The sequence below is a fragment of the Bradyrhizobium sp. 930_D9_N1_4 genome, assembly GCF_052076015.1.
GTDB lineage: Bacteria > Pseudomonadota > Alphaproteobacteria > Rhizobiales > Xanthobacteraceae > Bradyrhizobium.
On the sequence record NZ_CP197236.1, the window covers coordinates 5,611,422 to 5,669,092 of the forward strand.

Consider the following 57,671-nt stretch of genomic DNA (forward strand, 5'->3'; position numbering starts at 1 on the left):
GCTGTTCCAGATCCGCGACGACAATCCGGCCGTGATCGCGCGGCTGGAAGAGCTGCTGCGGACCATGGCGGAGGAGGCAAGCGCGAAGGGCCCCTGTACCGTCACCGTGGAGAAGATCCGCACCGGCGCACCCGCGACGATGAACGCCGGCATTCAGGACGCGATCGAAGCCGCGAGTAAGTCCCTCGCCGACGGCCGCTCCATCCGCATGCCCAGCGGCGCCGGCCACGACGCGCAGATGCTGGCAACCGTCATGCCCGCCGGCATGCTGTTCGTGCCCTCGATCGGCGGCATCAGCCATCACTGGACCGAGAATACCGCCGACGCGGATATCGTCACCGGCGCACAGGTGTATGTCGATGCCTGCCGCCGGATCCTCGGCGGCTAAAGCGCGACAGGCGCTTTAGCCGTTTTTGAGCATGATCTTTCGGAAAACCGCTGCACACTTTTCCGCATCATGCTTCAGAACGACGTGCCGCCGCCGAACCTGAACTCCTGGACGACATCGTATTTGCCCTTGGTGATCGGCACGGCGTAGTCAAAGCGCAGCGGGCCGAACGGCGAGGCCCAGATCAGGCCGACGCCCACCGATGACCGCACCGTGTTGCCGTCATCATATTGCAATCCGCAGGTCGGGCAGGCCTTGGTGTTGACCTCGCCCGTGGCCGTCCACGACGTCGGTCCCTGGTAGCCCCAGAGCGAGCCGGCATCGGCGTAGACCGCGCCCTTCAGGCCAACCTCCTTGGGCAGGAACCAGAACGGCATCTGCAATTCCATCGACGCGCCCCAGTATTTCGTGCCGCCGAGCGCATCGCCGCTGGTGCCGTAATTGTAGTAGGTGATGTCGCGCGGACCGATGCCGTTGGAGGCAAAGCCGCGCACGAGGTTCGGGCCCATCTGGAAATGATCCAGCATGCGCAGATCCTGGTTGCCGAGCTTGCTGAGGACACCGCCCTGGAGGTGGATCACGCTGATGATCTCGGACACGAGCGGCGTGTAGTATTTGGTGTCCAGCGCCGTCTTCAGATAGGTGACGTCACCGCCGACGCCGGCGAAATCCTGCCGGAAATCGACCAGCAATCCGTCAGTCGGGTTCTTGGTGTTGTCGAGCGTGTTGTAGTTCAGCGTGTAGCCGAGCGCCGACGTCCAGGTCGCGCCGTTCGCCAGCTCCTTGCGCACCGGCAGGCTCGACTCGCCGTCGCCGTAGCAGCCATAGCCATAGACACCAGAACTCGTGGAATTGGTCGGGTCCACGCCGCCGAGCACGCTCTGGATGTAGGCCGGCGTCGGGTTGAAGGCGAGTGAGCTGTTCGAGGCGTTGTTGTTGCAGTTGTTGTAGGCGCTGGCGAGCGTGATGCTCTGCTGATAGAGCGAATAGCGCAGCTGGAGCGAGAGATCCTCACGCAGCGCAAAGCCAAGCCGCGGCGAGAAGCCCAGCGTCGTCACGCCGTAGCTCGTATAGCTGTTCGATTTCTGTTGCTTCCAATAGGTATCGAACCCGAGCGCCAGACGATAATCGAGCAGATAGGGTTCGACGAAGGACAGGGAGATGCCGCGCGAATACTGCCCGTAGCTGACCGACGCCTTGGCATAGAGTCCCTTGCCGAGCAGGTTGCGCTCGGAGATCGAGACCTCTGCAAGCGCACCGTCGCTGGTCGAATAGCCGCCCGAGATCGAGAAATCGCCGGTCGATTTTTCCTCCATGTCGACGATCAGGATGACGCGATCGCTCGACGAGCCGGGTTCAGCGACGATCTTGACGCTCTTGAAATAGTCGAGGTTCTTCAACCGCCGCTCGGCGCGATCGACCAGCGCGCGGTTATAGGCATCACCCTCCGAAATGTCGAATTCACGCCGGATCACGTAGTCGCGCGTGCGCGTGTTGCCGCGCAGGTTGATGCGCTCGATATAGGTGCGCGGGCCCTCGTCGACGTTGAACACGACGGACACCGTGTGCGCTTCGAAATTGCGATCGCCGCCCGGCCGCACCACGGCGAAGGCATAGCCGCGGCGCGAGGCCTCGATCTGCATCTCCTCGGTCGACTTCTCGACCGATTCCACGTTGTAGAGCGAACCGGCGCTGACACGCGAGAAGTTGCGGAGCGAGGCGGCATCGAAAGTCGCAATGCTGGAGCGGAAATCGACCGAGCCGACGCGGTACTGCTGGCCCTCCTCGATCTTGAAGGTGACGAGAAAGCCCTTCTTCTCCGGATCGTATTCGGTGAGCGCGGCCACGACCTGGACGTCGGCAAAGCCGTTCTTGAGATAGAAGCGGCGAATCAGGTCGCGGTCGGCCTCGACGCGATCGGGATCGTAGATGTCATTGTTGGCGAGGAAGCTGAGCAGGTTGCTCTCATGCGTCTTGATCACGTCGCGCAGGCGCGCAGCCGAGTAGGCACTGTTGCCGATGAACTCGACCGATTTGACGCCGGTCTTGACGCCCTCCTCGATCGTGAAGATGAGATCGGTGCGGTTGTTCGGCTGTTCGATGATTTCAGGGGTGACGCGCACGTCGTAGCGGCCCGAGCGCCGGTAGATCTCGGCGATGCGCAGCGTGTCCGACTGCACCAGCGCCCGCGAGAAGGTCCCGCGCGGCTTGGACTGGATTTCGGCCGAGAGCTGCTCGTCCTTGATCTTCTTGTTGCCCTCGAAGGCGATGCGGCCGATCACGGCGTTTTCCACCACCGACACCACGATCCGGCCGCCGGCATGGCTGATCTTCACGTCCTGAAACAGGCCGGTCCCGATCAGCGCCTTGAGGCCCTCGTCGATCTCCGACTGATCGAGGCGCCCGCCGGCGGGCCGGAAGTAGGAGCGCACCGTCTCGGCCTCGACGCGACGATTGCCTTCGACGACGATCGTGTCCACCGCCTGCGCGGCTGCCGGCTGCGGCAGCAGCGCAAGGGAAAGTGAACTTGCAATCGATACGCCGCTCACCACCGCAACGATCAGCCAGGCCCGCAAAAACGACATTCCACACCTCAAGAGAACCTAGCCTGCTCTGAAACGGGAGAGCTGTGGCCGCGGTGTGGCTTGAAAGTTGCGGCTTGTTTCTGCTCGTTGAATTTCATGCGGGCGGTCGATCGCGCATACCGCAGAGGCCCGCCGGTCGCAGTGATAGCCGCCGCGATGAAGCACCCGGCAGACACGGGCGTTCAGCAACATCGTGCAACGCCCCAATTCTTTACAGGGTCCTAAGCCGGTGTGAGAGGCGACGGCATCAGGAACTCGCATGGGGTATTTGCCGATGAACGCGCTTGTCATGACCAGAGCGGCGCTGGTCGCCCTCCTCGCCTCGACCCTCACCGCGCATGCAGCAACCACCGGCAAGCGCGATCGACAACAAACGACACAAAATACCGTCTACGAGTACGGTGCGCGCGGCCCCAATCGCTCCTACCAGTCGGGTCCACGCACGCGCATTTATGTGAGCAAGCGGTCGTGGCTCGACGGCGGCACCGAGGTGCTGCCCGGCGAACGCAAATTCACCGACTATGCCCTGCCGCCCGGCACGTCGTTCGCGCGCGGAAACAACAACCGGCCGCTGGACCGCCAGCCGTTGAGCCCCGATTCGGATCTCGGCGGGTTTGCGCAGCGAATCCCGGTCTCGTGGTGAGCGGATCCGCTGCAACGTCGACATGGCGATGCGCGGCCTCCGGGGCATGAGAGCGGGGTGTGGCGCACAGTCGCTTCCCCACCGTCGTTGCGGGCAAGGGGCGGCATGATGGTTCTCCAACAGGCTCGATGTTTTGCGCGACGGGCGGCCCCGAGATGCCGGGCAATATCTGTTTACATCCAGCAACATTCCGCCTGCCGAAAGGCCACGATCCCCCGGCTAATCACCCGTGCCTCGCCTTCCCCGGAGGGCCACGAGCGGCCCCCTGTGTCCGGGGCGAGGTCTGTTGGATTCCAGCCGATTTGATGCCGTCACACTCGTTTGTCATAGATCCCGTGCCATCCGCAAAAGAGAATTGCCACCCAACGTCCGCCCCGTTGCGCGGCGCGGTCTCGCGCGCCGTATCGACCTGCATTGTCCTGATGCTCGGGGCCGCCCTGGCCGGCTGCGCGGTCGGCCCGGACTATGTCGGCCCGCCCAGGCTCGACTTGCCCTCGCACTGGAGCAGCAAGACCACGTCGCATCGTGATGCCGGCAAGCTCGATCGCTGGTGGCTGCGCCTGCGCGACCCCCTCCTCAACCGGTTGATCGAAGAGGCCGTCCTGGCCAATCCCGACGTCGCGAAGGCCAAGGCCGTGGTGCGCGAGGCACGCGCCACGCTGCAACAGACCAGCGCAGGCCTGTTTCCGTCCGTGAGCGGCACCGCCTCGGTGACGAACAACAAGACCAGCTCAAGCTCCTCGTCCGTGCTCGTCGACAGCGCGCCCTACACGCTGCACCAGGCAAGCTTCGATTCGAGCTGGGAGCTCGATCTGTTCGGCGGCACGCAGCGAAACATCGAGGCGGCGCTGCGCGGCGAGCAATCTGCGGAGGAGGATTTGCGCGACAGCCTCGTCACGCTGATCGGCGATGTCGCGGCCTATTACGTCGAGGCGCGCGGCTATCAGGCGCGGATCGCGCTGGCGCAACGAACCTCGGTCTCGCAGCGCGACACCGAAAAGCTCACCCGCAGCAAATACGAGGCCGGCAGCGGCAACGCCGTCGATCTCGCCAAGGCGACGGCGCAGGCCGCCAGCACCGAAGCGAACGTGCCGACCTATCAGGCCGCGCTCGCCGCCGATGTCCACCGGCTCGGCATCCTGCTCGGCCGGACGCCAGACGGCGTCGCCTCGCTGCTGGCGCGGTCCGCCCCCGTGCCGGCACCGCGCATGCCGCTCCCCACGGGACTGCCTGCCGATCTTCTCCTGAGCCGTCCCGACGTCGCCAGCGCCGAGCGCAAGCTGGCGCAGGCCACCACCAAGATCGGCGCAGCCGAGGCGGATCGTTACCCGGCGGTGTCGCTCACAGGTTCGGTCGGCACCTCTGCGCTGCGCGCCGGCGATCTCGCAAAATACTCCAGCGTGAGCTGGTCGGTCGGCCCCTCGGTCACGGTGCCAATCTTCGATGCCGGCAAGCGCCACGCAGCGGTCAGGATTGCCGAAGCGCAGCGCGACCAAGCGTTCGCCACGTTCCATTCGACCCTGCTCACCGCGCTCGAAGACGTCGAAAACGCCCTGGTGTCGCTGTCGCGCGAGCGTGTGCGCGCCACCAAGCTCGCGGAAGCGGCGAAGAACTACCGCGAGGCCGCGCGAATGTCGCGGTCGCTGTTCGAGACCGGCAGCGCCAGCTTCATCGACGTGCTCGATGCCGAACGCTCGCTCTATTCCGCTGAGGACTCGCTGATCCAGAGCAAGGTGTCGGCGGCCAAGGACTACATTTCCCTCGCAAAGGCGCTCGGCGGCGGCTGGACCGATCCGGTCGACGTATCGACGCCGATCATCGTGGACGCCAATACGGGACCTCACTGGCGGGAGCCGGTCAAGTGACAGACATCATCACCGCCAGGCGCTTGAAGATCGCCGCTGCCATCGTTGCCGTGGTGGCAACCGGCGTCGTCGCGGCGACGCGTTTTCCAAGCACGTCGAACAAGGCGCAGTCCTACATCACGGCGCCCGTGACCGTCAGCGATCTGCGCGAGGAGGTGCTCGCCAGCGGCACCCTCAAGCCGGCACGATTGACGGCCGTCGGCGCGCAGGTGTCGGGCCGGATCACAGCGCTCAACGTGCGCGTCGGCGACAGCGTCAAGGCCGGCGATGTCATCGCCCAGATCGATCCTGTCACCAGGCAGAACGATCTGCGCAGCTCCGAAGCGTCGCTCAAGAACTATCGCGCGCAGAAGGATGAAAAGGAGGCTGCGCTGGTGCTGGCCGAGGCCAATCTGGCGCGCCAGCAGGCTACATTGGCGCAGCGCGCGACGTCGCGCAGCGATTACGACAGCGCGGATTCGACCGTGCGCCAGACCCGCGCCCAGATCGTCGCCCTGGAGGCCCTGATTGTGGGCGCCGAAGCCAGCGTCGCGACGGCACGCGTCAATCTCGAATACACCCGCATCACGGCCCCGATCGACGGAACGGTGCTCGCGACCGTCGTCCAGGAAGGACAGACGGTCAATGCGGTCCAGTCCGCGCCGACCATCGTCGTGCTCGGCCAGCTCGAGACGATGACGGTGCGGGCCGAAATCTCCGAGGCCGACATCGTCAAGGTGAAGCCGGGGCAGCCGCTCTACTTTACCATCCTCGGCGACCAGGACCATCGCTACGAGGCCCGGCTGGAGCAGATCGAGCCTGCGCCCGAATCGATCAAGAGCGACGCCAGTTTCTCCTCGACCACCACGTCGAGCTCGAGCACGAGCTCATCGAGTTCGACCAGCACGGCGATCTACTACATCGGCGTCTTCAACGTCCCGAACAGGAATCTTGCGCTCCGGACCTACATGACCGCCGAGGTGCACATCGTCACCGGCGAGGCGAAGAGCGTGAAAGTCATCCCCGCGCTCGCGGTGATGCGGAAATCCGACGGCCGCAGCACGGTCCGTACCCTGAGCGCCGCGGGCGACATCGACGAGCGCGAGGTCAAGACAGGCCTCAACGATCGCACCACCGTCGAAATCAAGTCCGGCCTCGCCGAGGGCGAGCGGGTCGTCACCGGAGAGGCGAACGAGCAGGCCGCATCGCGCGGAATGTCGGGCGGCCCGCCGGGAGGCCCGTGAGATGACCGATCCGATTATCGCGCTTGAGAACGTCCGGCGGGAATTCAAGGCCGGCGACACCAGCGTGGTCGCGCTCGACGACTTCTCGCTGGGCATCCAGCCGGGCGAGATGGTGGCGATCATCGGCTCGTCCGGATCGGGAAAATCGACGCTGCTCAACATCCTCGGCTGCCTCGACCGTCCGACGTCCGGCAAATATCGCGTCGCCAGCACCGACGTCTCCAAGCTCGACGCGGACGCGCTGGCGGCGCTGCGCCGCGAGCATTTCGGCTTCATCTTCCAGCGCTATCAACTGCTCGGCGACCTCTCGGCCGGCGAGAACGTGGAAATCCCCGCGATCTATGCCGGAATGAAGGCCCGCGAGCGGCGCACGCGCGCCGAGAAACTTCTCGCGCGGCTCGGCGTAAACGACCGGCGCGGCCATCGCCCGAACCAGCTTTCGGGCGGCCAGCAGCAGCGTGTCTCGATCGCCCGTGCACTGATCAACGGCGCCGAGGTCATCTTGGCGGACGAGCCCACCGGCGCGCTCGACCGGCGCAGCGGCGAGGAGGTGTTGAAGATCCTGAAGGAGCTGCACCGTGAGGGTCGGACGATCATCATCGTCACCCACGATGCCGATGTCGCGGCAAGGGCCGAGCGGATCATCGAATTGCGCGACGGCAGGATCGCCGCAGACCGCCGCGCGGAGACCACTGGCATATCGGAGGCACCGCCTCCCGTCCCCAGGACCTCATGGGACAGTGGCCCGGGCTGGTCCGACGCTTTGCGGCGCCTGCGCGAAGCGTCTCGAATGGCGCTGGTGTCGATGGCCGCGCACCGGCTACGCGCCTTCCTGACGATGCTCGGCATCATCATCGGCATCGCCGCGGTGTCGTCCGTCGTCGCGCTCGGCAACGCCTCCCAGCGCAAGGTTCTGTCCGACATCGCGAGCCTCGGCACCAACACGATCGAGGTGTTCCCCGGCAAGGACTTTGGCGATGCACGCGCTGGCAAGATCAAGACGCTGGTGCTGGACGATGCCCGTGCGCTGGACCGGCAGAGTTTCATTGCCGGTGTCACGCCGACGGTCTCGACCAGCACCACCGTTCGATACCGCGGCAACGAGTCCAACGTGCTCGTGAACGGCGTCGGCGAGAGCTATTTCCAGGTCAAGGGTGCCAAGCTCGCGAAGGGACGCCTGTTCGATACCGACGCGGTCCGCAACATCGAGCGGCAGGCCGTCATCGACGAGAACACCCGCAAGACCTTCTTCGCCGACGACCAGACCTCAGGCGTCGGCCGCGTCATCTGGCTCGGCAAGGTGCCTTGCCGCATCGTCGGCGTCATCGCCCAGCAACAGGGCGGGTTCGGCTCGAACCAGAACCTGTCGGTGTACCTGCCCTACACCACCGTGCAGGCCCAGTTCACCGGCGATCGCGCGCTGCGTAGCGTCCTGCTCCGGATCAGCGACGAGATTTCGACCAATCTGGCACAGGACGCGGTCACCACGCTGCTGACGCAACGGCACAACACCAGGGATTTCGTCATCCTGAACACCGACGATATCCGCCGCACCATCACCAGCACGACGCAGACTCTCGCCCTCCTCGTGGCCGCGATTGCAGTGATCTCGCTGATCGTCGGCGGCATCGGCGTCATGAACATCATGCTGGTGTCCGTCTCGGAGCGGATCAGCGAGATCGGCGTGCGCATGGCGGTCGGTGCCAGGCGCAGCGACATCCTCCAGCAGTTCCTGGTGGAGGCGACCCTGATCTCGTCCATCGGCGGCATCGCCGGCATTCTGATCGCGATCCTGCTCGGCGTTGCCATCAACCTCGCAGCGCCCGGTTTCCAGGTCAGCTATTCGCCGTTCTCGATCGGCGTGGCGTTCCTGACCTCGACCGGAATCGGGATTGCGTTCGGTTTTTTCCCCGCACGCCGCGCCGCGTTCCTCGACCCCGTGGTGGCGCTGAGCCGTGACTAACTCTAGGATTGCACCATGCCCGTAGTTCTTCGGACGAGACAATCGTCCGCAAATCGACCAACGATCGGCACCCCCGATGCGATCTCAATCATGACCAATGGCACCCCCAACATCCTGATCGTCGAGGACGACCGTCAGACCCGCGAGCTCATCGCGCGCTATCTGGGTGAGCATTCGTTCTCGGTCGCCGCCGTCACGAACGGCAAGGAGATGGACCGGTATCTGTCGCAGAACCGGGTCGATCTGATCGTACTCGACCTGATGCTGCCGGGCGATGACGGCCTGAGCCTCTGCCGCCGCGTGCGCATGGAGTCCATGATTCCGATCATCATCCTCACCGCGAAGGGCGAGGAGCTCGACCGCATCCTCGGCCTCGAGATGGGTGCCGACGATTATGTGCCGAAGCCGTTCAATCCGCGCGAGCTCCTTGCGCGGATCAACGCGGTCCTGCGCCGGCAATCGAGCGGGCTCGCGGCCAGCTCGACCGCCACGCGCCTGAAGTTCCTGGCCTGGACGATCGATCTTCGCTTGCGGGAGTTGCGCGATCCCGAAGGCGCGCAGGTGCCGCTGACCAGCGCCGAGTTCGATCTGCTGCAAGCCTTCTGCGAGCGGGCCGGCCGCATTCTGCCCCGGGACAGCCTTCTCAACATGACCCGTGGCCGGCCTGGCGGCGGCTTTGGCCGCAGCATCGACGTGCTGGTCAGCCGGTTGCGTCGCAAGCTCGACCGGACGGAAGGGACGTCCGTGATCAAGACCGTTCGCACCGGCGGCTACATCTTCACGCCGGTCGTGGAGGAAGCATGAGCCGCGCCCGCGACATCGTCGCGCTGTTCAGCCTCAGGCGGATCAGCGGCCAGATCGCCGCCCTGGTCCTGGTCTCGCTGGTCCTGATCCATGTTCTGATCGCAGGTTACTTCCTGCTCAACCGGCCAAAATTGCTGGCGGACAGGCCACTGGAGCAGTTTGCACTGATCGTGCGGATCATCGCCAACACGCCCCAGGCCGAGCGAACAACCGTCCTGGAAAGCGTCAGTCGAACCTTCCCTGCGCTGAAGCTCCAATTGCTGGAAGGCGTGTCCGCTTCCACCGTGCCGCTCCCGGAGCGGAAGCTGAACGTCCTGTCGCCGCTCGACGGCGAAGTCGACCTCATTCGCGGCAGCAACTCGGAAGACGATCGTGTGTGGTTTCACCTTTCGAAGGACGACGTACTCGAAGCGACGATCGGATCGCCCAAGATGCCGGCCTTCGTCAGCGGCCTCTGGACCTCTACGCTGCTGTTCCTGGTGGCGAGCATGACGCTGCTCGGCGTCTGGGCCGGCCGCGCACTCTCCTCGCCTCTGTCGGCTTTCGCGCGCGCAGCGGAGAATTTCAGCCTCAACCGGACATCCGCCCCGCTGCCCGAAACCGGCCCCGAGGAGATCAAATCCACGGCGCGGGCGCTCAACCGGATGCGCGAGCGCATCACGACGTTGATGAACGACCGGACCCGCATGCTGGCGGCGATCAGCCACGATCTGCGCACGCCGATCACGCGGCTGCGGCTGCGTTCGGAATATATCGAGGACCCGGCACAGCGCACGCAGACCGTACGCGATCTCGACCAGATGCAGTCGATGCTGGAATCGGTGCTGTCGCTGCTGCGCAATGAAAGCCCGGTCAAGCCGACGCTGGTCGACGTTGCGGCGCTACTCCAGATGGTCTGCGAGCAATTTTCCGATTGCGGCCACGCGGTGACCTATTCCGGCCCCGACAGGGCCACCTTCATCCTGCGGCCGGATGAAATCATCCGCGCGGTCACCAACCTTGTCCAGAACGCAACGCGCTTCGGAACCCAAATCGACGTCGCGCTGTTGATGTCGGGGGATCAAATTGTCATCGACATTTCCGACGATGGACCTGGCATTCCCGATGAAAGGAAGGCGGCGATGCTGGAGCCCTTCGTGCGTGGCGAGGAAGCCCGCACCATGGACGAGACGGCGGGATTTGGCCTCGGCCTCTCGATCGCACAGGCGATCGTGACTGCGCATGACGGGACGCTGCTGCTGCTCGACAACAAGCCCAAGGGCCTGCGAGTCCGCTTGCAGCTCCCTGGCGTTGCTTGCGACAATTCGAGCACGTCCCGGACATAAAGACGCGGTAATCCCGGGGCTTGTCGAATAGCCCGCCTCTGCTTCCTCCGGAGTTCCCATGCATTCTGCCGACCGGCCGGCGACGCGCCTTGCGACGCGGCTCGCCTTTCTCGTCGCGGGCTTCGGCATCGCATGCTGGGCGCCGCTGGTGCCGTTCGCCAAAACGCGGCTCGGCGTCGACGACGGCGTGCTCGGACTGCTGCTGCTCAGCCTCGGCATCGGCTCGGTGGTCGCGATGCTGCTGACCGGCGTGATGAGCGCGCGCTATGGGAGCAAGCCGATCATCATTGCCGGCGGGCTTGGTTTGGCACTGGTGCTGCCGCTGCTGGCTATCGCAAACTCGCCGGCAACACTGGCAGTGGCGCTGTTCGCATTCGGCGCCGCGCTCGGCTCCATCGACGTCGCCATGAACATCCACGCGGTGGAGGTCGAGCGCGACGCAGGCCGTCCGCTGATGTCGGGCTTCCACGCGCTGTTCAGCATCGGCGGCTTCGCCGGAGCGGCGTTGATGACCGCGCTGCTCTCGCTGCAATTCGGCGCGCTCGCCTGCACGCTGATCTGCTCGATCCTGATGCTGATCGCGATGCTGATTGCCTGGCCGCGCCTGCTTCGCTCGGTGCAGGTGCAGGACGGACCGCTGTTCGTGCTGCCGCACGGCTCCGTGCTGCTGCTCGCGCTGCTCGCCGCCATCACGTTCCTGGTCGAAGGCGCGATGCTCGACTGGGGCGCGCTGCTCGTGATCGGCGCGGGCCTCGTCTCCGAGGCGCAGGGCGGGATAGGGTATATCGTGTTCTCGATCGCAATGACCGTCGGGCGGCTCGGCGGCGATGCGGTCGTCGCGCGTATCGGAGATCGCACGACACTGGTCTGGGGCAGCTTGATCGCGATCGCAGGCTTCGTCGTGCTCCTCACCGCTCCAGTTGCGGCGGTCGCCATCGGCGGATTTCTCCTGATCGGCCTCGGCGCATCAAACCTCGTGCCGGTGCTGTTCCGGCGGGCGGCACGGCAGACGGTGATGCCCACGGGGCTCGCTGTCGCGGCGATCACGACCGCGGGCTATGCCGGCATCCTGATCGGCCCTGCCGGCGTCGGCTTCGTTGCGCGTCTGGGCGGACTGCCATTGGCATTCTGGCTGCTCGCCGCGCTGATGGGTCTCGTCACGCTGTCGGCGCGCATCGTCACGCGCAAGGGCGCTTGAACCTCACAGCTTGCTCAGCCCGATCGATTTGATCACGGGCGCCAGGCTTGCCGTTGTCGCATCGACGATGCGCTGGAATTTGTCCGGGCTTGAATCGCTGTCCGGCTCCAGACCCTGGGCGCGGTAGCTCGCCAGAAGTGCCGGATCGGACATGGCGAGCCGGGTCGCCTGCGCGATCCGGTCAATAATCGCATCGTCGGTATGCCGGGGCGCAAAGATGCCGAACCATCCTTCATAGCGAAGATCCGGCATGCCGGATTCGACGGCGGTCGGAATCTCGGGTGCGCCGCTCAGTCGCTTTTCGGTGGTGACCGCCAGAAGCCTGACCTTCCCCGCCTCGCCCAGCTCCTTCAATTGAACGGACATCACGCCAATGATGAGCGAGATCTGGCCGCTGACGAGGTCGTTGGCAGCCTGCGACATCCCCCGATAAGGCACGTGGACGATGTCCAGTGCGCCCGCCTGCTGCTTGAAGGATTCGCCGACCAGATGGTTTCCGGTGGCGATGCCGGGCGTCCCATAGGAGAGCTTTCCCGGATTGGCCTTCGCGTAGGCGATCAGCTCGCGCAAATCGGTGGCGGGCACCGACGGATGGACCGCGAAAACCAGTGCGGTGCTGATCAGCCGGTAAATGGCGCGGAAATCGTCAACCGAATAGCCGGGATTTGCCGAGGTCAGGGGGATGATGACCTGCGTGCTGCCGTTTCCGAGCAGCAGCGAGTAGCCATCGGGCTCCTCGCGCGCAACCGCCGCCGTCCCGATCGCGCCACCCGCCCCGCCGATATAATCGACAAAGGTCGGCCCGAGCAGCGATGACATCTTGTCGACCCAGGGACGACCGATCTGGTCCCCCGCTCCGCCGGCTCCGTAGGGATGGACAAGGCGAATGGGGCGCGACGGATAATCGGCGGCTTGAGCGCGGCGCGGAATGGCCGCCAGCGCCGCTGCTCCCGGTAGCGCATGGACGAATTGTCGCCGCGAAATGAAAGGCATGGTTGAATTCCGGAAGTCGGTGGTCACTGTCGAGGCGGGACCGGCTCCCAGACCACCCCATCACAGCAATCCGTCAGCGCGGTCAATGCTCCATCCGGACTAGCCGCCGGCGCGATCGCGGCCTCGTGCCGGCCTAACCCATTACTTTTCAAGCATTATTCGGGCGGATCGGCCGACCCACGCGACCTGTGCAGGGCTGCCAGCCATACCCACTGCTTTCGGCCAGTTTACTGTACGCATCGTTCTGTTAGACCAGAATGCAATACCTTTTGACTCCCGTTGCGGGGGCAATGGCGCGTGCCAGATCGTAGCGAAGACTCGGCCATTTCCTTTGGGCCATTCCGACTGTTTCCGAAGTCCCGGCTCTTGGAAAAGGAGGGCTCGCCGTTGCATGTCGGCGGCCGTGCGCTGGACATTCTCATCTTCCTGGCCGAGCGCCCCGGCGAAGTCGTCGACAAGCGAGAGCTGGTCAAGCGCATCTGGGCCGACGTCAATGTCGACGAGGGCAGTTTGCGCTTCCACGTCGCAGCGCTGCGCAAAGCGCTCGGCGATACCGGCAAGTCGGCCCGCTATGTCGTCAACGTGCCCGGACGCGGCTATTGCTTTGTCGCCTCGTTCGCTCACGGGGCGCCGCAGGCCGCGAAGCCCACCATCGACATCCTGCCTCCGCGCTCCCTGCCCGCGCCGCTCTCGAAGATGGTCGGGCGGGAAGAGATCGTCGAAAAGATCGCGAACGGACTGTCGCTCCATCGCTTCATGACCGTGGTCGGCCCCGGCGGCATCGGCAAGACCGCCGTCGCCGTCACCGTGGGGCATCGCAGGTCGGCGGATTTCGGCGGGCGCGTCTTCTTCGTCGACTTCGGTCCGCTCAGAGACGCCAGCCACATCGCGACCACCATGGCCTCCGCGCTCGGCCTGACCATCAGCGCCGAGGATCCGACGCCGGCGCTGCTGACATTCCTGAAGACCGGCCCGGCTCTGCTGATCTTCGACAGCTGCGAGCATGTGCTGGACGCGCTGGCCCCTCTGGTCGAGCGCATCGTGCGCGAAGCGCCGCAGCTTCGCGTGCTCGCAACCAGCCGCGAATCGTTCCGAAGCGAAGGCGAACGCATCTTCCGGCTGTTCCCGCTGGACTGTCCGCCCGAGCGGGAGGGGCTGGATGTCGCGGAAGTTCTCGCCTATCCCGCGGCCCAGCTCTTCGTCGAGCGCATTGCGCAGAGCTCGGGTCCGTTCCAGCTCAGCGCGGAGGAGGCGCCGCTCGTCGCCAGCATCTGCCGGCGCCTCGACGGCATCGCGCTCGCGATCGAGCTCGCCGCGGGCCGCGTCAACGCCTACGGCATCGCCGGCACCGCATCGCTGCTCGACAGCCGCTTTTCGCTGCAATGGCGCGGGCGCCGCACCGCCGTACCGCGGCACCAGACGCTCGCAGCTGCCCTCGACTGGAGCTACGACCTGCTGCCTCCGGCGGAGAGCGCGACCCTGCGTCGGCTGTCGGTCTTCGCCGGACCGTTCGCGCCGGAAGCGGCCGCGACAGTCGCGGCCGGCGACGGCCTCAGCGCGTCGGAGACGTTGGAGGCGATCGACAACCTGGTCACCAAATCGCTGATCTCGCCGTCCGGCTCGCGGACATTGCGCTATCGCCTGCTCGACACCACACGCACCTATGCGCATGGAAAGCTCGCCGAGCTCGGCGAAACCGGTCAGGTCGCGCGACGTCACGCCGATCATTTCCGCGACTTCTTCGAGCACGCGGACTCCGACACATCGACGCCGCTGCCGGAATGGCTAAGCATTTATGGCGCGGAGCTGGACAATGTGCGCGCCGCACTAAACTGGGCCTTCGGGCCCGACGGCGACCCGACGCTCGGCATCGCGCTGACGGCGGCCGCCGTCACGCTGTGGGTTCGCCTGTCGCTGTTCGCCGAATGCCGCGAGCGTGCCAAGACGGCGCTTGCCGCACTCGGCGATACCGGCGATGACCGCATCCGCATGCAATTGCTCGCGGCACTCGGCTGGTCGCTGATGTATGGCGAAGGTCGCGCGCGCGAGGCGCGCCCGATCCTCGAGACGACGCTCGAACTCGCAGACAGGCTCGACGACAAGGATTTTCGCCTGCGCGCGCTCTGGGGCCTGTGCATCGACCAGTTCAACAACGGGCAATTCGGCAAGGCCCGCACGCTTGCCGATCGTTTTGCCAACGCCGCGGCGAACTCGCCCGACCGGACCGATATCATGCTCGGAGACCGGCTGACGGCCGTGGCGCTGCATTATCTCGGCGACCAGAACGACGCGCGAACTCGCATCGACCGCGTCAATGCCTCGCTGCATGTGCTGGCGGAGAAGCCGAAGATCTTCCCGCTCGACTTGAGAATATCCACGCAATATTTCCGCGCGCGTATCCTCTGGCTTCAGGGCCTCGCCGATCAAGCCCAGGCGCTCGCTGCGAGAAACATCGAGGAAGGCCGCGCCAATGGCCACGCGCTGACGTTCTGCAGCGTGCTCGGACAAGCCGCCTGCCCGATCGCGTTCTGGGCCGGCGATTTCGAGGCCGCGGAACGCCATGGCACCGAGCTGCTCGAACACACCGAGCGTCATGCGATCCGGCTGTGGGGCCTGTGGGCGCGCGCGTTCAACGCGGCGGTCATGGTCAAGCGCGGCGACGTCGCCACCGGCTTGCCGCTCTTGCGCGAAGAGCTCAATCGCGCCGGCGATGCGCGCTTCCTGCCGCGCTTCCTGCCTTTGCTCGGCGAGCTCGCCGCATGTTCGGGCGAGGCCGACCAGGTCGACCGCGGGCACGACGTGATCGAGGACGTCCTGACCCGCTGCAATGACCGGCAGGAGCTATGGTATCTGCCCGAGCTGATCCGCATCAAGGGCGAGTTGATGCTGAAAAGTGTGCGACATTCAGGCGATGCAGAAGCGCGCTTTCGCGAGGCCATGGCCATTGCCGTCCAGCAGGGTGCGCGCTTCTGGGAGCTGCGTTGTGCAACCAGCCTCGCGCGATTGATGATCGGTGCAGGTCAGAGCGTGGACGCTCTGGCGCTTCTCGACAATGTCTCCGGCGCGTTTGCCGAGGGCTCCGATATCGCCGACATGCGCACCGCGCGCGATCTGATCGCGCAATTGCGGAATTGACCGCGCGCTAGCCTCCCACGGCAGTCGCGCGCCGCGGCAGCTTCCAGTCGGGCCGGATGAAGTGGCAGGTGTAACCGTCGGGATAGCGCTCGAGATAATCCTGATGCTCTGGCTCGGCCTCCCAGAACTCGCCGGCCGACGCGATCTCGGTCACCACCTTGCCGGGCCACAGGCCGGAGGCCTCGACATCGGCGATGGTATCTTCGGCGACCCGCTTCTGCGCTTCGTTCGTATAGAAGATCGCCGAGCGATAGCTGGTGCCCCGGTCATTGCCCTGCCGGTTGACCGTGCTGGGATCGTGGATCTGGAAGAAGAACTCCAGCATGGTCCGGAAGCTGGTCTTGTCGGGGTTGAAAATGATCTCGATCGCCTCGGCGTGGCCGTCGTGATTGCGGTAGGTCGCGTTCTTCACTTGGCCGCCGGTGTAGCCGACGCGGGTGGAGATCACGCCGGGCTGCTTGCGGATCAGATCCTGCATGCCCCAGAAACAGCCTCCGGCCAAAACTGCGCGCTCTGTCGTCATCTGGTGCTCCATTCGTTTGGTCTGGATTTATTCAGCGCCGCTCCGCCGCCGCATGCAAGCGCGGATCGTCGTGGTCGTCGTGATATTCGAGGCCGAGCGGGCCGATCGCGGAAACTTGCGTCACGTATTCGCCGGACTTGGCCCAATGAAAATGCCAGGTCTCGCCGGGCAACACGATCACGCTGCCCTGCGGATAGGCCTTGACCTTGTCGCCGTCAAAACTCTCGCCGAGGCCGATATAGAACACGCCCGACATTACGGTGTAGATACGGTCCTCGGGGTGTTTGTGCGGCATCAGCCTGGTGCCGCCGGGGAGCTTCACCCGGACCACGTAAGGTCCGGGCTCGTTGGGATGGCCCACCATCACGGCGAGCCGCGCGCCCGGCGGGAACGCGGGGAACGGCTGCCATACCACGTCCTCGGGCAATATAGCCCGAAAACTGCCTTCGTCCGGTTGGTGTTGCCGAGGCATGGTACCGCTCCCTGCGTTCGATCAAATCAGCTTGGCGTCGAGCGTGATCGCGGCGTTGAGTACCTTCGACACCGGGCAGTTCTTCTCGGCCTCGCCGGCAATCTTGGCGAAACCGGCGTCATCGAGCTTCGGCACCTTGGCGCGCAAGGTGAGCGCCGACTTGCTGATCTTGAAACCCTTGCCTTCCGGCTCGAGCGTGACGGCGGCTTCGGTCGAAAGCTCGTCCGGCGTGAAACCTGCCATCTGAAGGCCGAAGGCCAGCGCCATGGTGAAGCAGCCGGCATGGGCCGCGGCGATCAACTCCTCGGGATTGGTGCCCTTCTCGTTCTCGAAACGGGTCTTGAACGAATAGGGGGTGTCAGCGAGCACACCGGATTCGCTGGAGATATGCCCGGCGCCATCGCGACCGGTGCCCTTCCAGACTGCTGTTGCCTTGCGGATCATCTCAATTCTCCTTTTGATTTCAGCACCGGCGCTCGGTACCGGAGGAAAGCGACATTGGCGCGACCGCCCGTCACCGTTCCAACCGGCCGAACGCCGCAGCGGTTCCGTCAAATACCGATCTGTCCGACATGGAAGCCCAGCCGGTTCTCGACGTCGCCGGCGCGGTGGAAGCCGCGCGCCATCAGCGCCTTGATCCGGGTCTGGGCGGCGGGGCGACCGAGCGCGGCCAGGAACGCGTCCCATTCCGGCTTGATCTCGTCATCCGGCGGCAGGCTCGCGACATCAACGAGGCGCTTGGTCTCGGCGATGGCCTGTTTGTCGAAGGACGCAATGCGCATCGCGAGCGCCTCGACGAAGCCGTCGAGCTCGGCATCCGGCAAGGACCGGTTGACGTAACCATAACGCTCGGCGAGATCGCCATGGATGTCGTCGGCGCCGAGCAGCACTTCGAGCGCGCGGCCACGACCCATCAGGCGCGGCAACCGCGCCATCGGCCCGCCGCCGGGCACGAGCCCCGCGCCGACCTCCCATTGCGACAGGATCGCCTTCTCGCGGCTGGCAAAGCGCATGTCGCTGGCCAGCGCAAGCTCGCTGCCGACGCCTGTCGCACGACCGCGGATCGAGGCGATGGACACGACCGGCGCACGGCTGAGACGCACCAACATGTCAGGCAGCGATTGCAACCCGGTCGGTCCGGGCGGAACGGCGAGCGAATCCTCCAGCGGCGCGAGGAAGTCGTAATGTGTGATGAAGAAGCCTTCGACGGCGCTGTCGAATACCACCACCTTCACGTCCGGATCGGTTTCGATCTGAGTGACGATGTCGTTGAGTTGCGGGAGATGCTTCGGGCCGAAGATGTTGACGGGCGGCATGTCGAAGGTGACGCGCCAGTAGGTTGGCAGACGACGCTCCAGGTGGATGTCTTCGGTCGTGAAGGTGCGTTCGGGGCGGTTCATGATTGCACTCCTGATATGTGCTGGTTTCAGATCGACTGGCGCAGCGGGCGGAACGCGGTGCGCACTTCCGCGGAGAACAGCGCAGGCTGCTCCCAGGCCGCGAAATGGCCGCCCTTGTCGAGGCGGTTGTAGTGCATCAGCTTCGGATAGGCCTTCTCGGCCCAGCTCCGCGGCGCGGCGTAGATCTCGTCGGGGAAGACGCTGACGGCGACCGGAATCCTGATGTGCTTCGGCGCGAAGAACACCAGCTTGTTTTCCCAATAGAGCCGTGCCGATGAGACCGCGGTGTTGGTGAGCCAATAGAGCGTGATGTTGTCGATGACGTCGTCCCGCGACAGGCCTTCCGTCTTGCCGTCGAACACCCTCGCGATCATCGCGGCACTGCGCGCATCGTGATCGAGCATCCAGGATGCGAGGCCCGCCGGTGAATCCACAAGCCCGTAGAGCGTCTGCGGCCGGTTCGACATCTCGATCGCATAGCCAAGACCGTGCTTGTAGAAATCGTCGAGCTGATCATAGGCGATGCGCTCATCGGCAGAGAGGTTCGCCGGCCGCGTGCCGCCGGGCTGAAGCGCCTTTGCGATGTCGTCGGGGACGGTGGCGGGCATGTTGGTGTGAATGCCGAGCAACTCCGGCGGCGCGATCACCGCCATCTGCTCGGTCACGGCATTGCCCCAATCGCCGCCCTGCGCCACGTAGCGGTTGTAACCGAGCCGCTTCATCAGCACGATCCAGGCGCGCGCGATGCGCTGGGGATCCCAGCCGAGCTCGGTCGGCTTGCCGGAGAAGCCGTGACCGGGCAACGAGGGGATCACCAGGTCAAATGCGTCTGCGGCCTTCGCGCCATGCGCGGTCGGATCAGTGAGCGGGCTGACGATCTTCATCTGCTCGATGACCGAACCAGGCCAGCCATGGGTGACGATCATCGGCAGCGCATTCTCGTGCCTCGAGCGGACGTGAATGAAGTGGATGTCGACGCCGTCAATCTCGGTGACGAATTGCGGCAGCGCGTTCAGCCGCGCCTCCATCTTCCGCCAGTCATAGTCGTTCTGCCAGTAGCGCACGAGCTGCTGCACCGTCGTCAATTGCACGCCCTGCGACTGGTCAGCGACGATCTCGCGATCCGGCCACCGCGTCGCAGCCAGGCGGCGGCGCAGGTCGAGCAGATTCGCTTCGGGAACGCTGACATGGAACGGGCGAATCGCGTCGCTCGCCGTGGCCTTCGCCTGATGCAGCGGCAACAGGCTCGCAACGCTGGCGGCAACCGCAGTCATCGCAGCCTGGCCCAGCAATTGGCGGCGGTCGGGGTTGAGAATGTCGGTACGTGCTTGCGTAGTCATGTCGGATCTCCCTTTGGTCGGCGATGTCAGTCGAACTCGAAGTCGATGCGTCGGGTTCGTCATGCAGAGAGATTGGCGCAGGCTCCGTCCATTTGCTCGTTATGGGTTGTTAGGGGTCGTTAGCCGTTGCAAGTCCGCGCGATGCAGGAGATTGATCGACAACGACGATACGCGCGATGCAAAAGCGACACGGCGCGCCACGAATTCAATCGTCGCGCGCCGTGTCGGGAGATGCGTTGGTTTTCGCCAGGATTGCTCAGGTCGGCAACGGCTGACCGGCCTGCTCGCGAACAATGTAATCGGCGTACCAGTCCGCCCAGTTCTCATCGTGCCCGCCGGTGCGCTTCTCGTGCTCGCCATGCGCAACAGCGGCGCGGCGTACGGCCGCGGCGAGATCCGCCGTCGAGGCGAAATTCGTACCCTCACCCGCGATGCGTCCGGGCAATCGCGTGGTGACCTCCTGAAGCAGCCAGATATTGCCGTCGGGATCGACGAACGACGCGAACGAGCTGTAGCTGCTACGCTTGGGATCGACACCGCTGACCCGAACGCTCCCGAACAGATAAGGCTCGTCAGGCCCCGCGTGCTCGTCGCCGGCCCCGTGGAAGGGTTCGCTGACTGCAATGCCGCGCTCGCGCAGATCCTGTCGCGCCGCATCCAGGTCGGAGACGATCAGGTACAGGCCACGCGCCGAACCGCGCGCGGCCGACGTGACGTTCTTGCCGAAGATCACCGAACAGGCAGAGCCCGGCGGCGTGAACTGGATCACGCGCCATTCGTCACCCGAGGCAAAATCGGCGTCCAGTCGCCAGCCGAGACGCGCATAGAACGCCTTGGCGCGGTCGACATCGGACACGGGAATAACGACGATCTCGAGCTTCAGGTCGATGCTGCTTGTCTTCGATGGTTTGGCCGCGGCGTCGCGGTCGATTTCGAGTGTGGCCATGTCGAAACTCCCTGAATTGAAATTGAGACGAGTTTCAAGCCGCGGCCGGCATCACGATCGTTACCCGCGTGCCGCCCTGGCCGGCTTCGCCTTGCAACCGCGCATGGATGCTGCGCGCGAGCCCTTCGAGAATGCGGCTGCCGGTGCCCTGAAGCGGACCGGTTGCGCCGATGCCGTTGTCAGCTACCGTGCAGAGCCAGTCACCGTCGCGGTTGGCGATTTCGATGCGGATCAGTGCGCCACTCTTGTTCGGGAAGGCGTGCTTTGCCGCATTGGTGACCAACTCGGTCAACATCAGCGCGAGCCGATGGCACTGCGACGCCGGCAGCGTGCCGCTTTCGACCGCCGCCTCACAACGGATGCCCGCGGGCTCCAGCACCGCCCCTGAGATCGCTTCGCAGAGGTTCTCGAAGAAGGCCTCGACGGAGACGGCTGACATATCGTCGCTGTCAGACAAAAGTTGATAGAGCCTCCCGAAGGCAACGATGCGCCGCTCGAACCGGTCCACCGCACCCGACATATCCCTGGTGCCCGCCCGCGAAAAATCGCGACGGACTGACGCACCCAGCAGCGTCAGCGTGTTCTTCATGCGATGGTGGGACTCCCGCAATACGAGTTCCCAATCACGCGACTGATCATCGAGACTGACGATATGCTGGGACCGAACGACGTGGTCGGTCGACCCTGAGCCGATAGCGGACATGATAGCCTCCCCGTGGGACAATGAACCTCACTCGCAGGGTATAGTGGCTGCACCGGGCGCGTTATGCTCGTTAGACGTTGCAAGATTTTGTTATGATCGCCTGCGCCACCAACTGTGACAGCGACCCTGTCGTCCCGGCCATCAAGAACGTTGACGGATTGTCGCGGCGGCTTCCGTAAACCGCTCGCGTTTAAGCAAAATTTGTGACGGATCGTGCCTGTGCCATCGGCCGTTGGCCGCGCGATTTCGCCACTTTCGGCCAGTTTACTCACCACCTCGTTCTGTTAGACCAGACGACAGCGATCAGCCTTTTACTGGAATCATTGCCGCGTGGCGGACACTCACGAACAGGATTCGGCGATTTCCTTCGGTCCGTTCCGGCTGTTCGCAAAGTCGCGCCTGCTCGAGCGCGACGGCGCTCCGCTTCACCTTGGCGGCCGCGCACTCGACATCCTGATTTTTCTCGCCGAGCGCGCGGGCGAGGTCATCGACAAGCGGGAGTTGATCAAGCGCGTCTGGGCCGACGTGACGGTCGACGAGGGCAGCCTCCGCTTCCACATCACGACGCTGCGGAAGGCCCTGGGGAATGCCGGCGAAGGCGCCCGGTATGTCGTCAACGTGCCCGGCCGCGGCTATTGCTTCGCGGCCCCGCTGCTTCGCCCTGAATCCCCGGAGAGGCGGACGAGTATGCCCGTCTCGGCCCCCCGCTCGCTTCCCACGCCGCTTGCGAAGATGATCGGACGAGATGAGGCGGTCGAGCGGATTTCCGCCGAGCTGGCCCGGCATCGCTTCGTCACCATCGTCGGCCCCGGCGGGATCGGCAAGACGTCCGTCGCCCTCGCCGTCGCGCATGGCGAGCTCAGAGCCTTCGATGGCCAGGTCCATTTCGTTGATTTCGGCGCGCTGACGGATGCCAGGCTCATTCCCGGCACCATCGCCGCCGCACTCGGGCTGACCGTCAATTCGGAGGACCCGATGCCCGGCCTGCTGACAGTTCTGCGCAGCCGGCGAACGCTGCTGGTGTTCGACAGCTGCGAGCACATCATCGACGAGCTCGCGCCCCTCGCCGAGCGCATCGTCCAGGACGCGCCCGCGCTGCATATTCTGGCCACCAGCCGTGAGTCGTTTCGTACCGAAGGCGAGCGGGTGCACCGGTTGTTTCCGCTGGACTGCCCGCCCCAGCGCGACGGGCTCGGCATCGCCGACATCCTTGCTTATCCTGCAAGCCAGCTCTTCGTGGAACGCATTGCCGAAAGCCTCGGCGAGTTCGAGCTCAGCGAGGAGGATGCGCCACTCGTCGCCGATATCTGCCGGCGGCTGGACGGCATTGCGCTGGCGATCGAGCTCGCGGCCGGCCGCGTCAATGCCTACGGCATTGCCGGAACCGCCTCGCTGCTCGACAGCCGCTTCTCGCTGCTGTGGCGGGGCCGGCGCACCGCCATTCCGCGGCACCAGACCCTGAGCGCCGCGCTCGCCTGGAGCTACGATCTGCTGCCGCCAACCGAGAGCGCGACCCTGCGCGGCTTGTCGGTGTTCGTCGGACCGTTCACGCTGGAAGCGGCACTTGCCGTCGCATCCAGCCAGGGCATCGGCGAGCCCGAGGCGGTCGAGGCGATCTCGAATCTTCTTTCCAAATCGCTGATCGCAACTTCGCCTGCGGAGCGGCGCCTGCGCTACCGGCTGCTCGACACCACGCGCGCCTTCGTCGGCGAGAAACTTGTCGAGAACGGAGAAGCGGATCGCGTCGCGCGGGCCCATGCCGAATATTTCCGCGACGTCCTGCGCGACATCGCGCTCACGTCCACGGGCATGCAGAGCGCGGGCGGATACCTTCCCTATGCCGACCATCTGCCCAACGTCCGGGCTGCGCTGACCTTCAGCTTTTCGGACCATGGCGATCAGGCGATCGGCGTGGATCTCGCAGCCTCGGCCGCGCAGTTCTTCCTCGAACTGACATTGCTGACCGAGTGCTTCCGCTGGACGCAGCAGGCCTTGGCTGCCTCCGATACGACCCCATTGGACAGCCGCCAGGAGATGACGCTTCAGGCCGCCCTCGGCGTCTCCGTGATGTTCACGCAGGGCAATACCGACGCGGTCCACACAGCGTTCACGCGAAGCCTCCAGTTGGCCCGGGAGCTCGAGGATCTGCACTGGCAGCTCTGGCTGCTGCGCGGCCTGCACATCTACCTGACCAGGGTCGGCGATTTTCACGGCGCGCTCGGCACCGGCGAGCAGGGTGAGAGCGTTGCGCGCAAGCTGAACGATCCGGCCGCCGCGCTGAACGTGGAATGGATGCTCGGCGTCGCGCATCATCTGATCGGCAATCAGGACAAGGCCGTGCAGTTCTGCGAGAGCGCGATGGTGCACAATCCCGGCTCGCAGCGGCTCAATATCGGCCATCTCGGCTATGACGACCGCATCGTCGCGCTGGTGGCGCTGGCGCGTGGGCTCTGGCTCACCGGCCGCCCCGATCGCGCCGTCGAGGCGGCGAGATACACCGTGCGCGAGGCCGAGTTGCTCGAACAGCCGCTCACTCTCGGCATCTCCCTGATCTGGACGATCTACGTGTTCCTCTGGGTCGGCGACTGGGCCAGTGCGGAAAGCCTGATCGAACGGCTGATCGATCATTCAGCCCGGCACTTCCTCGGCCCCTATCACGCGGTCGGGATCGGCCAGAAGGGCAAGCTGCTGCTTCGCCGCGGCGACGTCGCAGGCGGGATCGAGCACCTTCGCCGCAGCCAGGCCACATTGTATGCAACGCGACACCGGATCATGACGACGGTGTTTGCGACGGCTTTGGCGGAGGGTCTCGCCGCGCAGAACCAGCTCGACGATGCCTTACGGACGATCAACGAGGCCATCGCCGAGATCCCCGCTCACGGCGAATCCTTCGACATGCCGGAGATGCTCCGGGTCAAGGCCGACATCCTCGCCCGGTCGGGCCATGCCGCGGAAGCCGAAAACTGCTTCCGGACATCGCTCGACCTGTCTCGTCGGCAATCCGCACTCGGCTGGGAGCTGCGGGGAGCGATCAGCCTCGGCCACCTCTGGCACAAGGCCGGAAAAGGCGGCGAAGCACGCGCCCTGCTCGCCCCGCTCATCGCGCGCTATCAAGAAGGTCTCCAGACCCGCGATCTCGTGGCTGCCAGGGAGCTTCTTGGCGCGCTGAATTGACAGTATCTTCAACGGGATACCTCCAGAAATACTGCTCGCAACTCCTAACAACTTCTAACACGCCAATCCGCATGCGCCCCGCCATGGTGGTGGCACTTCATGACGGATATGGCGGGACATGGCGCTTCTCGACGATGTGATTGACGCCAGCGGGGGAATGGCCCGCTGGAATAGCTTGAACCGGTTCACGCTCCACCTTTCCGTCAAAGGCTCGCTGTTCTCCAGTGCCGGACATGCCAGCGAGTTCAAGGATGTGACCGCGGAGGGATCGACCCGAACCCAGTCGGTCCGCTTCACCGGCATCACCGGCGGCGAATATTCCGGCTCCTTTCAGCCGGACGCGATCACGATCGAAAGCCTCGAGGGTGAGGTCCTGCGCACCTGGAACAACCCGAGCCTTGCGTTCCCCGACACCGGCTCTCCTGCGCTCGCGGACGAACTGCACCTCGTCTTCTTCTGCGGCGTCGCGATCTGGAACTACCTGACCAATCCGTTCCTGCTTGCCCATCCCGACGTCGTCACGGAAGAGCTGACACCTTGGCGCGAGAACGCCGAAACCTGGCGGCGGCTACGGGCGCAATTCCCGTCAAACCTGATCACGCTCGCGTCCGAGCAGATCTTCTATTTCGACGAGAACGCGCTGCAACGTCGCACGGACCACGATCTGTTCGGGATGAAAGTCGCACACTATTCCTGGGCCCATGACAATTTCGGCGGCATCGTCGTGCCGACGCTGCGGCGCGCGCAAACGCTGCGGCCTGACGGAACCGTGATCGCGAAACCCGTGCTGATGGACGTCGAGATTTTCGACGCCGTCTTCGAGTAGCTGCGACGATGCGCGAGAGCGGCGACGGATCTCCGCTCTCAACGCCTAACAATACATAACGAGCCAACAGCCGGCCTTGAGCGCAGATTGATCTCGCGGGCAACGAACGAGGTTCGATGCGCGAACGAGACAAAGGCCGGCGCATCTCCATGACATCGGAGTGCGTCATCGCAGCAAACGCACTCTAGGAGATTGTCATGAAGATTCTTATGGTCCTCACCTCGCACGACCAGCTCGGCAACACCGGACGCAAGACCGGCTTTTGGCTCGAAGAGCTTGCCGCGCCCTACTACGTGTTCAAGGATTTCGGCGCGGAGATCACGCTGGCTTCGCCCAAGGGGGGCCGTCCGCCGCTCGACCCCAAGAGCAACGAGGCCGATTCCCGCACCGATCTCACGCTGCGCTTCGAAGCGGACGCGGCCGCGGAAGCCCAGCTCGACAAGACAGTTCGCCTCGACAGCGTCAGGCAGGAAGACTTCGACACGTTGTTCTATCCCGGCGGTCACGGCCCGATGTGGGACCTCGCCGAAGACCCGAACTCGGTCAAGCTGATCGAGTCCTTCTTCGCTGCCGGCAAGCACGTCGCAATCGTCTGCCATTCTCCGGCGGCGCTGCGCCACGTCAAGACGCCGGACGGCAAGCCGCTGGTGCAAGGCAGGGAGGTCACCGGCTTCACCAATGGCGAAGAGGAAGCTGTCGGGCTCACCAAGGTGGTGCCCTTCCTGGTCGAGGACGAAATGCTCAAGCTCGGCGCAATCTTCTCGAAGAAAGCCAACTGGGCGCCCCACGTCGTCAGCGACGGCCTGCTGATCACGGGCCAGAACCCGCATTCATCCGGTCCGGCCGCTGAAGCGCTGCTCGCCGCGCTCAAGGGCAAGTCGCTCGCGAAGGCTTCGTAAATTTTGCATACGGCCAGATTTCGAGAGGCGCTGGTCACAGCGCTTCTCGACGGAGCAATGACATGAACATTCCAGCCACCTTTGCCCTCTCAGCCGCGCTGGCCTGCGCAACCACGCAGGCCCCGGCAGAGGATCTGCGATCGAGCCGACGCTCGATCAGCTATCACACCGTCGAGATCCAGGGCCTCAACATCTTCTATCGCGAGGCAGGCCCTGCCGACGCGCCGACCGTGCTGCTGTTGCACGGCTTTCCCTCGTCATCGCGCATGTGGGAGCCATTGCTGCCGCTGCTCGCCGATAAATATCATCTGATCGCGCCTGATTATCCCGGCTTCGGCAACAGCAGCGCACCGCCGCCGTCGAACTTCACTTACACGTTCGACAACATCGCCGGCGTGATGGGCGAGCTCACGGACAAGCTCGGGCTCACCAACTACGTTCTGTTCATGCAGGATTACGGTGGTCCCGTCGGCTTCCGCATGGCACTGGCGCATCCCGGGCGCGTCCGCGCGATCATGATCCAGAACGCGGTTTCGCATGAGCAGGGATTAAGTCCGCTCTGGGCCGCACGCCGCAAATATTGGGCCGATCCGGCACACGAGCTCGAAGCGCTCAAGGCCAACTTCACCTCACTCGATGCGACGCGCCAGCGGCACCTCGGCTCCAGCCCTCACTCCGAGCGCTACGACCCCGATACCTGGATCGACGAATATTCGTTTCTCACGCGGCCGGGCCAACCGGAAATTCAGACCACGCTATTCCTGGATTACCGGACCAACGTTGCCTCCTATCCGAAATGGCAGGATTGGCTGCGCAAGACGCGGCCGCCGACGCTGGTGGTCTGGGGCAAGTATGATCCGTCCTTCGCTGTGGCAGGCGCTACCGCCTACCGCGACGATGTGCCGGATGCCGAGGTTCACATTCTCGAAGCCGGTCACTTCGCACTCGATGAAGCAACCGATGAAATCGCCATGCACGTCCGCGCCTTCCTAGCCCGGCTTGACGGGCACAAGGGATAGCCCGGCCACCGACACGCCACATGAAATCATAACGACAGGAGCCTGACATGACCGACACCATCAACCGCCGCCACTTCGTCGGCACCGCCGCCATGACACTCGCGGCCGCCCAGTTTTTGCTGAGCACAGCGGCCGTCGCCAAGCCGGCGAAATCCGCCGCAATCATCAAGCCCGGCGCCAACACCGCGTTCGCACCCCTCAAGCAGATCGACGCCGGCTTGCTCAACGTCGGCTATGCCGAGGCCGGCCCGGCCGATGGCCCGCCCGTGATCCTGCTGCACGGTTGGCCCTACGACATCTACGCTTTCGTCGATGTCGCGCCGCTGCTGGCCGCGGCCGGCCATCGCGTGATCATTCCCTACTTGCGCGGCTATGGCAGCACGCGGTTCCTGTCGGATGCCACGATGCGCAACGGGCAGCCGTCGGCGATGGCGGCCGACATCATCGCTCTGATGGACGCCCTCAAGATCGACAAGGCCACGGTCGCCGGCTTCGACTGGGGCGCGCGCACCGCCAACATCGTCGCGGCGCTCTGGCCCGAGCGGGTCAAGGCCATGGTCTCGGTGAGCGGCTATCTGATCGGCAGCCAGCAGGCCGGCAAGATGCCGCTGCCCCCGAAGGCGGAGCTGCAATGGTGGTACCAGTTCTATTTCGCGACCGAGCGCGGCCGTGAGGGCTACGACAAGTACCGACATGATTTCTCGAAGCTGATCTGGCAGCTCGCCTCGCCGCAATGGCGTTTCGACGATGCCACCTTCGACCGCAGCGCCAGGGCTTTCGACAATCCGGACCATGTCGCAATCGTGATCCACAATTATCGCTGGCGGCTTGGCCTTGCCGATGGCGAAGCGAAATACGCCGACGACGAGGCGAAACTGGCGCAGGCGCCCGTCATCACGGTGCCCACCATCACCATGGAAGGCGACGCCAACGGCGCGCCGCATCCGGAGCCGTCCGCCTACGCCAAAAAGTTCTCGGGGCGATACGCGCACCGAACCATCAAGGGCGGTATCGGCCACAATCTGCCGCAGGAGGCGCCGAAGGCCTTTGCCGACGCGGTGTTGGAGATCATGGCCGAAGCCTAGGCGCCGGAGCCGCGAACGGCGCTTAACAAGGCTTAACGGGCGGATTTCAGCGCCTGGGGCTATCTCTATCGGGGCAACACCACCCAAGAGAGAGAACCCCCGGATGATTCCGCTGCTGGCGAATGCGATCGAGGCCCATGGCGGCCTCGATCGATGGAATGCCCACCGGCGCCTCACCGCCACGATCGTCACAGGCGGCGATCTCTGGGCCCTGAAGGGCGTCGATCAGGACCGGGCGCCGCGCACGATGCGGATCGAGCTGCATCGCGAGCAGGTCTCAGTCGCGCCGTTCGGCAAGCCCGGCCAACGCACAGCGTTCAGCCCCGAACGGATCGCGATCGTGGCTGCGGACGGACGTGTCGTGGCGATGCGCAACGATCCGCGCGCCGCATTCGCGCGGCACGACATGCGCACGCATTGGGACCCGCTGCACCACGCTTACTTCGATGGCTACGCGCTGTGGACCTACCTGACCACGCCGTTCCTGCTGGCGATGGACGGGTTCGAGGTTCGCGAGATCGCCCCCTGGCACGAAGGCACCGAGGTCTGGCGCGGATTGCGGGCGACGTTCCCGGCCACGATCGCGAGCCACAGCGCCGAGCAGGATTTCTATTTCGGCCCTGACATGCTGATCCGCCGGCACGACTATCACGTCGAGATCGCCGGCAATTTTCCGGCGGCTCACTACGTGGCCGATCCCGTCAGTGTCGATGGCTTCAAGCTGCCGACGCGCCGGCGCATCTATCTGCGCGGCGATAACCTGATACCGCTGCGCGATGAACTGATGGTGTCAATCGATCTCAGCGATTTTCGGTTCGACTGAGCCGCCTCAGCCAGATGCCGCATCCAGCATGAGCCGCGCCTTCTTCATGTCTGCCGTCTCGAAACCTTCGGTGAACCGCGCATACGTCGTGGCGAGATCATCGAGCGGGCTCTTCGCACCCTGCCCGCGCCGAAGCGCCGCAAGCGACATTTCCGTCCGCAATCGCCAGGACAGCGCGCCTTGCTGTTCGGCCAGTGCGAGCGACGCAGCAAAGCTCGCACTGGCCGCATCGAGATCGCCAGCGCGCGCTTCGAGATCGCCGCGCCGGCGCAGCAGTTCCGGCATGTCGAAGCCGCCGCCACCCTGCGCGACGCGGGCGATGGTCTCGTGCAGGACTTGCAGTCCTTCCGCGGGTCGATCCAGTGCGGCCAGTCCCTGCGACAGGTCCGCGGCGAATGCGGAGGCGTAGAGCTCGTAGCGATCCGCGTGCAGGCGCGGCAGCGCGCTTCGCAGCAGGTCGATGCCGCCCGCCACCTCGCCGCGGGCGATCATGGTCTGCGCGCGCAGGCCGGTCGCGACGGCCTCATAGGGCGCGAGCCCATGCACATTCGCGTGCGTCGCGAGGCGCACCGTCATGGCTTCGACCGCGGCCCAGTCGCCGACCCAACCGAACACCGAGGACGACCAGCACAGCGCAATACTATGCATCACCACGTCGCGCGGCGCGGCGGCACCGACCAGCGGGCGAACGCAATCGAGCGCACGGTCGGGAAAGCCGCGCAGCCACAACACCCGCGCAAGCGGAATCTGCGGCGTGCGCGAATAGGCGAAATGTCCGGGCTGGGTCCCGCGCAGCGCCGCGTCGTCACGCACGCCTTCGTCGAGATGGGCCTGCGCCGAAGTCTGGTCCCCGGCGAGATGATAGGACACGCCGAGCAGCGCTTTGCTGCCGGCAATGCCCGCGGTATCGCCGATCTCGCGCGCGATGCGCTCGGCCTGGAGCGCGGTCGGCACCAGATGCCGGTAGTCGCCGGTGCGGCGATAGAACATGTTCAACCGTGACAGCAGCCTGAACGCATTGGCGTGGTCGGAAAGCGTTTCCGCGATCTCCAGCCCGCGCCGGAGTGCCGCCTCAGCCTGCTCGCTGTTGCGTTCCGTGAACATGAAGGCGTGACCGAGCGTCGCCTGGAGCTCGAGCTCCCATCGGCCTCCTCGGTTGACGTCATCGAGCATCACGAGCGCGCGGCCGGACCAGATGCGCGCCTCGTTCAGCAGGTTGAGTTCGACGAACAGCCTTGCAGCGCTGCCCGCGAGCAGCACACGCAACGTCGCGCCGTCGTCATTGGCAAAACTCCATTGCAGCGCCGCGCGGGCATCGGCGAGCAGGCTCGCGCGCTCCTGCAAACGGAAGGCCTGGTCGCCGCCCTGCCCGGCCATGCCGGCTTCGAGCGTGCACTGAACATAGCGGGCATGACGGCCCGCGATTGCTTCCGCCTCGCCTGTGCCGGCGAGCTTCTGCATGGCGTAGGCACGCGTGGCATCCAGCAGGCGATAGCGCCGCGAGGCGCCATCGGGCTGCGCCGACACCAGCGATTTTGCGACGAGCTGCTCCAGCGCATCGACGACACGGTCGCCCGGCGCGCCGTCGTCAGCCGCGACCGCGATCGCACCCTTGAGCGTGAAGGGGCCGGCAAAGATCGCAAGCCGCTGAAACACGATCCGCTCGCTGTCGCCGATCAGGCCAAAGCTCCAGTCGAGCGTGGCACCCAGCGTCTGCTGCCGCGGCGGCGCCGTCCGGCGCCCGCGCCATTCAAGCTTGAGCCTGGAGTCGAGCAGCGCAGCCATCTCGCGGAATCCGTAGACACCGACGCGGACGGCGGCGAGCTCGATCGCGAGCGCGATGCCGTCGAGCTTGCCGCAGATCTCGGCCAGAATTTCGGCATCCTCGTCCGTGATATCGCCCCGGTGTCCGGCCGCGGCGGCACGGTCCACGAAGAGACGCGCGGCCGGATAATCCAGCACTTCGCCGGCGCTGAGGCGCGCGCCCTGCGGCGGCCCCGGCAGCGGGACGAGCTCGAAAATTTGCTCGCCCTCCACCAGCAGTGACTCGCGGCTGGTGGCGAGAATGGCGACGCCGGGCGCCTCGCGGTAGATGTTTTCGGCCAGGCGTGCGACCTCGTCGATGACGTGCTCGCAGCTGTCGAGGATGAGAAGCAGCCGCCGCGCGCGCAGGAAGTTGACGATGCTGCCCGAGGGATCCTCGTGGTGCACGACAAGACCGAGGGCAGCGGCGACCGTGCTCGCGACCAGCGCGGAATCCTTCAGCGGCCCGAATTCGAGGAAATGAACGTGCCCCTCGAACCTCTGCCACATGTCATGGGCGAGCGCAGTCGCAACGGTGGTCTTGCCGATGCCGCCCGGCCCCCGCAGCGTGACGAAGCGGTCGCTGAGCAGACGCGCCGACAGCTCGGGCAGCACGTCATCGCGACCGATCATCCGGTCCAGCCGATGCGGCAAAGCCGCCGGCGCCGGCGCGCGTTCGGACGCACGCGATACGGGTACAGGGGCAGCGTTGCGTTCGCCACGTTGCACGGTCGCGACGAAGCAATAGCCGCGGCTCGGGACGTTGGTGATGTAGCGGGCGCCGTCCTTGCCGTCGCCGAGCACCTTGCGCAGCTCCGCGACATGGACGCGCAGGCTGATCTCCTCGACCGCAAGGCCCGACCACGCATAGCCGAGAATCTCGTTCTTCGGCACCACCTCGCCGGCGCGGCTGACGAGCAGGCGCAGAATATCCATCGCGCGGCTGCCGAGCTTGACCGGAGCGCCGTCCTTCTCAAGCAGTCGCGACCGCAGCGAAAACGGTCCGAACGAGACGGCCTCGATATCGAGATTCACTCCGGCGGCTTTGGGAGAACTATGTCCTGCCGGGAGCTCGGTCACGTCTGACTCATCTTGAGGACCACTTCATTCAAATGCGCGGCGACTATAGCCGCCATCGGTGCGCGGTCCAGCGAGGGCACTGCCGGCCTCACACCGCCATATCGATCGCGACCCGATGTACTGCACGGTCCTCACACTGCGCCAATCTGCGCAAACAGTTGAAAAACCGAGCAAAATCAAACGCTCTGCGGCGGGCTGTCACACCTGATGCGCACGCACAAAATCTAACACCTCCTAATCATCACTAACGGGCTTCTTGTCCGGCCCACGCCTATCCTCTGACCATGGAAAGCATTGAGAGTTGGCCAATCGTTGCAAGCGGCGAGGCCAAGGGAGGACGCGAGATGTTGACTGACTTGCACGCGGCGCATGCCTGGATTGAACTTCCAGCCAGCCAGCGGGATCACGAGGTCTCGCAGAAGACACAGGCGATCGCCCGGGAGGCTGCGTGGCGCCTGATCGAGCACGGCGCCCGGGACATCACGATCTCGCGATGGGAAGATTCGCGGGATATCTCCTCTCACGAAGCAACGACGCCGGAGGATCGCTATTTCGTCGGCATCGCCCTGAAGACCACGCGCGCCAAGCTGAGCCGCGATCGCCAGATCATCTTCGACGGCACAATGCCCGCGGGGACCTTGTATGTCAGCACCCCGTCGAAGCCGCTCGGCGCACAATTCCACGCGCCCTGCGCCTTTCTGCACTTCCACATTGCAGCAAATCATTTTCCGGCGGAGCTGCCAGCGATAGAAGCCCTCAATGACCTCGTGCTCTTGCGCGACCCGCTTGCCGCTGAACTCGCCAAGGCCCTGACCGAGCATGGCGACGCCGCGGACCGGGAGTTCGCCCACTGCATCGGCCAGACTCTCGCGATGCACCTGACCCGGATCGAGCCTCCGCGCGCGAAAGTCAACGCCTTGCCGAAATGGCGGCTGCGGCGCGTCGAGCAATACATCGCCGACCATTTTGACAGATGCGTCAGCCTGTCCGAACTCGCCAATGTCGCGGGCCTCTCCCGGATGCATTTCGCAGCGCAGTTCCGCGCCGCGACCGGCTATCGTCCGCGCGAATATCTGCTCAATCACCGCATCGAGCATGCCAAGACCCTGCTCGCGACGACCGAGCGGCCCCTGGCAGAGATTGCGCTGGCCGTCGGCTTCAGCACCCAGGCGCATTTCTCGACCGTGTTCAAGCGCATCAGCGGCGAGTCTCCGGCACGCTGGCGTCTCGCCAGCAAGGCTGCACGGCCCGATGTCGAAACGCTGCCGCGTCGCCGCGCGTCTGCGGACAGGGACTGGATGATCGGCGCGACCGCGTAGTCGGTGCGACCGCCGCGAATTATTTTGTGATCGCTTTGGCGCAAGTGCCCCCCATTTGCGCCGGCTCGAGCCCTCCTCCTCCCGGGTCTACGAGCCTCTCGGGGCCGTCCTGCGCCCACACAGGACGGCCCCATTTTTTTGCCTCGCCCGCGGGCCGCAGCGTTACGCATGCGGGCCGGTGCGGCGCGGGAAAGCGAGTTGAAGCGAATACTGTCCCCACGTCGTCATTGCGAGCGCAGCGAAGCAATCCAGAATCCTACCATGGAAAGACTCTGGATTGCTTCGCTGCGCTCGCAATGACCGGAGATGGCCCCTACACCGGATCGAACGCCTTGATCGGCGGCAGATTGCCGGTGAATTTTTCCACCTCGACCGTCGTCAGTTGTCCCGTACACCCCTGCGCAAACGACGACGTGCCGACATCGCGCGTGAGCACGTTCGGATTGCCGTGCACGCAGAGCGGCGCGTCGTCTTCGGGGTCCATCGGGTCGTACCAGGCGCCGGTCGGCAGTTGCACGATTCCGGGCGCGATGCCGTCGGTGACGTGGACTGCGGCAAGGCAGGCGCCGCGCTCGTTGAACAGGCGGATGATGTCACCGTCCTTGATGCCACGCGCGTCCGCATCAACCGGGTTCATCCGCGCGACCTCGCGGCCGCGGTGTTTCGCACCTTGCGAATGGCCGCCGAAATCGAGCTGGCTGTGCAGACGCGTCACCGGCTGGTTGGCGACGAGGAAGCACGGTGCGCCCGGCTTGGGCGTGTCGGTCTTGTCGAGCCAGACCGGATGGCCCGGGCAATCCGCATCGCCATGCCCCGCGATCTTGGCCGAGTAGACCTCGATGCGGCCACTCGGCGTCGGCAGTGCATGGTTGACCGGATCCTCTCGAAAGCGGCGGAGCCGGCCGCCATCGTCAGGCCGCTGCGGCACGACCAGGCTGCCGCGCCGCCAGAATGTGTCGAAGCTCGGGGCCTCCAGGCCGCCCGCCTCGAGCGATGCACGCGTCGGCTCATAGAGATATTCGAGCCACTCCCGCGACGTGCGGCCTTCCGTAAAGGGCTCGCGCGCGCCGAGACGATCAGCGAGATCGGCAAAGATCTCGTAGTCGTCGCGCGCAAGACCGAACGGCTCGGCGATCCGGTGCATCGCGACCATCAAGGGGTCGTTGCTGGAATAGCCGATGTCCTCGCGCTCGAGCGTCATGGTTGCGGGCAGCACGATGTCGGCGTGCCGCGCGGTAGCGGTCCAGCCGAGATCATGCACGACCAGCGTGTCGACCTTTGCAAAAGCCTTGCGCAGACGATTGATGTCCTGGTGGTGGTGAAAGGGATTGCCGCCGGCCCAGTAGACCAGGCGAATATCCGGATAGGTACGCGTCTCGCCATTGTAGCGATAGGTGCTGCCGGGGTTGAGCAGCATGTCGGCGATGCGCGCGACCGGAATGAAATCGCGCACGCCGTTGCGGCCCTGCCCGAGTGTCGGCCCCGGCACGTCGTTGACGCGGCGGCCGTAATAGCCGATCGCGCCGAGCGAATAGGCGTAGCCGCCGCCGGGAAGACCAATCTGGCCGAGCGCTGCCGCCAGCACCATGCCCGTCCACACCGGTTGCTCGCCATGCTCGGCGCGCTGGAGCGAATGCGAGACGGTGATCAGCGCGCGCTTGCCGGCGGCGCGGCGTGCAACCGTGCGGATCGTGCCGGCATCGACGCCTGAAATCGGCGCGGCCCATTCGGCATGTTTCGGCTGCCCGTCGCTCTCGCCCATGAGATAGCGCAGGAAGACCGGCCACCCTTCAGTGTAACGATCGAGGAAGGCCTGATCGTGCAGGCCTTCGCTCACCAGCGTGTGGACGATGCCGAGCATCAGCGCGGTATCGGTGCCCGGCACGCAGGTCATCCATTCGGCGCCGGCCTCGACGGGAAGATCGTCGCGCAGCGGGCTGACCAGGATGAACTCGCAGCCGCGACGGCGCGCAGCGTCCATCGACCCGCGCTCGACATGCTTGCCGATGGAGCCGCCGGCCACCATCGAGTTCTTCAGCGCCATGCCGCCGAACGCCAGCACGATCTCGGTCTCGGTCGCGATCTGCTCCCACGTGACGTTGTGCTTGGTGATGTCTTCATAGCCCGCGAGGATCTGCGGCAGCAGCACCGAGGACGCGCCCGAGGAATAGGAATTGACGGAGCGCACATATCCGCCCATCGTAATATTGAGGAAGCGATGCACCTGGCTCTGCGCGTGGTGGAAGCGACCCGCGCTCGACCAGCCATAGGAGCCGCCGAACACGGCGCCGGGGCCGCGCGTGTCGCGGATGCGGCCGAGCTCGTCACCGAGCAGATCGAGCGCCTTCTCCCAGCTCACGGACACGAACTCGTCGCGGCCGCGGCGATTGTCGGGCCCGGGTCCGCGCTCGAGCCAGCCGCGGCGGATCGCCGGCTGGGCAATGCGCGCCTGATGCCGCAGCGCGCCGGGGAAATTATCGATGATGCCGTTCGGATCGGGATCGCCCGCATAGGCCTTCACTTCAAGCCCGGCCTTGCCCTGGCGCGCCGAAAACACGCCCCAATGCGAGGTGTGCGGCTTGAAACCGTCGGACAGGTCGAGACCGGGGTCGGGGAAGCCAATCGTATCGTCCATCACTGATCCTTGTTCCGTATGCGGTGGCAGTATACCGATCCACATCCCGATGTCATCGCGATCAGGGCTGACGCAAACGCTGGGCTCCTGTGCAGTGTGTGGCGTGGGAAACCGGCCGCCGGAGGGCGCGACTCACGCCGGCGCGCGATGCTCGCGGAATGCGGCTGCCAGCGCGCCCAGCGCGGCCCGCGAACGCCGGTCCGTCAGGGACGAATGCAGCACGACCTCGGACGGCGGCAGTTTTGGAAGAGCAAGCCTCTCGCCGATGTCGATGGTACCGCTCGGTGCAATCCGATACGACAACGGCGCGATCGCGAGTCCCGCCACGACGGCGGCATGGACCGCCGAGGAACCTCCGCCCAGAAACACCTCGGTCCATTTGATGCCGGCCAGATCCAGCGCCTGCGTGGCGGTGTTGCGGACGCCGCAGGTCGGAGCCAACGCGGCGAGGCGCAGCGGCTCTCCCGGCCTGTGCTCGAACCCTTGCGCTGCAAACCAGCCGAACCGCTCATGTGCCAGCGTTTCGCCGTCGCGGCGATCGTCCTCGCGCTGGACGATGGCCGCATCGAGCCGCCCTTGGTCGAACAGGTCGAGGAGGTTGCGCGAACTGTCGAGCTGGACCTCGATGGTCAGATTCGGATCGTGCGCATGAAGCCGCGACAGCAGGGCCGGTACTTCTGGCCCCGCGACATGCGCGGCAATGCCGAGGCCGAAATGGCGCGGCGGCGCGTTGAGCCCGGCGATCGCCCGTTCGTGAGCCGCGATGAAGTCTCGCGCGCCCTGGAGGAAGGCGGTCCCTTGCGCCGACAGCCGCACCGATCGCGGCGTGCGCTCGAGCAAGCGATGCCCGATGCGATCCTCGAGTCGTTTCAGCTTCACGCTGATCGCGCCTTGCGTGGTCCCCAATGCCTCGGCGGCGCGCGTGAAGCTGTGGAGGTCCGCCACGGTCACAAAAGCCCTGACGGCGTCGACATCGAGCGAGAGCATTCCATCATCCGCCTTTGTTGTCTCTGAAATCTATATTGATGCGATTTTGTTGTGGTCAAGGGCCCCCTATGTTCGCGTTGCCCGACGCGGGGCGGCGCGCACCGGAGGTTAACAGTCTCCGGGGCTAGCGATGTCGTGCGCGCGCGTCGGCAATCGGCATCAAGCCCGGAGGTCGCAGTTTTGACGGTCCCATCATCACGACGAAACACGATTGCGCTGGCCGCAGCGTGCCTCGCGTCCCTCATGTTCGGTCTGGAGATCTCGAGCGTGCCGACGATCCTGCCGACGCTGGAAAGGGTGCTGCACGCAAGCTTCCAGCAACTCCAATGGATCATGAACGCCTACACCATCGCGGTCACCACCGTGCTGATGGCGACGGGGACGCTGGCCGATCGTTATGGCCGGAAGCGCGTGTTCATTGTCAGCATCGTGGTGTTCGGCCTTGCCTCGCTGATCTGCGGGCTGGCGCAGGACGTCCTCGTCCTCATCTTGAGCCGTTTCCTTCAGGGCATGAGCGGCGGCGCGATGCTGATCTGTCAGGTCGCGGTGCTCTCCCATCAATTCCAGGAAGGACCGGAGCGCGCACGCGCCTTCTCCGCCTGGGGGATCATCTTCGGGATCGGTCTCGGTTTCGGTCCCATCATCGGCGCGGCGATCGTCGCGATCTCCGGCTGGCAATGGGTGTTCCTGATCCACGTCTTGATCGCCATCGCCACGATTGCGCTCACGGTGACGGGCGTGCAGGAATCGCGCGATCCCGACGCGAAGCATCTCGATGTCGCAGGCATCGCGACGCTCTCCACGACCGTGTTCTGCATCGCCTTCTATATCACGCAAGGCCCCGATTTCGGCTTCACTGGCACGATCGGCCTTGCGATCGTCACAACGGCCATTCTCAGCTTTGCCGCCTTCGTGCTGGTGGAGATGCGGAGCGCCCGACCGATGTTCGACTTCTCCGTCCTGCGGATCCGCGCCTTCTCCGGTGCGCTGCTGGGGTCGGCCGGCATGAACTTCAGCTTCTGGTCGTTCATGATCTACCTGCCGATCTTCTTCCACAGCGCGCTTGGTTACGACAATTTCGCCGCAGGCCTGGCGCTGCTCACCTATACGCTTCCGACGCTCGTCGTTCCGCCGTTCGGCGAACGGATATTGCTGAGATTCGGCGGCGGCATCGCAATTCCCGCCGGCCTGTTCGTGATCGGCCTTGGCTTCATGCTGATGTGGGCCGGCAGCGGTGCTGAGCACGTCACCTGGCTGACGCTGGCGCCGGGATGCCTCCTCGCAGGTGTCGGCCTCGGCCTCACCAACACGCCGGTGACCAACGTCACCACGGCATCAGTGCCGAGCGCGCGAGCCGGCATGGCTTCAGGCATCGACATGAGTGCCCGCATGATCTCGCTGGCGGTCAATATCGCGCTGATGGGCTTCATCCTGATCGCCGGCATTTCCGCCTGGTTGCGCAACGCGCTTCCCGCCGCGCTCGATGCCGGCCGCGTACAAGAGCTTGCGCAGCAGATCGCAGGCGGCGCCGTCCGCGCGTCCGATATTCCCGAGCTGAGCCTGCTGCCGGCGGCGGAAACCGTCCTGCAAGACGCACTGGTCCATGGCTTCAGGCTGGTGATGCTCTATGGCGCGATCTCCGTCTGGGTGCTGGCGCTGGCGAGCTTCGTGATCTCCGGACGAAGCCATGCGCGTCAGCACCGGTCGCAGAACGGCAGTGCGCCCTGCTGCGTCCCCCGCTCCTCGTCATGACCGCGATGGAAGGCCTCGTATTGGCTGTGGGAATGTGCGATACGGCCACGATCCCCACAGCAACACCGGTCCCGTCATGATCCAGCGCGTCTTGCCCTATGAAGGTCTGCTCCACGAAGTGGTCGAGCATAATGGTGTGCTCTACATCGGCGGGATCCTCCCCGAGGACACCAGCCTCGATATGTCGGGCCAGGCCAACGACGTGCTCGGTCAGCTGGAGCGCCTGCTGAAAGGTCTCGGCTCGGATCTCGCCAACGTCCTGCAGGTGACCATCTTCATGACCAACCTGAAGGAAAAGGCGGAGTTCAACGCGGCCTGGAAGGCGCATTTTGCAGCGGCGCACTTGCCCGCACGCGCCGCAATCGGCGTGGCCGATCTCGGTCCGGGCGTCAAACTCGAGATGACCGCGATCGCTGCGCGGGCGAGCAAGGCCTGAAGCCTCGGCTCGCGATCATCGGCCCTTCAATCGGTCCGCCATGCGCTCCGCGATGGCGACCGTGGTCAAATGGGTGTTGGCGCGCGGGACCTCCGGCATGATCGAGGCATCGATCACGCGCAACCCCGTGCATCCGATCACCCGGCATTCGGGATCGACGACCGAGCGCGCATCGTCCGGCGCGCCCATGCGACAGGTTCCGCTCGCGTGCTGCGCGTCGCTGCACTCGGCGAGCAGCCAGTCATCCAGCTCCGCATCGCTGAACGGCTCATCCATCGAGCGTCCGCTGACACCATAATCGACGCGGTCAGCGATGTCGGTCACCGCAGGCTGGAGACAGATATCGCGCAGGCGGCGGACGCCGTCGCGCATGCGCAAGAGATCACGAGGGTCGGACAGCATGCGCTCCTCGATTGCAGGATCGACCTCGGGGTCAACAGTCACGATTCGAACGTGGCCCTGACTGAAGGCCTGATACACGGACACGGCGATGCGTCCCAGCGTGACTTCGGCCATCGATTGCTGCGAGCGCGCGAGATTGCCGGCGATCATGATCATGTCGTTGTCGCCGGCACCTGCGAGGCCGGACGAATAGCGCAGGCAGCAATTGGTGTGCCGGTGCATCAGCGTGCTGACCTGGCTGCCGTCGCGCAAATGCAGCAATGCATTGACGATCGGATGGTCCAGCAGATTCTCACCCACCGGCAAATCCGCGCGGATGGGAATGCCGAGCCTGTCCAGCAGGGCGACAGGCCCAATGCCGGAGCGTTGCAGGATGGCTGGCGAATGGATCGCGCCGGCACAGAGGATGACGTCACGCGTCGCCCGCGGCGCGCAGGATCGGCCGTTCACGCGGACCTGAACGCCGTTGGCGTGCAGACGGTTGCCTTCGAAGGTGATGGTGTCGACCAGGGCATGACCGACGATGTCGAGATTGCCGCGATCGCGCGCCGGCTCCAGATAGCCGTCATTGGTGGAGATTCGCAGACCACCCTCGCTGTTGATGGCATAGGGCGAGACGCCGGTGCCGACAGGCGCGTTGTGATCCTCGCACCAGCCATAACCGAGACCGAGCGCCGACGCGCGCAGCGCCCGGTCGACATTGCCCCAATCCGGGATCGGAGCGCGATACACCGGGATCGGACCGCGATCACCATGATAGGCGGCATCGGCGAAATTCCTGTCCGTCTCGAGCTTGCAGAAATACGGCAGTAGCTCGTCCCATGACCAGCCCGTGCAGCCCGCGGCCGCCCAGCGGTCGATATCGTCGGGTACGGCGCGGATTGCGATCTGGCCATTGATCGTCGAGCTGCCCCCCATGGCGCGGCCACGCCAGAGCAGCAGCGGCTGCTGCCGCTCGGTGCGTCGCGCCAACAGCTTCGGCCAGCGGAAATCGTCATCGCCGATGGCGCGCATCGGGTTCGGAATGCGGATGTGTTCCGGCGTGGTCGCAGTGCGCAGATCCTGCCCGGCCTCAAGCAGCAGCACACGATGCGCGGGGTCTTCGCTCAGACGTGCCGCCAGCGTCGCTCCGGCGGAACCGCCGCCGATGATGATCGTGTCGTATTCCTGCTCAATCACGTACGGTCATATCCTCTGATGGCGCTTCCATCTCTCACGCGGTCAGCCGGCTCCCGCCTGACGCAACGTGATCCGCGTCAATTCAGATGGACGCCCCAGCCGCAGCGCGAATCCTGGCCACAGCGCAGTGCCATTGTTCACGTAGAGCGTCATTCCGCCGACGTCGTAACGCCCCGAGACGAAGCCGGCGTTTGCGGGAGCGGCCAAGCGATCGACCCCCCAAATCAGCCCTCCGTGCGTATGTCCGGACAGTTGCAGAGCGACGCCGAGCTTGGCGGCATGTCGCGCGTCGCTCGGCTGGTGGTCGAGCAGGATGACGGGGGCGCTTTTGGGAGCACCTTCAAGCACCGCGGCAAGATCGCGAACGTGATGTCCTCTATGGCGCGTCGCCTGGTCGGTGATGCCGGCGATGACCAGCTTGCCACCATTGCGATCGAGAACGATGTGCCTGTTTTCGAGCGACAGCAGACCCAAAGCGGCGAAGTGCGCCATCCACGTGTCGTAGCCAAAGATGTATTCGTGATTGCCCGAGATCACGTAGACGCCATCGGTCGCCTTCAAATACCGCAACGGCTCAATGTCGGTGCGGCGCGCATCGAGCGTGCCGTCGATCAGATCTCCCGTGATGGCGATCAGGTCAGCGCCGAGCTTGTTCGATCGCTCGACGACCGCGAGCGCCCAGGAAGCCGGAAACAACCGGCTGATGTGAAGATCGGTCAGTTGCAAAATGGTGTAACCGTCAAACTGCGGCGGAAGTCCATGGATGCCGATCTCGATGTCTTTCAGCGGCGGAATTCGCATGGCCTGCTGGACGCCGATCGCGGCCGCGACGGCGGCCAACGCCGCCAGTCCGTAGCGGACTTCGTCGGGCGCACTCACGACGCCACCATTGAAGGGGATCGCGAGCAGAAGCCCGACATCGAGCGCCAGTTGCAGCAACGCCAGCAGGATGATCCCGCCGAACGCCCAGTTGAAGAGGGCGACGATCGGTCGTGGAAACTCGGGAGAAAATACGGAGCCCGACGAGAGCTTGCTCCACCGGTGAAACTGCAATGCGACCAATATGAGCGCAGCCGCCGGGATCTTGACCCAGAGCGGCAAATCCATCGGCCACAGGAAGCGGGTCAGGATCAGCAGATAGATCAGGCCAAATATGAGCTGGGGAATCGGTCCTCTCCGCAACAGACTGGTACCGCCTTCTTACACAAAGCCCGGCCCGATCTCGACGAATAGCTTCGATGGCTTGCTTCCCCGGCAAGTCTGGAGATGTGGCCTGGTGGTGAATGACCCCGCCGCCGGATGTGGGCCGGAAGCTCGCCAGGCCTCCTCTTGGATGGTTTTTCTCACGATCACCGGTCGGACAGCAGCAATCCTCCAGTGATTGGCGTGCATTCGCAACACAGTTCCGTTGCCTCGAGGTCGGCCGAATAGCATCTATGGGGTGCTCTCCATGGCGAATTGTAACCAGCGACGTTCCGGTGACAGGGACGCGTGGCGGATTTGCCTGACATCACTGAGGATTCCTGCTGTGCGCTTCGTCCGATCTCTTCGCTTCTTCGCCGCATCCGTTTTGACCGCATCGGTGCTCTTGAGCTCCAGCGGCGCGATCGCCGGTGCTTGGCCGAGCCGCACCATCAAGCTGGTCGTGCCGTTTCCTCCCGGCGGCGCCGCGGATACCGTCGCCCGCGTTTACGCCGACAAGCTGAGCGAAGCGCTCAAGCAGTCCGTGGTGATCGAGAACAAGCCCGGCGCAGGCACCGCAATTGCCGCCGAAGCCGTCGCAGGCGCCGATCCCGATGGCTACACCTTGTCCCTGGCTCCCGCCGGCCAGCTCACCATCCTGCCGCACATCAACAAGGAGATCAGGTACGATCCCTTCAAGAGCTTCGCGCCGATCTCGAACCTGGCGACGGTCCCCTACGTGCTGGCAGCTAGCCCGGACACGCCGGTCGCGACCGCCAGGGAGCTGGTTGCCGCGGCGAACAAGGATCCCGGCAAGCTGACCTATTCGTCCTGCGGTCCCGGGACGCTCTGCCATTTGAGCGGCGAGCTCTTCCAACGCCAAACCGGAACGAAGCTGCTGCACGTGCCGTTCAAGGGCAGCGCCCCGGCGGTGAACGCACTCCTGGGCAACGTCGTCAATCTGTCGTTCGACACACTCACCGTGCTCGCGCCGCAGATCCGCGACGGCAAGGTTAAAGGCCTCCTCGTCACCAGCCGCGAACGGTCGCCGCAGCTTCCCGACGTCCCAACCGCTACCGAGGCCGGCATATCGGATTTCGTCGTCGATTCCTGGTTCGGCCTGGTCGCGCCCGCAGGTACTCCGGCTGACATCATCCAGCGCTTGAATGCCGAAATCGTCCGTATCGGAGCCCAACCCGATGTTCGAGCTCGCCTGGAAGCTCAGGGGCTGCTTGTGACCACCTCGACGCCCGAGGATTTCGTGAACACCATCAAGGCCGATTACGGCCGCTGGGGCAAGCTCGTCAAGGATTCGGGTGTCGAAGTCTTTTGATGGCTGGAAGAGGCGCAATGGCACGAAACTGCCAGTGCATCAGGGCCTCGAACGCCAGACTGCCGTCGATCAAGATGGAAGAGCCATTGCCGGCGCCAGCCGGCCGCGGATCGCAGCCGTCACAGTCGTCGTTGTGAACGGTCAATGACTTGCCGGTCGGACCACCGGGCTTATCCCGCCGAAGACGCGCATTCGTCGCACGATCATCGTACGCGCTGGTAGATCGCCGGGCTCATGCCGAGTTCACGGCAGCCAATGCTGGTCGCAATTCCGGCTTCTCGCGCGAAACCTCGTGCATATCATCGACCGTCGGTTTGATCCGGAACCACGCGGCATAAAGCGCAAGCAGGATCAGCACGCTCCTCGCTTCTTCTTCGCGATGGCGCCGAGCTGCCTGATCCGAATACGGGTCACTTCTCAGCTGCTGAAAGCCGTCGGAGCTGGCGCGCGTGATAATGGAAACAGAACGGCCACGATGATCAACACGGGGCCAGCGTACGATCGCCTCAGCGGATTGTGACCATTCCCAAAAAAGAAGAACCCCGGCGGTTTCCCGCCGGGGCCCTCTGTTCAGTCGTTAGACCGAGCTTACCAGTTGCGCTGAGCGCGGAGGAGCAGAACGATCGAGTCCTGGTCCTTCAGCTCGTAGGTGGCGACCGGCTTGGCGGGAACCGCGATCAGAGCAGCCGGGGTCACAGTGCCCGAGTACTTCTGGTCGAGGTGGGTCCACGAGAGGTCCGCCGAGAAGGTCAGGTTCTTGACGGGGGTCCAACGGGTGATCAAGCCGACCTGGCCGATGGCGAAGTCCGGGTTACAACCCGTGACGCCAGCGACGCCGCCGAACACGCCGCCAACACCGGTCGGACCGCAGAGGGTGGTCTTAGCCAGCGAGCCGTACTGAGCCTGAGCGTAGGCACCGTACAGAGCGGTGTTCCAGTAGGGATCCCAGTTGTGGGTGTAAGCACCACGGAAGCCCCAGGTCTTGACGGTCTCCTGCGAGCCGCCCGTCACGTAGACGGTGTCCGGAGCGGTGGCGAAGCCAATGCTCTGGTAGGAGCCGTTGCCCGAGCTGCCGAACATCGAGTAGGTGCTGCCCGACAGGTTCTGGAAGTTGTAGCGGGTCGCGCCGTCGGTGTAGACGCCCGAGATGTTGATCACGTCACCCGCACCAGTCGGGATGTTCTTGATCGACAGAGCGAGCTGAACAGCCCAACCCCACTTGTCGTCGGGGTGGCCAGTCGGCTCGGTCGCGCCGTAGTAACCGACGTGGTTGTCCTTCGCGGCGATCGAAGCCTGGAAGAGACCCCAAGCCTGGTCGACACGGACCATACCGACGAGGTTCGGAGAGCGCGAACCGCCGATGGCGTTGGAACCGTAAGCGCCCTGCAGCATGCCGTACGCGGTCGCGCCGGTCATGTTGAGGTTGCCGGCCTGCATGTAGGAGGTCGGGTCTTCCGCCGAGAAGGCAGCCGTCACGCCCTGACCGAAGTCAGCAGTGTAGGTGAACTGGTTGATACCAGTGACCGTGCCGCTGCCGCCGACGAGGCTGTCGAAGTTGTTGCCGGGATAGTTGGTCCAGGGCGCGTCGAACTGCGACACGGCCTTACCCATCGTGAAGCCAGCGAACTGGATGAAGGCGTAGTACACGCCGAGCGAACCGGCCGAGGTGTTACCGTCGGTGCCGTTCACCGAGCCAGAGCCCGAACCGTAAAGGGTCGCAGCGCCGGTCAGCGGGTTGGTACCAGCAGCCAGCGTGCCGCTGTAGGCGGTGGTGCCGGTGCCGCTGTTGGAGCCGACGTAGTTGCCGGTGGTCCAGGAGAACACGCCGTCGAAGAAGGTACGGACAACGCCGTACTCAGTCGCGGTGCGCGTGTCGATGTTGAGATCTTCACGAGCGCGCATCGTGTAGTAGTTCGTCAGACGATTGCGTGCACCGTTTGCGCCCTGGCTCGAAACGTTCAGGCCGGCGCTGTAGTCGGAGTTGGTGCCCAGCGCGACTTCAGCGCGCAGGTAACCACCCAGCTTGATGCAGGTGTCGGTGCCCGGGATGTAGTAGAAACCCGCACCGTACAGCGAGCAGATCTTCACGTATTCGACCGCTTTGGCCTTCACGGGGAGATCGGCTGCCTGCGCTCCGCCAACGGCAATGAGACCTGCCGCTGAACCGAGCAAAAGGCTCTTAACCAACTTCATGTTAAACCTCCAAGTTTGCTCTATAGGGAAGGTTCCGGATCCGCTGGGTGATGACACCCTAAGGTTGGTTCCCTTGTCCCTTAACTTCACCGCTTAGCCGCTTCGCGCCTTCGGACACACCCGCTAACGCGAGGGACTTAAGCGAACCACCTAAACCGGGACGACCTTGGGATGCCCCCCTCCGTCGCGCAGTCATAGAAACCGAAGACCCGTGATCAAGCAACGGAAGACCGCGCGGATTCACCACCTGGCCGCGCGTTTTCGGCTAATTGTTGCACAAATATCACGCGGTCGTGAGGCAATATTATCCACACAAGTCATTGATTTATAATTGGATTTCTTTCGGAAACCCGACGATCCAGCCGACCGGCAGGCATTGCCTCCACAGCCCAGTGCTCAACAGGCAGGTGTGGGATCGAAGCCACAGAATCGATTCCAGGGCCTCGCAAAGACCCGTAAGAATCCTGATCGAGCGGACTTGAACGGCCGAATCTCCACCAACCGAAGCCGTCAAGCGACGCCTCCTTCGCTCTCTCATCTGCCCCAAATTCAAGCAGCCAACTGCCCACACAGCCAGCAGCCGGAATTGGCGCATCCGCCCGGCCGCGCTAGTTCCGAAGCCTCGCCAGTTCAGATAAGTTTACGGATGACGGCAGCTTGTCGCCTGGGCGCGTAGCCCAAAGAGCCATATTGCTCCGCCGCCGCCGGCATAGGTGATCGAGCGCTTGAGCAGGGCGACCGTCGCGGCATTGATTGCCCTCGCCGCCACGTTATTCCCTGCGCCGTTGAGGCTCACTGCGAGACCTGTCGCGTTAATCAGCGAGCGTGCCCCTTCACCGCCCAAGGCTGGATTGATCGCCGGCCCCACTGCAAGACGATGCGCTCGGCGCTGAAGCCGCAATGCTCCCATTGCCGTTGATGCTCGATCTCGCATTGAAGATGATCTCCCCAACCGTATCGCCAGCCCGCCAACACTCCTGCCGTTGAATGGATGGTTACGTTGTTGGTGGTGATGGACGACCGTAGTGCTGGCGCGAACCGTCGGCGTTCCCGTGGGAGTCGTATTCGTATCGATCGCGCAATTTCGGACGTGTGCGTTACGCCGCGTGCATCGATCGGGTAGGCGTTCGGGTTGCCATAAGGCCAACGCCACCGAGCGGCCTTGCCCTCCTTGTCGTCCTCTTGTGTTGATCCCGACGGACATCGCGCGATCTAGCGGCTAGCAGCGATCTCTTCTTGCACGCGGAGGTACTGACGCGCTCGGGCTGGGACGCCTAGCGAGCCGCTGTTGTTCGCGCACGTTCGATCGTGCGGAGCCGATTAACACCGAAACCGCCCAAGAGAATTTCGACTAAGGAAGGCAGGCACAGCTTCAATTGCTGGTGGACTGAAGCATCGGAACGCCGTTTGAGAAATCAATTGCTCAAACGGTTTTCTGACTAAGGGTTGATTTGGTGGGCGCACCAGGGCTCGAACCTGGGACCCGCTGATTAAGAGTCAGCTGCTCTACCAACTGAGCTATGCGCCCGAAAGGCGGTCAAATGCCTTGCGAGGCCGGTCGTTTAGCAAAGCGATCCGGGGATGGCAAGCGATGCGATGAAGGTTTTTCCACAGTCCCCAAAAAGCGAAAAGCCGCTGGATTCCAGCGGCTTCGCCAAGGTTTAATTCCGCGGGAAATGCGGGGTGGCTCAGAGCCGGCCCTCGCGATCCCGATCCGGACCGCCGTCGCGGTCGAAACGGTCACGACGGAAGTGCTCCATGCCGCGCTCCATCATCCGGTCCATGCCGCGTTCCATGAAGTGGCGGGGCGGGCCGTCCTCACCGCCGCCGAATGGGCCGCGGTGGCGGGTCAGCACGGCAAGGCGCCGCTTCTGGCCTTCGTCGAGGGTCTTGTAGAGCGGGTCCGCGGCATCGGCGATCTTCTTCAGGGCAACCGAGGTCGCACCCATGTCCTCAGCGCGCTGGCGCAGGCGAGCGACCGGATCCTCGGGCTTGTCGGCATCCTTGGCGCCGTCGCCCGGGCCGGCATTCATCCGCGCATTGGCGCGATCCAGACGCAGCTTGGCGAAGTCGCGCACGGCGGACTCGACCGGCGGCCACAGCTTCTCCTGGTCGGCGTTAAGCTTCAGCCCGGCATGGACGGCGGCGATACGCGCGTCGACGAAAGCGGCGCGGTCCTCCGGGTTCATGCGCATGTGGCGGATGTGCTCCATCCACGGGCGATGATATTGGGCATAGACCGCGCCCGAGCCGGCGATGCTGAGCACGGCGATGGCAGCGATGGTGAACTTCCTCATCAGTACCTCCTCTGGAAGGATGCTCTGAAGATGAGGGTCGCAAGGCTGACGCGCAACTTACAACTTGGACAGGAAGGCGTTCTTACGGAGATGTAACTACCGTGAATGTCTGTTCAGATGCAGACTGAAATCATTTGCAACAAAAAGGGCTTCCGTGCCGGCACGGAAGCCCTTTGTTCATGCATCATTTATCCACGCACGATCCGAGTTAGTTCGTCGTGCTTTTGGCTTCCTTCTGGAACTCCTCGATCAGCGGCTGACCGATGCGGCTTGCGGCTTCCTTGTAGACCGGCTCCATCGCCTTGCGCATCGCCTCGTCCTGCTCCGCCGTGAGCTTGATGATCTCGCTCTTGCCGCTCTTCTTGATCTCGGCCAGCGCGTCGTCGTTTTCCTTCTGCGACTGCGCATTGTTGAAGTCGGTGGCTTCCTTCATCGCCTTCGACAGCTGGCCGCGGATATCGGCCGGCAGATCGTCCCAGAACTTCTTGTTCACGATCACGACGTAGCCGATGTAACCGTGATTGGTCTCGGTGATGTACTTCTGCACCTCGTGCATCTTCTGCGTATAGATGTTCGACCAGGTGTTCTCCTGCCCGTCGACCACGCCGGTCTGGAGCGCCTGGTAGACTTCGCCGAACGCCATCACCTGCGGCAGCGAGCCGAGCGTCTTGAACTGGGCCTGGAGCACGCGCGAGGACTGGATGCGGAACTTGACGCCCTGATAGTCGGCCGGCGTCACCAGCTTCTTGTTGGCGCTCATCTGCTTGAAGCCGTTGTCCCAATAGGCAAGGCCGGTGATGCCCTTGGTGTCGAGAAGCTTGAGCAGCCGGGCGCCGAGCGGCCCTTCCGTCACCTTCCGCAGCGTCTTCAGGTCGGGAAGGATGTAGGGGAGATCGAACACCTCGAACTCGCGGATGCCGAGCGGACCGAACTTGGAGTTGGACGGCGCCAGCATCTGCACGCTGCCGAGCTGAAGCGCCTCGAGCTCTTCCTTGTCCTTGTAGAGCGAGGAGTTCGGGTAAACCTCGACCTTGACCTTGCCGCCGGTGTACTTCTCGGCGAGTTCCTTGAATTTCTCCGATCCCTTGCCCTTCGGCGTGTCGGTGGCGACGACGTGGCTGAACTTGATGATGATCGGCGATTGGGCCGATGCCGGCCCGGTCAGCGCCAGAGCCCCTGCCAAGGCCGCAACCGATGCCGCAGCCCAAATAAGTTTCCGCATGTTTCCTCCCGCACGCTTTTTTGCGAGGCACGGACCACCGGCCTCCAAGCCTTATCCAAGACTTCAGGGCAGCTTTATAGGGAAGCCGGCCGAGGCGCCATTGCCCCTTAGCAGGGGGCGGATTGCAAAAATGCAGTGTCGCGAGGGGGTTACCGGCGGACGTCCCAGATCCGGCCAGGCCCGGGACCAAAAAAATGCCCGGCTCGGATGAGCCGGGCAGTTCGATCTTGCGGTCGTTCTATTCACTAATGGTCTGCTCAGTGCGCGGCTGCGAGCAGCTGCTGGTTGTTGGCGACCGTCGGGTCGGTGATCAGCGTGCCGCCATGGCCGTCGGCGGACAGCGCGAAGTCCGCGGCGCTGTACTGGCCGAGCAGGCTCAGCGACGCCGAGTGCGTGCCGTCCGACACGGTCAGCGTACCACCGCTGTTGTCGCTGTTCTGCGCATAGGCAAACGAGGTCACGCCGTCGCTGAACAGGATGTCGCCGAGATCGATGCTGTCGTTGACCTGCCAGCCGGAGATCGATCCGGTGAAGCTCGACGCCTGGTCAAGCACCAGCGAAGCGCTGGGGCCTGCGAAGATCACGTCGTCCATCGTGCCGCCGGTGTGGACATAGGCGAGCGCGCCCTCACCGATCGTGGTGTCGTCCGCGCTGCCGCCGGCCTGCACGTGCTGCGTGCCGGCCTGGACCGTCGTGCCGGCTGCGCTGCCGAACACATATTGCACGCCGCCGTTGACGACCGTGGCGCTGGCCATGCCCCAATCGAGCTGGAAGCCGCCGGCATTGATCGTCGTGCCGGTCGCAATGCCGTCAGTGTAGACGTTCTGCTGGCTGCCGGCGTTGACGACCGTGACCGAGGCGTTGCCATGGAGATACTGGATCGCGCCGTTGCTGATCGTGGTCTGGAGCACCGTGCCGTAGACCGACTGGCTTCCGCCGTCCATGGCGGTGTTGATCGCAGTCGCGCCGGAATAGACGTCCTGCCCGCCGCCATGGATGGTCGTGTCGCTGGCGGTGCCGCCGCTCTGGACGGTCTGGACACCCGAATTGATCGTCGTCAGGCTCGCAGAACCGAACACGTGCTGATTGCCGCCGCTGATCGTCGTGGTGATGGTGAAACCCCAGTCGATCTGGAGGCCGCCGGCGTTGATCGTGGTGCCAGTCGCGCTGCCGTCGGCATAGACGTTCTGCTCGCCACCGTCATTGAGCACCGTCGAGAACGCGTTGTTGTGGACATGCTGAAGGCCGCCATTGGCGATGGTCGTTCCGATCGCGACGCCGAACACCGCCTGGGTACCGCCGTCCATTTTGGTGTTGGTCGCGACGCCACCACCGTAGATGTCCTGCTCTCCGCCGGCCTTGATCATGGTGCCGTCGGCCGAGCCGCCGATCTGGATGTACTGCGTTCCCGAGAGAACCGAGTTCGAGGCGAGGCCATAGACCGATTGCTGGGCACCCGCGGCAACGACCATGCCATTGGCCGAACCTTCGAGAACGACGCCCGCGCCGCTCTCGACCGTGATCTCGGAATAGCCGGCAGCATCCTTGATCCGCCAGACGCCGCCCTGGATATCGAGCTTCTCGACATCGACGACTGTGCCAAGCAGCGAGCCGGAGCCCGACAGCACCAGCGTGTCCACACCGTCGCCACCGTCGATCGTGCCTGTTACGACCGAGCCGGTGACGAGATTGATGCTGTCGTCGCCGGATCCCATCGACACGTCGCCGGTGATGGTGCCGCTGTTGATGAGCGTATCGTTGCCGCCGTCCATGGCGACGCTGCCGAAGATGCCGCCATTGTTGGTGATGGTATCGGCGAACGTGCCGACGATCGAGATCGCCTCGCCGTTGTTGCCGCGGATGGTGCCGTCGTTGATGATGGTCATGGCCGCAAAGGCGCTGCCGTCATTGCTGTCGTCGACGGTGATCGCGCGCTGGTCGCTGACGATCAGGCCGCCCGCCTCGTTGTGGACGAAGCCGCCGCCGATCGCGAGCGCCTCGTTGAGGCCGTTGGCGCCGCTGGTCAGGCCGACGGCCTTGATGGTGCCGAAATTGTCGATCGAAACCAGGCCGTCGACATCGACGCCATCGGCATCGGCACCACCGACCGACGTGCCGGTGATGGTGCCGTGGTTGGTCACGATCGTCGTGGTGTTGGCGGCGCTGTCCATGTTGATGCCGGAGCCGCTGCGGCCGATGATCGCGCCGTCGTTGGTGACGGTGATCGGCTGGTCGCCGGTGATCGCGTGGCGCGCGCCGTCGATGATGCCGCCGGCGAAGTTGTTGACCACGCCGCCGGTGTTGACCGACTGGAAGTCGATCGCGTCATTGCCGGACGAGGCCGCCGAAGCGTTGTGGCTGACGATCTGGCCGTAATTGTTGATGGTCGCGCGGGCACCGGCCCGGATCGCGTCGGCATCGGCCGCCGAGATCACGCCGCTGGCCGAGTTGTTGATGACGGTGTGTGCGCCGCTCGAATTGATGTCGTCGAGATCGAGCGCCTGGCCGGCATTGCCGCCGGTTCCGGTCGAGGAGATCGTGCCCTCGTTGTTGACCGTGAAGGTGCCGCTGGTGCCGGAGACCAGGTTCGAGATCTTCACCGCGTCCTTGGTCGCGGTGATGGTTGCACCGGCCTTGTTGTTGACGGTGAGGCTGCCGCTGGTCGAGCCACTGGTGGCCACCGCGCGGCTGGTGCCAGTGATGGTGCCGGAATTGTCGATCAGCGCGCCGGGCGAGGTGCTGCCGCCGATCCAGGTGACCGGGGTGGAGCCCGACAGCGTCACGCCGGAGAGGACGGTCAGATGATCGTTGTTGGCGAGCGTGATCGGGTTCGAGGAGTTGCTGGAAACCAGCGTGCCGTCGTCATTGGCGATGGTGCCGGTCGCCGTTGCAGTGCCGATCGTGACGGTCGCGCCCGGGTTGGTCGCGCCGGTCAGCGTCAGCGAGAAGCTCTCGTCGGGCTCCGCGGCGGTGTCGCCTGAGATCGTGATGGTAACGGTCGCCGACGACGCGCCAGCAGCGATGGTGCCGCTGAAGGTCGAAGCCGGCAGCGCGCCGCCGAAATCGGCGGCATCGGTGGTGCCGGCGGCAAAGCTGCCGGAGAAGCTGATCGCGCCGGTGGTGCCGCCGGTGCGCACGATGGTGAAGGTCATGGTCTTGGTGCCGCTGTCACCCTCGGTGACCGACACGCCCGCCGGTGAGAACGAGATCGTCTGCGTCGCGGGAGCCGCCACGGTGAAGGCGGTGGTCGGGAACGGCGCGTCGGGGTTAGTGCCGTCGGCGCTCTGGTCGCCGCTGCCGTTCTGGGTCGCCCAGTTGGCGGTGTTGCCGATCGCGGCAAGATAGTCGGCGAAGCTGGCGAAGCCCGAGCGCGGGCCGTTATAGCCGACGATGTCGAGGCCGCCGGTGAAGCTCACCGCGGTCTGGCCGGCGACGAGGCCGGTGCCGGTCAGCGTGCCGTCGGCGGTCGCATAACCGACGTTGGAGATGGCGGCGAGGAAGGTCGGCGAGGTCGAGGAACCGATATAGGCGTAGACAACCTCGCTGTCGTTCGACAGGCCGGTGTTGTTGGCATTGCTGAAGGTGGCCGAGCCCGCGCTGGTGCCGAACGTGCCCTTGCCGATGTTGTTGATGTCGATGACGGTGCCGGCGGCGATCGCGCTGGTCGCGGTCCAGGCGATGGTGCTCTCGGCATTGCTGCCGGTGGCGAAGCTGGTTCCGCTCCAGTTGCTGTCGGAGAAATTGATGACGGTGCCCTGCGGGATATCGGTCAGGGCGACAAAGGACAGATTGTCGTTGCCGTCACCGTTGAATCCGGTGAAGGCGATCGAACCAGCAGAAAGGGGCATTTCAAATTCTCCAGCAGCGAGGCAAGGCGCGCGACGCTGCTGGTTAATGAAATGCTAACATGACATGGCAATAACATATTTATTGCTATGTATCATACTTCACATCACGTCTCGTTCTGGACCGCCGCCCGGCCTCAGGCGTGCAGCGCCGGGGCAAGCTGGGCATGGCGGTACCTCTACAGCAGCAGCGCACGACGCCACTGGTGAATGGTATGTTAACACGACGTTATGATAACATATTTGTTGCGATGCGCGAGAACGCCGCAGATTGCGCGCCAAACGAAAAACGCGGCGCCGAGGGCGCCGCGTTTGACCGATGGATAAAGTCAGGAATGGGTCAGCTCGCCGCGGCCGTCGTCACGGTATCGCGCTGGCGCTTCATGACGATCTTGTTGAGCGCGCCGAGATAGGCCTTGGCCGAGGCCACCAGCGTATCCGGGTCGGCCGCACGCGCCGTCATCGAACGTCCCTCATGCGACAGCCGCACCGAGACTTCCGCCTGCGCGTCGGTGCCCTCGGTGACGGCGTGGACCTGGTACAGTTCGAGCTTGGCCTCGTGCGGCACCAGGCGCTTGATGCAGTTGAACACCGCATCGACCGGGCCGTTGCCCTCGGCCTCCTCGATCTTGATCTGGCCGTCGACGTCGAGCTTCATGGTCGCACGCTGCGGGCCATGGGTGCCGGCGATCACGGTCAGCGAGGTCAGCTTGATGCGGTCGTGCGACGCCGCCATCTCCTCGTCGACCAGCGCTTCGATGTCCTCGTCGTAGATGTCCTTCTTGCGGTCGGCGAGTGCCTTCATCCGCGTGAACGCATCTTCCAGCTGGTTCGGACCGAGCTTGTAGCCCATCTCCTCCAGCCTGTGGATGAAGGCGTGGCGGCCGGAATGCTTGCCGAGCACCAGCGACGATTGCTTCACGCCGACCATCTCCGGCCGCATGATCTCGTAGGTCGAGGCGTCCTTCAGCACGCCATCCTGGTGGATGCCGCTCTCGTGCGCGAACGCGTTCCGCCCGACGATGGCCTTGTTGTACTGCACCGGGAACGACGTCGCCGCCGACACCACCTTCGAGGCACGGGTGAGCTGCGTGGTGTCGATCTGGTTCCACCACGGAAACTTGTCGTTGCGCACATTGATCGCCATCACGACTTCTTCCAGCGCCGCATTGCCGGCCCGCTCGCCGATGCCGTTGACGGTGCATTCGATCTGTCGCGCGCCGCCGGCGATGCCGGCGAGCGAATTCGCCACCGCCATGCCGAGATCGTTATGGCAGTGCACCGAGAACACCGCCTTGTCCGAATTCGGCACGCGCTCGATCAGCGTCCGCATGAAGTGGGTGTATTCCTCGGGCGTGGTGTAACCGACGGTGTCGGGGATATTGACGGTGGTCGCACCCGCCTTGATCACGGCCTCGACGATGCGGCAGAGGAAATCCATCTCACTTCGGGTGGCGTCTTCAGCCGACCATTCGACATCGTCGATCTGGTTGCGGGCGCGCGCGACCATCGCGACCGAAGTCTCGAGCACCTGCTCGGGCGTCTTGTTCAATTTCACCCGCATGTGCAGCGGCGAGGTCGCGATCACGGTGTGAACGCGGCCGCGCTTGGCGAATTTCACGGCTTCGGCGCAGCGGTCGATATCGGCCGGATGTGCGCGTGACAAGCCGGCGATGACGGCGTTCTTGGAGCGGCGGGCGATTTCGCTCACCGCTTCGAAGTCACCCTGCGAGGTGATCGGGAAGCCGGCCTCGATGACGTCGACGCCCATATCGTCCAGCAGCTCGGCGACCTCGAGCTTCTCCTCGAAGGTCATGGTGGCGCCGGGGCACTGCTCGCCGTCGCGCAATGTGGTGTCGAAAATGATGACGCGGTCCTTGTCGGACTTGTTCGCGGTGGTCATTTCAATTTCCTTTTGAGCTTTGGCGCCCGACATCTGCCTTGAGCGCCTGAGGTTGTCCGGTGATCTCGTACCAACCCCTGAGTGCCCAGGCGCGTGGCGCCCAGCCGGCCCTCAGGGGCAAGTAAGAAGAAGGCCGCCAATAAGGAGGGTGGGCAGCAGAGCGGCCGGGATCGTGGCGGCGGCCAGAGCCACCTCCCCCGAAATCCCATCGATTTGGCCGCGAATCAGCATTGCCAGACCCTTGTGAGCCCTCAAATTCTCGGTCAAAACCGTTGACGGTTGGTTGCCGGGAGGCTCAGTGAGCCGTTTCTAGACGAAAAATGGCAGCAACTGCAACGCCAAAAGATGGTCAGCGGGACTGACCTGGTTGCCCCGCATGGGCGAAACCGCCCCTCAAGCCCACATTGGAGCTGTGGCACGAGCGTCCTCGCAATACCTCGCCAGATCATCCTCGACGGTGTTTCGACGATGTTCGCGCGCGCTGAAAAACCCTTCGGGTGCTCGTGGGACAGCGAACGCATCCGCGTGTAGCGTCGCAAGATGTTGACACGACGCGACCTCTTGAAAGCGCCATTCACGTTGCGCGCAGCCTTCGGTCTCGATGCCCTGTTCGGTGAATCGCACGGTCCAAAGGTTCGCGTCGTCGCGGATACGGCGAACAGCTTCTATGTCATGGCGCGCAACACCTGCGGCACCGGTTTTGCCTACCATTTCATTCGCAACGTGGGCGGCAACTCAAAAACCGACCTGGGCGGCTCCTGGCCCAACTGGCGCTATGCGGGGACCGCCGAGTTTTTGAGCAGCGTGATGGCGCCAACGGGAACGCCGTTGCGGACGTTCTCCAGCGATATCGGCGCCCAAGACTACGCTTTCGTGCTGCCGACATCGATGGACAGGTTCGCAGGCTCTTATCACGGGGTGGGCGCCACCGGTTCTTTGACGGCCGAGTCTTTGACGATCGACGGGAGGGCGTTCGATCCGGCATCAAGCGACGCGACCGGCGATCAGATCGTTCTAACGCATAGTGTTTCGATCACGGATGGCAGCAGCACTGTCACCGTTACCGGCTTTACCGTGACGATCAACGCGAGCGGCATCTCTTTCAACCCCGGCACGATTTCCTCGACCGCCGTCCTGTCAACGGCTTATGTCGGCATGGGCATCGCGACCGGCACATACGACGAAGGCACCTTCACGCTCACCGGCGGCGGGAGCGAGTACAAGACGCCGATCTCGACGGGCACCACATCCTATGGCCGGACCTTCATCCAGAAGGCCAACATGGTCAGTCTGCGCAAGACGTCCGACGGCCTGACGGTCCGTTTCAATCATGGCGGCACAGACTTTGCCGGCTATCGCCGAACCTCTGTCGTGCGCGATGTCACCTTGAACCGATCGAAGTTCTATTTCGACTTCGGCCATTCGGGCGGCGCCTTCGGCTCCCTGTCGGGCTTCACCTGGTCGCAGACCTTCGAACTCGGCGCGGCGGGTGCGACATCGTTCGCCGCGAACATGATCTCCAACGGCACGTTCTCCGAAAACATCACCGGCTGGACAATCATTGACGCCGGGACGAGCACAGTCCCGACTGCGGCCAACGTTGGCGTGCTCCGGCAGACCCGCGGTGCCACTCCCGCCGATGCACGAGCCATTCAGGCTGTGACGACGGTCGTCGGTGCGCCTTATCTGATCTCGGCCGAAAACAATTACACGCCGACCGTCGCCGGCACATATCTAAACCCAGGATCGCTCGGCCTGACGAACGACATCAACGGCAATGCGTCCTCGCCGACAGCGGCCTATGCGCCGATACAATTCGATCGGAACGGCTACAACGCCCACGTCGTCATTCCGACAGCGGCAGCGCAGTATGTCATGCTGTTGCTACCAACCGACACGGCTTCCGGCAACGACACGACCGGCGATACCAGCGATTGGAGCAATGTGTCGATGTTTCAGCTAACGGCGTGAAGCCGGGCACCGCTTATCGGGAATATGGATCGGCGCCGATCTCAATCCGTCCGTCAGCCGGTGCGGCGGGTACGCGCCCGACTTTCCCAGCGACCCAGCATCTGGCCGAGCTCGCCATTGGCCGGAGCCAGCGGCGTCATTTCGTTGACGGCCGTGACCTCGTTGGTGTTGGCGGGCGGGCTCGCCCGGAGCCACTCGGGCTCGGCGTAATTACGCCAACGGCGCGATTGCTCCCGCCGTTTCCTGGAGATGTGGTCGCGCGTGAAATAGCCGGCCGCGAAAGCGATCCCGAGCAATACGACCAGTACGACGACGCCTTGCACCACGAACTCCAGCATTAGCTCCGGACCTTGTTCTCTCCAGCATCGCGCGCAAGGTCAAGGCTTGACAGGCATTAAAGAGCAGCGGGTTAACCGCGCGAGGGCGAGACCAATGGTCGCTTCGCACCGGCACAATGCGGCGATGGTGCGGCGTTCTCGCGGCATCACCCAGAGGCTGCGAAGCTGCCACTCGCAACCCGCACCGAACCGGATTAACCTTGCCCGGCTCGGCCGGATCAACCGGCCAGCCAACATGACCGGGAGGACGCGATGACACGCCAAGAGGCCCGTGACCACGCAGCTCGTGACCACGAGCCGCGGGACCAGGATGCTGCGCTTTCACGACGAACACTCGTCCGGGGGCTCGCGCTCGGCGCCGCCGCCACAATGGCCGGCCCTGCGCTGGCCCAGACCGGTCCCGCCGCACCGCCCACGACGGTCACGACACCGCCGCGCGATTTCGGTCCCCATGGTGCGCCG

The 57,671-nt window shown here is 64.5% G+C and carries 41 protein-coding genes, 1 tRNA gene and 1 pseudogene (2 of these 43 cut by a window edge); 21 read left to right on the forward strand and 22 right to left on the reverse strand.

The window, feature by feature from the left end:
- Window positions 1-388: the final stretch of a Zn-dependent hydrolase gene (locus AB7532_RS26795; protein ID WP_441237688.1), read on the forward strand. Its footprint begins 845 nt before the window's first position; 388 of the gene's 1,233 nt are visible here — the last part of the coding sequence; its start codon lies beyond the left edge, outside the window; the stop codon is at window positions 386-388.
- Window positions 389-462: 74 nt separating this feature from the next.
- Here the strand turns inward: AB7532_RS26795 and bamA are convergent, their stop codons facing one another.
- Window positions 463-2,973, reverse strand: a complete 2,511-nt coding sequence (gene bamA, locus AB7532_RS26800; protein ID WP_441237689.1) for an outer membrane protein assembly factor BamA — start codon at window positions 2,971-2,973, stop codon at window positions 463-465.
- 259 nt (window positions 2,974-3,232) lie between these two features.
- Here bamA and AB7532_RS26805 point away from each other — a divergent pair, with 259 nt between their 5' ends.
- The 7 genes from AB7532_RS26805 (at window position 3,233) to AB7532_RS26835 (ending at window position 11,994) form a co-directional block, all read left to right on the forward strand.
- On the forward strand, window positions 3,233-3,616 hold the full coding sequence (locus tag AB7532_RS26805) for a hypothetical protein (RefSeq protein ID WP_441237690.1): 384 nt from the start codon (window positions 3,233-3,235) through the stop codon (window positions 3,614-3,616).
- Window positions 3,617-4,038: 422 nt separating this feature from the next.
- Entirely contained in the window at window positions 4,039-5,481 is a 1,443-nt protein-coding gene (locus AB7532_RS26810) for an efflux transporter outer membrane subunit (RefSeq protein WP_441237691.1), read from the forward strand.
- Entirely contained in the window at window positions 5,478-6,704 is a 1,227-nt protein-coding gene (locus tag AB7532_RS26815) for an efflux RND transporter periplasmic adaptor subunit (RefSeq protein WP_441237692.1), read from the forward strand. Before AB7532_RS26810 ends, AB7532_RS26815 begins: the two co-directional genes overlap by 4 nt.
- Window position 6,705: 1 nt before the next feature.
- Window positions 6,706-8,667, forward strand: a complete 1,962-nt coding sequence (locus AB7532_RS26820; protein ID WP_441237693.1) for a MacB family efflux pump subunit — start codon at window positions 6,706-6,708, stop codon at window positions 8,665-8,667.
- Window positions 8,668-8,757: 90 nt separating this feature from the next.
- Window positions 8,758-9,471 (forward strand): response regulator, encoded by a 714-nt coding sequence (locus tag AB7532_RS26825; RefSeq protein WP_441237694.1) that lies wholly within the window; start codon window positions 8,758-8,760, stop codon window positions 9,469-9,471.
- On the forward strand, window positions 9,468-10,796 hold the full coding sequence (locus tag AB7532_RS26830) for an ATP-binding protein (RefSeq protein WP_441237695.1): 1,329 nt from the start codon (window positions 9,468-9,470) through the stop codon (window positions 10,794-10,796). The genes AB7532_RS26825 and AB7532_RS26830 overlap by 4 nt, the downstream gene beginning before the upstream one ends.
- A gap of 58 nt (window positions 10,797-10,854) precedes the next feature.
- Window positions 10,855-11,994, forward strand: coding sequence for an MFS transporter (locus AB7532_RS26835; protein ID WP_441237696.1), 1,140 nt, complete (start codon window positions 10,855-10,857; stop codon window positions 11,992-11,994).
- A 3-nt stretch (window positions 11,995-11,997) separates the two neighbouring features.
- Here the strand turns inward: AB7532_RS26835 and AB7532_RS26840 are convergent, their stop codons facing one another.
- Window positions 11,998-12,987: a Bug family tripartite tricarboxylate transporter substrate binding protein gene (locus AB7532_RS26840; RefSeq protein WP_441237697.1), complete on the reverse strand. Its 990-nt coding sequence runs from the start codon at window positions 12,985-12,987 to the stop codon at window positions 11,998-12,000.
- Window positions 12,988-13,284: 297 nt separating this feature from the next.
- On the opposite strand from AB7532_RS26840, the gene AB7532_RS26845 reads away from it, so the two are divergent.
- Window positions 13,285-16,122 carry an ATP-binding protein gene (locus AB7532_RS26845; RefSeq protein WP_441237698.1) on the forward strand — a complete coding sequence of 946 codons (2,838 nt, stop codon included), beginning with the start codon at window positions 13,285-13,287 and terminating at the stop codon, window positions 16,120-16,122.
- Window positions 16,123-16,129: 7 nt separating this feature from the next.
- On the opposite strand, the gene msrA is transcribed toward AB7532_RS26845, so the two are convergent.
- From msrA to AB7532_RS26880, 7 genes are all read right to left on the reverse strand, one after another.
- The gene (gene msrA / locus AB7532_RS26850) at window positions 16,130-16,645 is read right to left on the reverse strand and encodes a peptide-methionine (S)-S-oxide reductase MsrA (RefSeq protein WP_441237699.1); all 516 of its coding nucleotides are present in this window, start codon (window positions 16,643-16,645) and stop codon (window positions 16,130-16,132) included.
- Window positions 16,646-16,676: 31 nt separating this feature from the next.
- Window positions 16,677-17,117, reverse strand: a complete 441-nt coding sequence (locus AB7532_RS26855; RefSeq protein WP_441237700.1) for a cupin domain-containing protein — start codon at window positions 17,115-17,117, stop codon at window positions 16,677-16,679.
- Between the two features lie 21 nt (window positions 17,118-17,138).
- A complete protein-coding gene (locus AB7532_RS26860) occupies window positions 17,139-17,561 on the reverse strand; it encodes an OsmC family protein (RefSeq protein WP_441237701.1) in 423 nt (140 codons plus the stop codon).
- A gap of 107 nt (window positions 17,562-17,668) precedes the next feature.
- A complete protein-coding gene (locus AB7532_RS26865) occupies window positions 17,669-18,517 on the reverse strand; it encodes an enoyl-CoA hydratase/isomerase family protein (protein ID WP_441237702.1) in 849 nt (282 codons plus the stop codon).
- 26 nt (window positions 18,518-18,543) lie between these two features.
- Window positions 18,544-19,857 (reverse strand): epoxide hydrolase family protein, encoded by a 1,314-nt coding sequence (locus AB7532_RS26870; RefSeq protein ID WP_441237703.1) that lies wholly within the window; start codon window positions 19,855-19,857, stop codon window positions 18,544-18,546.
- 256 nt (window positions 19,858-20,113) lie between these two features.
- Window positions 20,114-20,803: a VOC family protein gene (locus AB7532_RS26875; protein ID WP_441237704.1), complete on the reverse strand. Its 690-nt coding sequence runs from the start codon at window positions 20,801-20,803 to the stop codon at window positions 20,114-20,116.
- A 34-nt stretch (window positions 20,804-20,837) separates the two neighbouring features.
- The gene (locus AB7532_RS26880; protein WP_441237705.1) at window positions 20,838-21,506 is read right to left on the reverse strand and encodes a sensor histidine kinase; all 669 of its coding nucleotides are present in this window, start codon (window positions 21,504-21,506) and stop codon (window positions 20,838-20,840) included.
- A 330-nt stretch (window positions 21,507-21,836) separates the two neighbouring features.
- On the opposite strand from AB7532_RS26880, the gene AB7532_RS26885 reads away from it, so the two are divergent.
- The 6 genes from AB7532_RS26885 (at window position 21,837) to AB7532_RS26910 (ending at window position 29,332) form a co-directional block, all read left to right on the forward strand.
- The gene (locus AB7532_RS26885; protein WP_441237706.1) at window positions 21,837-24,680 is read left to right on the forward strand and encodes an ATP-binding protein; all 2,844 of its coding nucleotides are present in this window, start codon (window positions 21,837-21,839) and stop codon (window positions 24,678-24,680) included.
- Window positions 24,681-24,798: 118 nt separating this feature from the next.
- Window positions 24,799-25,506: a hypothetical protein gene (locus AB7532_RS26890; protein WP_441237707.1), complete on the forward strand. Its 708-nt coding sequence runs from the start codon at window positions 24,799-24,801 to the stop codon at window positions 25,504-25,506.
- A gap of 197 nt (window positions 25,507-25,703) precedes the next feature.
- Window positions 25,704-26,405 carry a type 1 glutamine amidotransferase domain-containing protein gene (locus AB7532_RS26895; protein ID WP_441237708.1) on the forward strand — a complete coding sequence of 234 codons (702 nt, stop codon included), beginning with the start codon at window positions 25,704-25,706 and terminating at the stop codon, window positions 26,403-26,405.
- Between the two features lie 62 nt (window positions 26,406-26,467).
- On the forward strand, window positions 26,468-27,424 hold the full coding sequence (locus AB7532_RS26900; protein ID WP_441237709.1) for an alpha/beta fold hydrolase: 957 nt from the start codon (window positions 26,468-26,470) through the stop codon (window positions 27,422-27,424).
- A 47-nt stretch (window positions 27,425-27,471) separates the two neighbouring features.
- Window positions 27,472-28,509 carry an alpha/beta fold hydrolase gene (locus AB7532_RS26905; protein ID WP_441237710.1) on the forward strand — a complete coding sequence of 346 codons (1,038 nt, stop codon included), beginning with the start codon at window positions 27,472-27,474 and terminating at the stop codon, window positions 28,507-28,509.
- A 103-nt stretch (window positions 28,510-28,612) separates the two neighbouring features.
- Window positions 28,613-29,332: a hypothetical protein gene (locus AB7532_RS26910; RefSeq protein WP_441237711.1), complete on the forward strand. Its 720-nt coding sequence runs from the start codon at window positions 28,613-28,615 to the stop codon at window positions 29,330-29,332.
- 6 nt (window positions 29,333-29,338) lie between these two features.
- On the opposite strand, the gene AB7532_RS26915 is transcribed toward AB7532_RS26910, so the two are convergent.
- On the reverse strand, window positions 29,339-32,215 hold the full coding sequence (locus tag AB7532_RS26915; RefSeq protein ID WP_441237712.1) for an ATP-binding protein: 2,877 nt from the start codon (window positions 32,213-32,215) through the stop codon (window positions 29,339-29,341).
- A 344-nt stretch (window positions 32,216-32,559) separates the two neighbouring features.
- Here AB7532_RS26915 and AB7532_RS26920 point away from each other — a divergent pair, with 344 nt between their 5' ends.
- The gene (locus tag AB7532_RS26920; protein WP_441237713.1) at window positions 32,560-33,534 is read left to right on the forward strand and encodes a helix-turn-helix domain-containing protein; all 975 of its coding nucleotides are present in this window, start codon (window positions 32,560-32,562) and stop codon (window positions 33,532-33,534) included.
- A 313-nt stretch (window positions 33,535-33,847) separates the two neighbouring features.
- Here AB7532_RS26920 and AB7532_RS26925 read toward each other — a convergent pair whose 3' ends face one another.
- Window positions 33,848-36,169 carry a molybdopterin guanine dinucleotide-containing S/N-oxide reductase gene (locus AB7532_RS26925; protein WP_441237714.1) on the reverse strand — a complete coding sequence of 774 codons (2,322 nt, stop codon included), beginning with the start codon at window positions 36,167-36,169 and terminating at the stop codon, window positions 33,848-33,850.
- 132 nt (window positions 36,170-36,301) lie between these two features.
- On the reverse strand, window positions 36,302-37,156 hold the full coding sequence (locus tag AB7532_RS26930) for a LysR family transcriptional regulator (RefSeq protein WP_441237715.1): 855 nt from the start codon (window positions 37,154-37,156) through the stop codon (window positions 36,302-36,304).
- A gap of 180 nt (window positions 37,157-37,336) precedes the next feature.
- Here AB7532_RS26930 and AB7532_RS26935 point away from each other — a divergent pair, with 180 nt between their 5' ends.
- Entirely contained in the window at window positions 37,337-38,908 is a 1,572-nt protein-coding gene (locus tag AB7532_RS26935) for an MFS transporter (protein WP_441237716.1), read from the forward strand.
- A gap of 76 nt (window positions 38,909-38,984) precedes the next feature.
- On the forward strand, window positions 38,985-39,344 hold the full coding sequence (locus AB7532_RS26940) for a Rid family hydrolase (RefSeq protein WP_441237717.1): 360 nt from the start codon (window positions 38,985-38,987) through the stop codon (window positions 39,342-39,344).
- 15 nt (window positions 39,345-39,359) lie between these two features.
- Here AB7532_RS26940 and AB7532_RS26945 read toward each other — a convergent pair whose 3' ends face one another.
- A complete protein-coding gene (locus tag AB7532_RS26945) occupies window positions 39,360-40,925 on the reverse strand; it encodes a GMC family oxidoreductase (protein ID WP_441237718.1) in 1,566 nt (521 codons plus the stop codon).
- A gap of 42 nt (window positions 40,926-40,967) precedes the next feature.
- Window positions 40,968-42,092: a metallophosphoesterase gene (locus AB7532_RS26950; protein ID WP_441239361.1), complete on the reverse strand. Its 1,125-nt coding sequence runs from the start codon at window positions 42,090-42,092 to the stop codon at window positions 40,968-40,970.
- A gap of 361 nt (window positions 42,093-42,453) precedes the next feature.
- Between AB7532_RS26950 and AB7532_RS26955 the strand changes: the two genes are divergently transcribed.
- Window positions 42,454-43,440 (forward strand): Bug family tripartite tricarboxylate transporter substrate binding protein, encoded by a 987-nt coding sequence (locus AB7532_RS26955; RefSeq protein ID WP_441237719.1) that lies wholly within the window; start codon window positions 42,454-42,456, stop codon window positions 43,438-43,440.
- Window positions 43,441-43,672: 232 nt separating this feature from the next.
- Here AB7532_RS26955 and AB7532_RS26960 read toward each other — a convergent pair.
- The 7 genes and pseudogenes from AB7532_RS26960 to AB7532_RS26990 form a co-directional block, all read right to left on the reverse strand.
- Window positions 43,673-43,798 (reverse strand): annotated as a pseudogene (locus AB7532_RS26960) (hypothetical protein); the annotation flags it as partial.
- Window positions 43,799-44,028: 230 nt separating this feature from the next.
- Window positions 44,029-45,633 carry a porin gene (locus AB7532_RS26965; protein ID WP_441237720.1) on the reverse strand — a complete coding sequence of 535 codons (1,605 nt, stop codon included), beginning with the start codon at window positions 45,631-45,633 and terminating at the stop codon, window positions 44,029-44,031.
- 1,452 nt (window positions 45,634-47,085) lie between these two features.
- Window positions 47,086-47,161, reverse strand: a tRNA-Lys gene (locus AB7532_RS26970).
- Between the two features lie 160 nt (window positions 47,162-47,321).
- A complete protein-coding gene (locus tag AB7532_RS26975; RefSeq protein WP_441237721.1) occupies window positions 47,322-47,930 on the reverse strand; it encodes a Spy/CpxP family protein refolding chaperone in 609 nt (202 codons plus the stop codon).
- 208 nt (window positions 47,931-48,138) lie between these two features.
- Window positions 48,139-49,152, reverse strand: coding sequence for a TRAP transporter substrate-binding protein (locus AB7532_RS26980; protein ID WP_441237722.1), 1,014 nt, complete (start codon window positions 49,150-49,152; stop codon window positions 48,139-48,141).
- 257 nt (window positions 49,153-49,409) lie between these two features.
- Window positions 49,410-53,000 carry a beta strand repeat-containing protein gene (locus AB7532_RS26985; RefSeq protein WP_441237723.1) on the reverse strand — a complete coding sequence of 1,197 codons (3,591 nt, stop codon included), beginning with the start codon at window positions 52,998-53,000 and terminating at the stop codon, window positions 49,410-49,412.
- A 337-nt stretch (window positions 53,001-53,337) separates the two neighbouring features.
- Window positions 53,338-54,900, reverse strand: a complete 1,563-nt coding sequence (locus AB7532_RS26990) for a 2-isopropylmalate synthase (protein WP_441237724.1) — start codon at window positions 54,898-54,900, stop codon at window positions 53,338-53,340.
- Window positions 54,901-55,479: 579 nt separating this feature from the next.
- Between AB7532_RS26990 and AB7532_RS26995 the strand changes: the two genes are divergently transcribed.
- On the forward strand, window positions 55,480-56,871 hold the full coding sequence (locus AB7532_RS26995) for a hypothetical protein (RefSeq protein ID WP_441237725.1): 1,392 nt from the start codon (window positions 55,480-55,482) through the stop codon (window positions 56,869-56,871).
- Window positions 56,872-56,924: 53 nt separating this feature from the next.
- Here AB7532_RS26995 and AB7532_RS27000 read toward each other — a convergent pair whose 3' ends face one another.
- A complete protein-coding gene (locus tag AB7532_RS27000; protein ID WP_441237726.1) occupies window positions 56,925-57,209 on the reverse strand; it encodes a hypothetical protein in 285 nt (94 codons plus the stop codon).
- Between the two features lie 252 nt (window positions 57,210-57,461).
- Here AB7532_RS27000 and AB7532_RS27005 point away from each other — a divergent pair, with 252 nt between their 5' ends.
- Window positions 57,462-57,671, forward strand: the 5' end (the start) of a protein-coding gene (locus AB7532_RS27005; protein WP_441237727.1) for an SMP-30/gluconolactonase/LRE family protein. 1,038 nt of this gene lie beyond the right edge of the window; 210 of the gene's 1,248 nt are visible here — the first part of the coding sequence; its start codon is at window positions 57,462-57,464; its stop codon lies beyond the right edge, outside the window.

Excerpts from the sequence above, each read along its gene's own strand:
- bamA (WP_441237689.1), bottom strand. The coding sequence starts at position 2,973 with ATGTCGTTTTTGCGGGCCTGGCTGATCGTTGCGGTGGTGAGCGGCGTA.
- AB7532_RS26805 (WP_441237690.1), top strand. The coding sequence starts at position 3,233 with ATGGGGTATTTGCCGATGAACGCGCTTGTCATGACCAGAGCGGCGCTG.
- AB7532_RS26810 (WP_441237691.1), top strand. The coding sequence starts at position 4,039 with ATGCTCGGGGCCGCCCTGGCCGGCTGCGCGGTCGGCCCGGACTATGTC.
- AB7532_RS26820 (WP_441237693.1), top strand. The coding sequence starts at position 6,706 with ATGACCGATCCGATTATCGCGCTTGAGAACGTCCGGCGGGAATTCAAG.
- AB7532_RS26825 (WP_441237694.1), top strand. The coding sequence starts at position 8,758 with ATGACCAATGGCACCCCCAACATCCTGATCGTCGAGGACGACCGTCAG.
- AB7532_RS26830 (WP_441237695.1), top strand. The coding sequence starts at position 9,468 with ATGAGCCGCGCCCGCGACATCGTCGCGCTGTTCAGCCTCAGGCGGATC.
- AB7532_RS26835 (WP_441237696.1), top strand. The coding sequence starts at position 10,855 with ATGCATTCTGCCGACCGGCCGGCGACGCGCCTTGCGACGCGGCTCGCC.
- AB7532_RS26840 (WP_441237697.1), bottom strand. The coding sequence starts at position 12,987 with ATGCCTTTCATTTCGCGGCGACAATTCGTCCATGCGCTACCGGGAGCA.
- msrA (WP_441237699.1), bottom strand. The coding sequence starts at position 16,645 with ATGACGACAGAGCGCGCAGTTTTGGCCGGAGGCTGTTTCTGGGGCATG.
- AB7532_RS26855 (WP_441237700.1), bottom strand. The coding sequence starts at position 17,117 with ATGCCTCGGCAACACCAACCGGACGAAGGCAGTTTTCGGGCTATATTG.
- AB7532_RS26860 (WP_441237701.1), bottom strand. The coding sequence starts at position 17,561 with ATGATCCGCAAGGCAACAGCAGTCTGGAAGGGCACCGGTCGCGATGGC.
- AB7532_RS26865 (WP_441237702.1), bottom strand. The coding sequence starts at position 18,517 with ATGAACCGCCCCGAACGCACCTTCACGACCGAAGACATCCACCTGGAG.
- AB7532_RS26870 (WP_441237703.1), bottom strand. The coding sequence starts at position 19,857 with ATGACTACGCAAGCACGTACCGACATTCTCAACCCCGACCGCCGCCAA.
- AB7532_RS26875 (WP_441237704.1), bottom strand. The coding sequence starts at position 20,803 with ATGGCCACACTCGAAATCGACCGCGACGCCGCGGCCAAACCATCGAAG.
- AB7532_RS26880 (WP_441237705.1), bottom strand. The coding sequence starts at position 21,506 with ATGTCCGCTATCGGCTCAGGGTCGACCGACCACGTCGTTCGGTCCCAG.
- AB7532_RS26890 (WP_441237707.1), top strand. The coding sequence starts at position 24,799 with ATGGCGCTTCTCGACGATGTGATTGACGCCAGCGGGGGAATGGCCCGC.
- AB7532_RS26895 (WP_441237708.1), top strand. The coding sequence starts at position 25,704 with ATGAAGATTCTTATGGTCCTCACCTCGCACGACCAGCTCGGCAACACC.
- AB7532_RS26900 (WP_441237709.1), top strand. The coding sequence starts at position 26,468 with ATGAACATTCCAGCCACCTTTGCCCTCTCAGCCGCGCTGGCCTGCGCA.
- AB7532_RS26905 (WP_441237710.1), top strand. The coding sequence starts at position 27,472 with ATGACCGACACCATCAACCGCCGCCACTTCGTCGGCACCGCCGCCATG.
- AB7532_RS26910 (WP_441237711.1), top strand. The coding sequence starts at position 28,613 with ATGATTCCGCTGCTGGCGAATGCGATCGAGGCCCATGGCGGCCTCGAT.
- AB7532_RS26920 (WP_441237713.1), top strand. The coding sequence starts at position 32,560 with ATGTTGACTGACTTGCACGCGGCGCATGCCTGGATTGAACTTCCAGCC.
- AB7532_RS26925 (WP_441237714.1), bottom strand. The coding sequence starts at position 36,169 with ATGGACGATACGATTGGCTTCCCCGACCCCGGTCTCGACCTGTCCGAC.
- AB7532_RS26930 (WP_441237715.1), bottom strand. The coding sequence starts at position 37,156 with ATGCTCTCGCTCGATGTCGACGCCGTCAGGGCTTTTGTGACCGTGGCG.
- AB7532_RS26940 (WP_441237717.1), top strand. The coding sequence starts at position 38,985 with ATGATCCAGCGCGTCTTGCCCTATGAAGGTCTGCTCCACGAAGTGGTC.
- AB7532_RS26965 (WP_441237720.1), bottom strand. The coding sequence starts at position 45,633 with ATGAAGTTGGTTAAGAGCCTTTTGCTCGGTTCAGCGGCAGGTCTCATT.
- AB7532_RS26975 (WP_441237721.1), bottom strand. The coding sequence starts at position 47,930 with ATGAGGAAGTTCACCATCGCTGCCATCGCCGTGCTCAGCATCGCCGGC.
- AB7532_RS26980 (WP_441237722.1), bottom strand. The coding sequence starts at position 49,152 with ATGCGGAAACTTATTTGGGCTGCGGCATCGGTTGCGGCCTTGGCAGGG.
- AB7532_RS26985 (WP_441237723.1), bottom strand. The coding sequence starts at position 53,000 with ATGCCCCTTTCTGCTGGTTCGATCGCCTTCACCGGATTCAACGGTGAC.
- AB7532_RS26990 (WP_441237724.1), bottom strand. The coding sequence starts at position 54,900 with ATGACCACCGCGAACAAGTCCGACAAGGACCGCGTCATCATTTTCGAC.
- AB7532_RS27000 (WP_441237726.1), bottom strand. The coding sequence starts at position 57,209 with ATGCTGGAGTTCGTGGTGCAAGGCGTCGTCGTACTGGTCGTATTGCTC.